Consider the following 57671-nt stretch of genomic DNA (forward strand, 5'->3'; position numbering starts at 1 on the left):
GCAGCCGTGACTACGAGGCGTTCCGCGCCCATCTCGCCGGCGAGGCGACGGTGACGCCGCCCGCTCTGGACCGCGCCACCGCCCTCCACTAGGGCCGCCACGAGGATTCCCGGGTCGACCTGGGAATCCTCGTTCCCGGGCGGCCGGTCCGATCGGAGGACATCGGCCATGTGACAGGTACCGATCACTGCCCGGGTACGGGGCCGGCTCCCGTACCCGGGCAGCCGGATTCACGGCTCGGGGGCCAGGCGGTCGGCGGCCTGCTCGATGGCCGTGCTCACCCGGTCGGCCAGCAGGCCGACCGCGCCGACCGCCCTGGCCACCGGGTCGTCCCCGGCGCCGCCGAGTGCCCGCTCGCGCAGGTAGGCCGCCTTCACCTCGGCCCACCGCCCGGCCTGCCCGGCCGTCATGGTGCCCCGCAGCTCGGCCAGCTTGAGCAGGTTGGCCTCGGCGCCGGAGGTGAGGGCCCGGGCCTCGCCGAGGTAGTGGTCGTCGATCACGGCCTCCAGTTCGGCGTCGTTCATGACCGGGACGACCCTGGCGGCGAGCTTGTTCATGTTCCGGTAGGACCCCTGCAGCAGGAACGGCGGTTCGGTCCTGGACGCGTCGGACTGGGCGGCCGAGGCGATGTAGGCCCGGTTGCCGGCCAGCACGACCCGCTGGAGGCGCAGCAGCCCGCGCAGGACCGCGAGCACCTCGTCGAGCTCCACGGAGGAGTACGGATGGGAGAGCCGGTCGGCCCGGGCGGACGGGTCGCCCTGCGCCAGCCGTACCAGCAGGCGGATGTCGCCCCGATCCCGGGTGGACAGCGGTGCGAGGACGGGGTTGGAGGTCAGCGCGTTGTCGATGTAGCTCAGCGCGAACAGCTCCTCCCTGCCGGACAGCACCTCACCGAGGTTCCACACGTCGGCGCGGTTGGCGAGCATGTCGGGGATGCGGAAGCGTTGACCGGACTCGGTGTACGGGTTGCCCGCCATGCAGACCGCGAAGCGCTTGCCGCGCAGGTCGTAGGTGCGGGCCTCGCCGTCCCAGACGCCCTCCATCCGCCGCTGGCCGTCGCACAGCGAGACGAACTTCTGCAGCAGCTCGGGGGAGGTGTGCTGGATGTCGTCGAGGTAGAGCAGCACGTTGTTGCCCATCTCCAGGGCGAACGAGATCTTCTCGACCTCCTGGCGGGCCGCCGCGTCGGGCGCCCGCTCCGGGTCGACCGAGGTTACCAGATGCCCCAGGGCGGGACCGTTGACCTTCACGAACATCAGGCCGAGCCGGTTGGCCACATACTCCATGAGGGTGGTCTTGCCGTAGCCGGGCGGCGAGATGAGCAGCAGCATGCCCATCTGGTCGGTCCGTCTGGCGTCACCGGCCGCGCCGATCTGCCTGGCCAGGTTGTCGCCGATGAGCGGGAGATAGACCTCGTCAAGGAGTTCGTTACGGACGAAGGCGCTCATCACCTTCGGCCGGTACTCCTCCAGGCGCAGACGCGCCCGTTCCGCGGCGACCAGATCGTTGCGTCGCCTCTGGTAGGCCCGGTAGGCGGGGACGCGGTGCTCACGGAAGTGCCGGGTCCGGCCCAGGAACTCGTCCAGGCGCAGGTCGAGCCTGCGCTCGGCGATCCGCGGATGCGTGCCGAGCAGGCCCTCGACCGTGGTGGTCAGGGCCGCCGAGGAGTCGTGCCGGGGCACCTCGCACAGCCGTACGGCCACCGCCTCGGGCAGCTCGGCCGACCGCTCGAACGCCCCGAGCCACGCCTCGGCCAGCCGGTACCGCCCGGCGAGGTCGTCTCCGAGCGCCCGCAGGTCGTCGTCGAACTCCTGACGCGTCGTCCCCAGCGCCCGATCGAACCGCTCCAGCAGCGACCGCGCCCCCGCGCTCGTCACGAACCCGGACGGTCCGCCGGCCAGCTCCTCGAAGAGGTATTCCCCGGCGAGGTCGAAGACCTTCTCGTCGTACCGCCCGGTCGCGCTCGCCAGGCCCCCGCCCTCGCCCCGGTTCTCCTCCCCGGGCGAGTGGCCGGTACGGGCCGCAGCGCCCGCCGCCCGGCCGCCTCCGGTGGTCGTACCCGCCGCCCGGCCGCCTCCGGCCGCCGCGCCCCGCGTCCCGTCGCCGAGGAGGCCCCGCATGAAGGCCGAGACGGCCGAGCCCAGCGCGCCGCGGCTCTCCTCTACCGAGTCCACCCGGCCGAACAGGGTGCGCGCCCGCGCCAGCGAGACCGCCCGGGTGGTCCATGCCGCGCGGGAGGACTCGTCCGCGCCGAAGGTCCAGAAGAGCTGGGCCGCGGCCCTCGCCGCCGGGGGATAGCGCAGCAGGCCCGCGCCCGCGCGCAGGCGCAGCAGGGCGTCGAGGATCGCGGCGGCGTCGTGGTCGTGGACGCCCCGCTCGTAGCCCTCGTCGTAACGGGTCTCCGCCACCCGGCGGACGATCTCCAGCAGTCCGTCCTCGGCCACCGCCGCCTCGTGCAGCGCGTCGAGGGAGAGGACTGCCCCGCCCACGCTCAGCGCGCCGGCCTCGGCGGCGGCCAGGACGGAGGCGGCCAGGTGCTCGCCCCGGTAGACCTCGGCCGTCTCCGAGACCAGCGACTGGTTCCAGAACGGCAGGGTCTCGGCGAAGGTCTCGTCGCGCACCGGCGAGCGGTAGTCGGTCCCGGTGACGGCGAAGGCCATCCCGCCCCTGTGCGGCACCAGCGTGAGGTCGGCCGCCTGGGCGTTGACCGCGAACCGGTGCCGTCCCAGGCGGATCGTCTCGCCACCGTCGGCATACAGGTCGAGCCGGTCGCGCAGGGTGCGGCCCGCCTCCTGCCGGGCGGATTTGACCCGGCCTTCGAGCTCCTCGGCCCGGACCTGGTCGCCCAGCGCGCGCAGTTCCCCGGCCACGCCGCGCAGCTTGACGACCATCGGATCGGAGCCGAAGTAGGTGTTGACCTCGTCGAGCGATCCGAGCCCGGCCGCCCGGCGGCGCACTCCGGTCAGGATCCTGGCGGCGGATTCGGCCAGCCGGTCGGCTCTGCGGGCGCGCTCGTCCAGCAGCGCCTGCCGCCGCGAGGAGAACGCCTCGTAGACGTCCTCCCGCTTGGCCGCCAGCTGGGCCAGGAAGTCGTCGAACTCGGCGAAGCGTGACTCCAGGCCCTCCAGCTGGAGCATCAGCCGGCCGAGCTGTTCGTCGCAGCGCTCGGGGGTGTCGGCCGTCGCCAGCGCCCCGGTGATCGCCTGACCCAGCAACGCGAACTCGGCCGCGAACGCCGCCCGTCCCTCGCCGGCCAGCAGCTCCGCGCGCCGCGCGTCCAGCGTGGCGCGGGCGCGGTTGAGCCCGCCGAGCACCTCGCCGACCCGCTCCAGGATCGCGGTCCGCGCGGTCGCGTCGGCGATGTCGAGCGTGCCGACCACCTCGACCACGACCTCCAGGCCCTGCGCCTGCCCGGCCAGCCGCTCGCCGATCGGCTCGGCCTCGGCCACGGTCGCGATGGTCCCGGCGTCGGAGACCAGCCGCTCGACTTCCGCGTGGTAGCCCGCGAACGCGTCTTCTCCCCGCAGGAAGTCGGCCGCCCGCCGCGCGGCGGCGTCGAGTTCGGCGTCGAGCTCCGCGCCCAGCCCGTCGACCCGGCCGGTGTCCACGTGACGCAGCTCGCGCAAGGTCACCAGATGCCCCCGGGCCCGGCGCAGCCCAGCGAGGTGGGTGATCCATTCCTGGGCGGAACGGGGCGCCTGCGCGTGCGCCCGCCGTACCAGGGAGGTGATCTGTCCGGCGGCGGCCTCCAGCGCGGTCGCAGCCTGCTCGGTGAGCGACCGGACCTTCTCGAACTCCTCCAGCACCTGCTCGGCGGTCGCCCGCACCTCGGCGAGCGGTCCTCGCAGCCCGTGCTCGCCCAGCCAGTGGTAGTGGTCGAAGGTCCGGGCGCAGGCCGCGATCAGCGCTTCGAAGACCGGGGCCGACGGCGCCATCTCCTCGACCATCCGAGCCGTCGACAGGCAGTCGGAGATCCCGCGCACCAGTTCCGCGTTGCCGATCCGCTCCAGCGGTCCGGTACCGGCCGGCTGGGCGGCGGCGTGGACGTCCGACACGTACGGCGTCTGCCAGACCTGCATCGGGTGGACCCGGGAGGGCTCGTCGGAGGTCGCCTTGAACAGGATCAGCGTGCCGTCGTCGAACAGCGAGTAGCCGTGGCAGGACAGGGGCGTGGAGACCTGCTTGCGGATCACGTTGTACGGCAGCAGCAGCGACCGGCCCTCGGCGCCGCCGTGGAAGACGTAGAGCACGTCCTCGCCGTTGGCCGAGCGGATGACCCGCTCGAACTCCAGACCGGAGACGTCGGTGTCGAAGGTCTTGCCGCCCCCGGTGGACAGGTGGTAGCCGCCGGGGAAGACGATCCCCTGGTCCTCGGGGAGGCGCCGGCAGGCCTGGCCGATGCCGTCGAGGCGGACCACGCCCTTGGTCCTGGTGTTGAAGACCAGGTGCCGCCACTCGGTCTCGTTGTAGGGCCGGATGCGCAGCAGGATCAGCGGGCCGATCCTGGCGTGGTGCACGTCGGCGTCGGCGAGGCTCTGCAGCGGCTCGGCGACCGGCTCGCGGTAGACGCCCTCACCGGTCTCGGTGTTGTTCTCGATCTTGATGGTGAGGTCGCCGCCGACGGTCTCGACGAATACCTCGCCCTGGATCGAGATGTGCGGGTGGCGGCCGAGCACGTGGTCGTCGCGGGTGGCCGGCAGCCACTCGAAGTCGTGCGAGGGCGGAAACACGTTGTCGCGCTCGCCCCGGTCGTCGATGTAGGTGAGCGCGCCGTCCGTCTCGACCCGCCAGCGCAGCACGCGGGTGTCCTGCGGGCCGGTCTGGAAAACGGCCAGCATCTTGCCCTCGACCCGGCGCAGCCGGAGCAGCCGGGTTCCCCGGTAGTAGCGGTAGAGCTCGGCGAAGTCCCGCTCGAACTGCGGATGGCGGGGCAGCGGTGCGGGGTCGAACCGGAACCCGCCGGTGTCCGGGCCGCCTCCGGATTCCGTCGTGTCCCGCACGAACGTGTGCACGGAGAAGACGTCGCCGACGGCCGTCTCGGGCTTCAGCCCCATGAACACGTTGTAGCCGAACAGGATGAGCCCCTGCCGGTGGTCGCGCCCGCCCGCCGGCTCGCCCCCGGACCCCTCGCGCGGGCCCGTGGCCCCGCCGAGCGCCACGATGTCGCGGGGGACGCAGTTGTTCTCGGTGCGGATCCGCTCGGTGCCGACGAGCCGGAGCTCGGTCCCGCCGAAGACCTCGATGCGCCGGGTGTTGAGCGCGTCGGCCCGCCGGGCCAGTTCGGTCGCCTGCTCGGCGAGCCGGGCGCGGAGCACCTCGTAGGTGCCCGCGTCCAGCCCGGCGCGGCTGTCCGGAGCGTCGACGGCCCCTGCCGCGTCCCCTGTCGCGGCCTCTGTCGCGGCCTCTGTCACGGGGGCCGTCACCGCGTGCCGGAGTTGAGGGCGGCGACCGGGGCCTCGGCGGCGACCTGGGCGTCAGAGGGGACCGGGGGAGCGGCGGTTTCCTGCGCGGCGCCCAGCAGGTCACGCAGCCTGTCCGCGTCGGCCCCGCCCGAATCGAGCAGCTTCACCAGCAGGGCGGAGAGGGAGAGGTCACGCACGCCGGCGGTGCCGAGCGAGCCGAGCATCCTGGTCAGGTCGGCGGGCAGGCTCTGCGAGCCGTCCAGGTACGGCCCGGCCAGCGCCTGGGTGACGTCGGAGTGCCGCACGAAGCCGTCCACGGTCTTGCCCATGGTGATCGAGCCCATCAGCCGGTCGAAGAACACGCTGTCGCCGCCGACGATGTCGATGTTGGCCTTGGCCAGCCCCGCCGACAGCACGGCCGCCTGCGCCTCGGCGACCTTGAGCTGGACGTCCACCCCGGCGAGACGGATCTCCTTGTCCGCCTCCAGCCGCAGCCGGTACTCCTCGTGGGCGCGGGTCGCGTCGTCCAGCGCGGCCATCGCCGCCGCCTTCTGGGTCAGGCCCTCCGCCTCGGCCTTGAGCTTCTCGCCGACGGCCGAGGCGGCCGCGAGGGCCATGGCCTGCTCGCCCTCGGCCTCGGCCTTGAGCCGCTCCCGCACGCCCACCGCCGCGGCGAGCGCCCTGGCCTGCTCGCCCTCGGCCAGCGCCAGTGCCTTCTCCCGCTCGACCGCGGCCTCGGCCCGGCCGACCTGCTCGATCGCCGCGGCGTCCCGCTCGCGCACCTGCACCTCGGCCAGGCCGGCCGCGGCCGCCTCGGCCTGCACGCCCTCGGCCAGGCGGATCTTGGCGCGGGCGTCGAGCTCGGCGGCCTGCTGCCGCGACTCGGCCAGCACCAGCGCCTCGCGCGCCCTGTGCCGGGACGCCGCCTCGGCCGCCTCGGCCGCCTTGATGTCCTTGACCAGGCTCTCCTGAGCCTCGGCCTCGGCCTGGATGATCACGGCCTGGCGGGTCCGCTCGGCCTCCTCGACCACGCGCAGGCGCTTGATGTTCTCCTCCTGCTCGGCGACCGTCTTCTCCACCGCGATCCGCTCCCGGATCACCTCGGCGATGGAGCGCCTCTCACCTTCGAGCTCCTTGTCCTTGGCGATGCGCGACAGTTCGGTCTCCCGCTCGCGGGAGATCACCTCCAGCATGCGGTCCTTCTCGATCCGCTCGGACTCGATGGCGATCACCCGCTCGCGGTTCTTCGCCGCCACGGCGATCTCGCGGGCCTGGTTCTCGTGCTGGATGCCGAGCTGCTCGTCGGTGCGCAGACCGGCGGCCAGCGCCTTGAGCCGCTCCTCGGCCTGCACCTTGGCGACCTCCGCCTCCTCGCGGGCGCGCACGGTCTCGACCTCGCGCCGCTGCTTGGCCTCCGCGTCGGCCTGGCGGCGCTCCAGTTCGAGGATGGCCTCGCGCGCGTCCACGTTCTGGCGGGTGATCTCCTTCTCCTCGTGCCGCTGGAACTCGTTGGTCCGCACGTGCTCGATCGCGGTCAGCTCGGTGATCTTCCTGATGCCCTGCGCGTCGAGGATGTTGTCCTTGTCGAGGGAGAGCAGCGAGGTCTGCTCCAGGTAGTCGATGGCCGCGTCCTCAAGGCTGTAGCCGTTCAGGTCGGTGCCGATGACCTGGATGATCTGGTCGCGGAAGTGGTCGCGCTGGGTGTAGAGGTCGACGAAGTCGAGCTGCTTGCCGACGGTCTTGAGCGCCTCGGAGAACTTGGCGTTGAACAGCTCCTGCAGCGTCTCCTGGTCGCTGGCCCGGGCGGTGCCGATGGCCTGGGCGACCTTGACGACGTCTTCGGCGGTCTTGTTGACCCGGACGAAGAAAGTGATCCGGATGTCGGCCCGGATGTTGTCCCGGCAGATCAGGCCCTCGCGGCCGGTCCGTTCGATCTCGATGGTCTTCACCGAGATGTCCATGATCTCGGACCTGTGGAACACGGGCAGCACGATCGCCCCGGTGAAGGTGACGTCCACCGAGTTGATTTTGGAGACGATCAGCGCCTTGCCCTGCTCGACCTTGTTGAACAGGCGGCCGGCGGCGAACAGCAGACCGATGACGATGAGGAGGATGACGGCGAGGAGGATGCCGAATCCGGTGGATATGACGTCCATGTGGTCCTTCGGCTAAATAGGACGGTCGGGGTCGAGTTCCGCGTCGTACGGCATCACCCAGAAGAACTCGCCCGCGGAGTCGTAGGCGAATATCAGGGCGGTGTCGCCGGCGTCGAAAGCGTCGTCGCCGGTCTGCCTGACTTGAACGAGAGCGGAAGAACCGTCCGGGGCGGTGGCCTCGGCCTGGCCGAAGGCCGCGTCCACCCGGCCTGTGCGGATGACGCACGTCCGGCCCACGAAGTCGGCGCGGGAGGGGCCGCGCCCCCTCCGGGCGGCGCGGCGCAGCGGCCGCACGGCCAGGCGGGCGCCGGCCCAGGCGCAGGCGAGCGCCGCGACCAGCACGCCGGTCAGCGCGGGGACGCCGCTGAACAGCACGCCGCCGGCCAGGCTCACGGACCACCCGATGACGGCCAGCAGCGACACGGTCACCACGGCCGGCACCCCGCCCAGCCCGAGACCTCCCAGGAGCCCACCGGATCCGGCGGACTCCGTCCCGCCGTCACCGTCGGACCCGGCGCCGCCGAACACGACGAGCAGCCAGTAACCGATGATCACCACGAGCGGGAATGTGAACAGAACGGTCGGAAAAGCTAATGCGGCATCGACAAAATGGCCCATTTACCTGCGATATCCCCCTGTGGGCGTGCCCAATGGCGCTCCCCCGAGCGCATGTGCCTGACTACTTACACATAAAGATTGGGTAAAGGGGATAGTTCCCGGCTCATGAAGAATGCCGGAAAAAAATTCAGCGGGCCGGGGGCTCCGGGCCTACGCTCCGGGCCCACGGCGGCAGGGGAGACGGGGAGAAGGTCAGGCGGGCCGAGTGATCATGTAAGCCAGGCCGACGAGGATCACGACGGGGATGAGCCACACGATCGCCTCGATGGCGAATTCCTTGTACATGACATGCCTCCAGAGCGGTGACCGGCGAGGAGCGCGAGGAATCCGACGATAGCGGCTGCCCCGCCCGACGGCCAGGATCCGGCGCCACGGCCCGCCGGGCGCGAGACGGCCGCGCGGGAAGGACGGCCGCGCGGGAAGGACGGCCGCGCGGGAAGGACGGCCGCGCGGGAAGGACGGCCGCGCGGGAAGGACGACCGCGCGGGAAGGACGACCGCGCGGCAGGGGCGGCCGGCTGGGAGGGACGGTCGCCTGCGGGGAGGGACGGCCGCCTGCGGGGAGGGACGGCCGCCTAGGAGGGGGAGGCCGAGCCGACCACCACGGGGGTGTCCGGGCCGGGCCCCTCGACCACGTCCGCGACCACGCAGGTGATGTTGTCGGGGCCGCCGGCCTCGCAGGCGAGCTCGATGAGCCGCCGGGTCACCGCGTCGAGGTCGTCGATCTCGGCGAGCACGTGCCGGAGCCGGTCGGCGTCGACCACCCCGGACAGGCCGTCGGAGCAGAGCAGGTAGCGGTCGCCTACCTCGGCGTCGCGCAGGGAGAGGTCGGGGTCGACGTTCTCGCCGCCGTCCAGGACCTGGAGCAGGATCGACCGGTGCGGGTGCCGGGCGGCCTCCTCGGCGGTGATCCGCCCGTCGTCCATCAGCGTCTGGACCAGGGTGTGGTCGTAGGTGATCTGGTAGAGATCGCCGTTGCGGAGCAGGTAGGCGCGGGAGTCGCCGATGTGGGCCAGGGCGACCCTCGGCCCGTCCCAGAGCATCAGGGTCAGCGTGGTGCCCATGCCGGTGAGGCTCGGATCCTGCTCGACCAGTTCGCGCAGGCGCTGGTTGGCCCTGCGGACCCCGGCCTCGGCCGCGGCGACCAGATCCTCGGGGGTCTCATGGTCCAGGGCGGCGACCGTGGCGATCGCCGCCGAGCTGGCGACCTCCCCGCCCACGTGGCCGCCCATCCCGTCGGCGACGGCGAGCAGCCGGGCGCCGGCGTAGGCCGCGTCCTCGTTGCCCTGGCGGACCCGGCCGACATCGGAGCCAGCCGCATAGCGAAGTGTGATCATCTGCACACCACTGGGACGTCGAGTTGCACGAGTGAGTCGCTTTCGAGCAGTTGGGACGGGCATGGGGCGAACCGAGTTGTTCCACAATCCACTGAACACCATGGTGACGCAAGCGGCCTGGGGAAGTGTTGCCACATCTGTTGACAACCGCGGCGGCGCGTAAGCTGTTGCGACGGCCCGCGCGACGCGGGGCTCCCCACCTTACGCACGGCTAGGAGACCAGGAAATGACCGCGATCATCCAGGAGGCGGCACGGCGCCGCACGTTCGCGGTGATCAGCCACCCCGACGCCGGTAAGTCGACCATGACCGAGGCGCTGGCGCTGCACGCCTCGGCGATCACCGAGGCCGGCGCCGTGCACGGCAAGTCCGGCCGCCGCGGTGTGACCTCCGACTGGATGGACATGGAGAAGGCCCGAGGCATCTCCATCACCTCCGCCGCTCTCCGGTTCGAATACCGGGGCCACATGTTCAACCTGGTCGACACCCCCGGCCACGCCGACTTCTCCGAGGACACCTACCGTGTGCTGGCCGCCGTCGACTGCGCGGTCATGCTACTCGACGCGGCCAAGGGCATGGAGCCGCAGACCCTGAAGCTGTTCGAGGTCTGCCGGCACCGCCGGATCCCGGTCATCACGTTCGTCAACAAGTGGGACCGGCCCGGCCGTGAGGCGCTGGAGCTGCTGGACGAGATCCAGGAGAAGACCGGCCTGCGGCCCACCCCGCTCACCTGGCCGATCGGCACCGGCGGCTTCTTCCACGGTGTGGTGGACCGCGTCGTCGACCAGGCGGTCCGCTACACCCGCACCCCCGGCGGGGCCACCAAGGCCATCGAGACGGAGCTCACCCCTGACCAGGCCCTCGCCGAGCTGGGCGAAGACTGGGAGCGCGCCAAGGACGAGGTCGACCTGCTGTCGGCGATCGGGTCCGACCACGACCAGAAGGCGTTCGAGGCGCACGAGTCCACCCCCGTGCTCTTCGGCGCCGCCCTGAACAACTTCGGCGTCGGCCGCCTGCTGGACGCCATGGTCGACGTCGCGCCCGCGCCCGCGCCCCGCCCCGACGTGAAGGACGACCCCCGCCCGCTGGACAAGCCGTTCTCCGGCCTGGTCTTCAAGGTGCAGGCCAACATGGACCCCTCGCACCGCGACCGGATCGCCTTCGTCCGGGTCTGCTCGGGCCGGTTCGAGCGGGGCATGGTGCTGACCCACGCGGCGACCGGACGTCCCTTCGCCACCAAATACGCCCAGTCGGTCTTCGGCCAGGAGCGCGCCACGATCGAGGAGGCCTTCCCCGGAGACGTGGTCGGCCTGGTGAACGCCACGGCCCTGCGCCCCGGCGACACCCTCTACGACGGCTCGGCGGTCGAGTTCCCGAGGATCCCGAGCTTCGCGCCCGAGCACTTCTGGACGGCCCGCTGCCGCGACTCCAGCCGGGCCAAGCAGTTCCGCAAGGGCATCGAGCAGATGGAGGCCGAGGGCGTCGTCCAGGTCCTCCGCTCCGACATCCGGGGTGACCAGTCGCCGGTGCTCGCGGCGGTCGGCCCGATGCAGTTCGACGTGGTCAAGCACCGGCTCGCCGGGGAGTTCAACACCGAGATCGCGATGGACCGGCTCGACTTCAGCCTGGCCCGGATCACCGACGCCGAGTCCGCGCCGGTCCTGGCCCGCCAGCGCGGGGTGGAGGTCTTCACCCGGGCGATCGACGGGGAGCTGCTGGCGCTGTTCACCGACGAGTGGCGGATGCGCGGAGTGCTGCGCGACCACCCCGGCCTGGTGCTCAAGGCGCTGCTCGCCGACACCCGCGGCTGACCGTCCGGTACGGCCCGCGCCGGGTTCTCCGGTGCGGGCCGTGCCCGAGGGGAGCCATACATGGTGAGATATGTCCCCATGAGCACGATTAAGTGGGGAATTCTGGCAACCGGCGGGATCGCCGCCACGTTCACCGAGGACCTGAAGCTCCTGCCGGACGCCGAGGTGGTCGCGGTCGGTTCCAGGTCCGCCGAGCCCGCCCGGGCGTTCGCCGACCGGCACGGCATCCCCCGTGCTCACGGGAGCTGGGCCGAGCTGGCCGCCGATCCCGAGGTGGACATCGTCTACGTCGCGAACACGCAGAACGCCCACTACGACGCCGTGCTGACCTGCCTGAGCGCGGGCAAGGCCGTACTGTGCGAGAAGCCCTTCACCCTCAACCGGGCCCAGGCCGCCAAGCTGACGGACTTCGCGCGGGAGCGGAGGCTGTTCCTCATGGAGGCCATGTGGATGCGCTGCATCCCGGCCATCCGCAAGATCGTGGAGCTGGTCGAGGGGGGAGCGGTCGGCCCGGTCGGCGCCGTCCACGCCGACTTCGGGACCTCCTTCGACGTCGGGCCGGACCACCGGCTCCGCGACCCCGAGCTGGGCGGCGGCGCCCTGCTCGACCTGGGCGTCTACCCGATCTCCTTTGCCTATCTCATGCTCGGCGCCCCCGCCGCGGTGCGGTCCTGGGCCCGGCTGACCCCCGAGGGCGTGGACGAGAACACCGGCATGCTGCTGGGCTACGACAGCGGCGCGGTGGCGCTGCTGTCGTGCGGCATCACCACCGACGGCCCGGTCACCGCGTCGGTCTCCGGCCCGCTGGGCCGGATCGAGCTGCCGCACCTGTTCTTCCGCCCCGACACCTTCACCCTGTACCGCATGGACGCCGAACCGGAGACCTTCCACATCCCCTACGAGGGGACGGGCATGCTGCACGAGGCCGCCGAGGCCATGCGCTGCCTGCGCGAGGGCCTGCTGGAGAGCCCGCTCGTGCCCTGGCAGGCCACTCTCGACGTGATGGGCATCATGGACGAGGTCCGCGGGCAGCTGGGAGTCCACTTCCCCGGCGAGTGACCCGCCGGCCCCCGTGGCGGCCCGGTCCCGCTCCGCCACGGGAGCCGCGGGCTCAGACGCGGCTCCAGTCGTGGCGGTCGAGGAAGGCCCGCGAGCCGGTGGCGTACTCGGCGAAGGCGTCCTGGACCGTCTCCAGGTCGGGGACGTGCGTGCGGAACATCAGATCCTGGACGCTGTCCTTGTACTCCAGCTCGTAGCCGGTGATCTCCGGGGACGTCTGGACGAAGTGCTCGCCGAAGACGACCAGCGCCGTGAACGGGTTCTGCGGCGACATGGTGGCCAGCGCGTCGGTGACGAGCCGCAGGTCGGGGTCGACCACGATCATCCCGTCGCCGGTGTGCATCTGCATGCCGGAGTAGACGCCCAGCGGCGCCAGGTTGTGCACCAGCCCCCGCTGCGGGTCGTAGCAGACCAGCCCGCACTCGCGGGCCAGGGCGAAGACCTCGCCCGAGACCTCGTCGGCCCGGTCCGGGTCCACGGTGACCACGGCGTGGGCCGGGGAGACCTGCTCGGCCTCGGCCAGCCGCCCGGCGAACGCCGCCACCCCGGGGTGTGGCTCGGCGGCGCCGGGCTCTCCGCGGCCCAGCGCCTGGAAGACGCTCTCCGCGCGTTGTCTGCTGATCGGCTCGGGCTCGTGCCAGACGGCCAGTTCTACACTCACGGTCTCATCGTCCTACAGGTGATTTTCTCGGCTAAACGGACGCTTTCCCAACATCGCCGCCCCCGGCCGGACGCACGGTCTTATCATTCACCGACCGTATTTCAGCGATTACCCGAAGTGGCCGATCCGGAGGGGGCGCCGTGTCACGGTCCATCAGGGGCAACCCCGCCCTGGCCCGACCGTATCGGGACCTTGTCTGGCTCGCCTACCTGGTGCTGCCCCCGCACGGCGACGGCGAGCGCCGGATGGTCCTGGCGCACCGGATGGTCACCCGAGTCATGCTGCGCGGCACCGGCACCGGCACCGGCACCGGCACCGGCGCCCGCGACGGCGCCGGAACCGGAACCGGAACCGGAACCGGCACGGACACCGGCGCCCGCGACGGCGCCGGCATCGAGGCGCTGCGGCGGGAGGTCCTGCGCCGGGCGCTGCGCCACCGCTCCTGGCGGCTGCCGGGCCGGGGCGTGAGGATCGAGGTCGTCCCCGCGACGGTCGGCGGCGACCGGGCCTTCAGCGCCGCCGTCGACCGGCTCTCCCCGTCGGCCCGCGCCGCCTACGCGCTCTCCAGGATGGAGGGGCTCGGCCCCGACGAGGTCCGCGAGACGCTGGCCGGGGGCGGCGTCGAGGACCCCGATGCGGCCGTCGCCGCGGTCGCCGCGGTCGAGAAGGGGTTCGGCCCGCTGCGCGCCCCGTCCTCCGATCCGACCCTCGCGCGCGTCTACGGACGTCTCGCACCCGCGCGCGGGCGCGCCCTGAGCGCCGCCGCCGGGGGTCTGGCCCTGCTCGCCGGCGGGGCGTTCCTGCTGGCCGGCCTGTACGGCGGGCGCGGCCCGGCCGGGGGAGCCGAGGCCGCCGCCCGGCCGCCGGCGCTCAGCCAGGTCCCCGCCGGAGCCTGGCGCAGGACCACCGAGCTGGACCTGGGGGCGTGGGAGGCCCGTGGCGGCCTGCGCGGGGACGGACGCCTGCTCGGGCGGGCGCTCAGGGCCTGGGACACGCCGGGCGAGGTGCGGGCCGAGGTCTTCCACGGGGCTCCCGCGGGGCCGCCGGCCGCCGGACCCCAGCTCCTGTACGCCGGAGAGGTCGACGGCGCGCGCGTGGTGGTGCTGCGGGAGCCAGGCCGGATCGCCCGCTACAGCGAGTCCGGTGCCGGCCGCTCCCTGCAGGTCTTCCCCGAGCCCCGGTCCGGGGCCGGCGGCTCCGGACCCCTGAGGCTCCGGACGTCCGGCCGGGGCGCCCGCTACCTGCTGCCCCCCTGGGTGCAGGAGGTCTCCGCGGCGGCGCTGGGCCGCCCGGCCCCGTCGTGGCGGAGGGTCCCGGTCGAGGACGGCGTGACCTCGGCGGTCCCCGTCCTGGCCGAGGGGAGGTGCTGGCGGGGCCCGGTGCTGAGGCTGCGGGCGCCCGGCGTCGCCCCCGGCACGCCCTACACGCTGGTCGACCTCGGCGAGCTGGCCCCGGGCAGCATCCGCTACGAGACCCCGGAGGCGGCCGACGCCGGCGGGCACGGCCCGCGCGAGCTGGACGCCGCCTCGGGCGCCTTCGCCGCGTGGTCCCGCCTGGGGTGCGCGCTGGCGCGGCCCGGCACCGAGGTCCGGTCGGCCACCGCCTGGGAGTTCTGGCGTGGCGAGCTGCCGGAGGGGGCCAGGGGCCGGTGGATGTGCGCGCGCTTCACCCACGCCGACGGGACCAGCGCGTCCCGGACCGTCCTGTACGTCACCGCCGGCGGGCGGACCGGCGCCATCCCCACCGGAGACCGGCAGAACACCTGGGACTGCAGCCGCCTCAGCCGCGACCTGGTCGCGGGCACGTGGTGGCGGGCCCCCTCGGGCCGCTGGCACTACCTGGCCGCGGGCAGCCGCCGCGTCGCCCGGATCCAGGTGGCGGGCCCGGACACCGGGGACCGTACGGGCCGGGGCCCGTTCGTCGTCGTGCGGGGTCCCGGAGGAGGGCCGGCGCCCGGCTCCGGTGTGGTGCTGGAGGGGGTCGACCGGGCGGGCCGGCAGGTCCCGGTCTTCCGCCGTCCCTGAGCCCCCGCCGGCACTGGGGGAGTCCACATCCCCGTCGGTATAGCCGGGGACTCCACGTCTCCGCCGTCAGGCGGGTGGTCTGTCCGCGGAGCGGACCCGGGACAGCTCCACGGTGCAGAAGGCGCAGCGGCTCGCCTCGACGGGGAGGTCGCTGAGGCACTCCGGGCACTTCTTCTCGGTGGCCTCCTTGTCCCGGTCGAAGAAGGCGATGACCCGGGTCATCGGCATCACGACCAGCCAGTAGACGACGGAGGCGATGATGAGGAAGGTCAGCAGGTGGTTGACGAAGTCGCCGTACATGAACTTGGCGCCGTTGACCGTGAAAACATATGTCGAGAAGTCCGGTCCGCCGTCTCCGGTGATGGCCGCGATCAACGGTGTGATCAGATCCTTGACCAGCGCCTGCACCAGGCCGCTGAAGGTCGCGCCGATCACCACCGCCACGGCGAGTTCGACGAGATTGCCTCTCATCAGGAATTTCTTGAATCCGCCCATCCTTGGCGTCCTCCACTCGTGAGAACGCTCGGACTACCCCCGCGGCGGAGGTCAAACGTCGAAAGCCCCGTTCTTCACGGCCTTGACGAAGGCGCTCCACTCTTCCTGGGTGAACGACAGGACGGGTCCGGTGCCGCCGTCCTTGCTGTCCCGCACACCGACCCAGCCGTCCTGCGAAGCGATTTCGACGCAGGTGCCGTTGTTGCACTTGGATCGCCAGACTGCTCCATGGAACCGCGAGCCGCTGTCCATGCGTCTCCTCCCGGAAAGATTGACAACTCTTCCCAGGGAAGAGCGTCGCGCCGCGAGAATTATAATCTATTTTCACGTCGCGGACCTGTGGTCGTCCGCTGTGATTGCCGGGGGCGAGTGCCTGGTGCGCCGCCGCGGACGGCTCCCGCGGCCGGCCGGTGACAAGGAGACGGCGCCGGCGGGATCCTCCGCCGACGCCGTCTCAAGGTCTCAGGCCTCCGTGTGGGAAGCCGGTTCTACAGGTCGAACTTTCCGTCCTTGATGCTGTATATGAAAGACTGGAATTCCGCCGTGGTGAACTCCAGGACCGGTCCACTCTTGTTCTTGCTGTCGCGCATGCCCACGCCCCCGTCGGGAAGCCGGGCGATTTCCACGCAGGAGCCGTTGTTGCACCGGCTTGACACCTGCCACTGAAGGGTGGCGGGCTCAGTGGTTTTGGAAGACGTCATCGTCTCTCCATGGGAATTCGTTGGGATTGTCGGTCGGATGACGGAATGCGCCGGTCAGGCAGCGAACCTATCGTATGCCCTCGCGATGTGGACGGCTGACTCCTGTGGGCTCAGGGCCACTGCGCGAAGATGGTTGAGCGTTTCTCTGAAACGTTCGAGCTCTCTGGCTTTCTCCAGGTAGAAGCTACCCATGAGGGTGTCGAGATACACGGTGTCGCCGATTGTGGGATCGGAAAACTCCAATAAAATGAAAGCACTGTCGAATCCCATGTGCGCGCCGACGGTGAAGGGGATCACCTGGATGGTCACGTGGGACAGCTCGGAGGCCTTTCCGAGGTGCTCCAGCTGCTTCCTCATGACATCGGCTCCGCCCACATGGCGGTGCAGCACGGATTCGTCGAGAAGCACCCAGTATTTCGGCGGATGGGGCCCGTGCAGGCGTTCTTGGCGCCTGAGCCGGTAGGTTACCCGTTCTTCCAGAACGTCCTGCGCCATTCTCGGCAGATATCCCTTGATGACCGCGCGGGCGTAGTCTTCGGTCTGGAGGAGGCCGGGGACGGTCGTCGTCTCGTACTCCGAGATCGCCGTGGCGTCGATCTCCAGGCCGAGGAAGGGGCGGAAATCGACGTCCTCCGTCTCCTGCCACCACACCTGCTGCTTGGCCTCCCGGGCCAGGGACATCAGGGCGTCGATCTGCGCCTGGTCGGTCATCCCGTAGAACAGGCACAGGTCGCGCACGTCCCGGGGCAGCGCGCCGCGCTGGGCGGTCTCGATCCGGCTGATCTTCGCCGGTGAGCATTCGAGCTGTTCGGCGGCCTCTTTGATGCTCCTGCCGGCCTGTTCGCGGAGCTCGCGCAGGCGGCTGGCGAGCTGCCGGCGGCGCAGGGTGGGGTTGGTGCCGGCCATCGGCGCTCACCTCTTCTTCCCCGACGGTGCAGGGCGGCTGCCGCCTCGCTCATGGAAGCCTTCCCAGGCCGTGGCGATGGTAACAGTCAAACGGCAGTATCGTCTGGCAATCCCAGAAGGTAACCACCAGAGGTACATTCCTGTGGTAATTGCCAATGGCAGTCGTCTATGGCACAGACCAGGGTAAAACAGGAGCGAGGCCCCACTGGGGTGAACCTTCAAGGAGGTGACGGTCCTTGAAGCACGACATCGGAGTCCGCGGCGGTCCCTGGATCGGTGCGGGCAGCTTACTGATCATCTGCCTGCGGGCGCTGGACGTCTCGATCTTCGCGGAGGTGGACGCGTTCGCGTGGGTGCAGGAATGGCAGATCGACCGCGGCAGGCTGTTCCGGCACACCTACCGCGACCCCCGGTTCGGCGCCCTGCTGAGGTGCGGGCTGTGCCGGGGCGAAGGCACGACCGGCGGGCACGAGCAGTGCTCGCTCTGCGACGGCACCGGGCGGATCGACCGGCTTCAGGTCGGGGGTGCGTGACGGTCGGGGCAGGTGACGATCGGGCTGAGTGACGCTCGGGAGGGGTGTGCCGAGCCGCGAGCGCCGTGCGCGGCTCGGCGCACCGTCGCGGGTCCCGCCGACGACCGGCGGGGCACGCGACGGGCCGCGCCCCGGGGCGCGGCCCGGGGAGCCCGCCGGCAGGCGGGACGGCGGGCATCCGGCCGGGCATGCCGGCGCGGTGCGAAAGGTACTATCGGCCGAGTTCGCGAGCGAGGTGGCCGGATGGACTTTCGTGTGCTGGGACCGGTCGGTGTGGTCGCCGACGACGGGACGCCGTTGGACATCGGGCCCTACCAGCAGCGGGCGGTGCTGGCCATGTGCATGCTCGCCGTCCCCCGTCCGGTCGGACCGCACCGGTTGATCGACGCGCTCTGGGAGGACGGGCCGCCGCCCGGCGCGGTCAACACCGTCCAGGCGTACATCTCCAAGCTCCGCCGCGTCTTCGAGCCCGGCAGGCGGCGGGACGTGCCCCCCGCCATCCTGGTCAGCAGGCCCGGCGGCTACGCCCTCGACATCCCCGAGACCGCGCTCGACCTGGCCAGGGCCCGTGAGCGGGCGGCCGAGGGCAGGCGCATGAGCGCCGGCGGCGAGCACGGGGCCGCCGGCCGGCAGCTCCGGCTGGCGCTGGAGGAATGGCGCGGGGAGCCGCTCGCCGACTTCGCGGGCGCCGCCTGGGCCGCCGAGGAGATCGCCCAGCTGACCGAGTTCCGGCTGGCGCTGGAGGAGGACCTGGCCGAGGCCGACCTCGCCCTCGGCCTGGGGGCCACGTTGACCGGCGCGCTGTCCCAGCTGGTCGCCGCCCACCCGTTCAGGGAGCGGCTCCGCGTGCTCGGCGCCCACGCCCTCTACCAGGCCGGGCGGCAGGCCGACGCGCTGGCCGTGCTCGCCGAGGGGCGCAGGCTCCTGGTGGAGGACCTGGGGCTGGACCCCGACCCCCGGTCGCGGGAGATGGAGCGGCGCATCCTCGCCCAGGATCCCGCCCTCACGCCCCGGGTCCGGACGGCGGCGCGCCGGCGCGCCCGGCTGGTCGGCCGGGACGCCGAGGCCGAGGCGCTGGACCTGGCGGTCACGGGTGAGGGGCACCAGGTGGTGCTGCTGGCCGGGGAGCCGGGGATCGGCAAGACCAGCCTGGCCGAACACGCCGCCGAGACCGCCCGCTCCCGGGGCCGCCGGGTGGTGTGGGGCCGCTGCTGGGACGGCAGCGGCACGCCGCCCTTCTGGCCGTGGACGCAGGCCGTACAGGAGCTGGTCGGCAGGGGCGGTGAGCTGAACCAGCTCGCCGCGGCCGGGCAGTTCCAGTTCTACGAGGCGTTCGCCCGGCTGCTGAACGAGCACGGCCGGCTCATGGTCGTCCTCGACGACCTCCAGTGGGCCGACGCGTCGTCGCTGCGGCTGCTGGAGTTCCTCGCCTCCACCCGGCTCTGCCCGGAGCTGGCCGTGGTGGCCACCTACCGCGACACCGACGTGCCCCCCGGCGGGGCGCTGGAGCACGCCCTCGGCGCGCTGGTACGGCTGCCGCACGTGCGGCGGCTCCTGCTGCGGGGGCTCGGCGAGGAGGAGATCCGCGAGTATCTCGGCCGGGCCGGCGCCGATCCGGACCGGGCCGGGGAGATGGACCGGCTGACCGCGGGCAACCCGTTCTTCCTGGGGGAGGTCCTGCAACTGGGGGAGACCCCGCAGGCCCTGTCCGACGTCGTACGCGGCCGGATGGCCGGCCTGCCGCCGGACACCGAGGAGGTGCTGACCGTCGCGGCCCTGCTCGGCCGGGACGCGGCGACCGACACCCTGCTCCGGGTGGTGGAGCTGCCCGAGGAGCGGGTGCTCGACATCGTCGACGCCGCGGTCCGGGCCCGGCTGCTGGTCGAAGGTGACGGTCTGACCTGCCGGTTCGTCCACGACATCGTCCGCGACGTGCTCCGCGAGGGGCTGCCGCCGCTGCGCCGCCGGCGGCTGCACGCGCGGATCGCCGAGGTGATGGAGGAGCGGAGCGGGACCCGTCTCACCGAGATCGCCCACCACTACCGCGAGGGCCTGCTGACCCCTCGGACGGCGGGCAAGGCCATCGGCTACACCCGGCGCGCGGCGGCCCAGGCGATGGCGCAGTTCGCCCACGAGGACGCGGTGGAGAACCTGGAACAGGCGATCTCGATGATCGACCGGCTCCCCCGGTCCGACGACGCGCTCCGCTGCGACCTCCTGATCGACCTGGCCGAGGCGCAGGCGGCGGCGGGCATGAGCATCGCGGCCCACGCCTCCCTGGAGGCCGCCGCGGAGATCGCCGAGGGGCTCGGCGACGACAACCGGCTGGCCCGGGCGGCGCTGGGCTTCTCCGACCCCATCCATCTGGCCATGTACGAGGAGATGACCGGCATCGACCGGCTCGCCGAGCGCATCGACCGGGTCCTCGCCTCCGGGCTGGCCGAGGGCTCGCCGTGGCGGGCCCGGCTGCTGGCCGCCGCCGCGATGACCGGTTTCACGGTCCGGCCCGTCGAGCGCAGCGTGGCGATGGCGCACGAGGCGGTACGGCTGGCCCGCCGTACCGGCGACGACCGGGCCCTGGCCAGCGCGCTGATCGTCCTGGAGATGCTGCTCAGGCACGACCGTGACCACGACGGCGCGCGGGCGGTCATCGACGAGATCGTGGAGATCGGCCGCCGCACCGGCGACCTGGCCACCGAGTGGGTCGGCCGCGAGTCCGAATACGTCGAGCTGCTCTCCCTGGGCCGGACCGGCCAGGCCGTCGAGCTGCTGACCTGGCTCAGGAAGACCGCCGACCGGCTCCGGCTCCCCTCGATGGTCAGCCTGGCCGCCTGGCAGGGCGCGATCCTGTCCTACCTGGGCGGGCGTCTCGCCGACGCCCTCGTCGCGGCCGAGGAGTCCGGCGCGGCCCACCCGGAGGGGGCCCTGGGCCGGGGCGACGCGCACCTGCGCAGCGGGGTGTTCCGCTTCCTCGCGCTGAGGGCGGAGGGCGCGGCCGCCGAGGCGCTCGCGCTGGCCGACGAGACGCTCGGCCGCCGCCCCGGCCAGCGGTCCTGGCGGATCCTGCGCTGCCTGGCCCTGATCGACCTGGGCAGGGCCGACGAGGCACGGGCGGAGTTCGCCGCCTCCTCCCGAGACGGCTCCGCCTCCGTCGGACCGGACCTGGCCTACCGGTTCGTTTCGGACGCCGTCAGCGAGATCTGCCTGGCGCTCGGCGACGTGGCCGCCGGGCAGGTCCTGTACGACCGGCTGGCGCCCAGCGCGGGCCGGTTGCTGGGCTGGTCGGTGACCGACCTGTGCCTGGGGAGGCTGGCCCTGCTGGCCGGCGACCCCGATCGGGCCGGGGCGCACCTGCGGGCGGCGGAGGACTTCGTCCGCCGCGCCGGGGCGGAGGTGTACGGGCCGGCGCTCCGGGACCTGCTGGCCCGGCTCCCCGCCCGGGGGGCGGCGCCCCGGTGAGCCCGGGGCGCGGCCCCCGCACAGGACGCGCCCGGTGAGCCAGGGACACGGCCGCCCGCCCGGATCCGCCGCCCTCCGGAGCGGGACGCCCGGCCGCCGCCGCGCGGGGAGCCCGGTCACGCACGTGCTGAACCTTTCATGGGCCGGCCGGAGGATCCTTGACCTTCCCTAAGGAGAACGGGTACGGAGCTCGCCGTGTTGAGGGTGGGAAAGCACGCATGGCTAGGGCAGCATTGGGCATGTCTTCTCACCGCTGAAGGGCGGTGTAATGATCGAGATCTGGCCGGGTGACCCTTATCCCCTGGGGGCCACCTACGACGGCGCGGGGACCAACTTCGCACTCTTCACCGAGGCCGCGGAACGGGTCGAACTGTGTCTGTTCGACGACGACAACCAGGAGACCAGGGTCCCGTTCACCGAGTGCGAAGGATACGTCTGGCACGGTTACCTGCCCGGCATCGGCCCCGGGCAGCGCTACGGCTACCGGGTGCACGGCCCCTACGACCCGGCGCGCGGGCTGCGGTGCAACCCCGCCAAGCTCCTGCTCGACCCCTACGCCAAGGCGGTCGAGGGCGACGTGAAGTGGGACGAGGCGGCCTACGGCTACCGCTTCGGGCAGCCGGACAGCCGTAACGACACCGACTCGGCGGAGTTCGTCCCGCGCTCGATCGTCATCAATCCGTTCTTCGGGTGGGGACACGACCGGCCACCCGCCCGGCCGTACCACGACACGGTGATCTACGAGGCGCACGTCAAGGGCCTGACGATCAACCATCCGAAGATCCCCGAGCGGATCCGCGGCACCTACGCGGCCATCGGGCACCCGGAGATCATCGACCACCTGACCGCGCTCGGGGTGACGGCGATCGAGCTCATGCCGGTGCACCAGTTCGTCACCGACCACGTGCTCGCCGAGCGGGGGCTGACGAACTACTGGGGCTACAACAGCATCGCCTTCTTCGCCCCGCACAACGCCTACTCCAGCACCGGCCAGCGCGGCGGGCAGGTCCTTGAGTTCAAGGCGATGGTCAAGGCGCTGCACGAGGCGGGCATCGAGGTCATCCTCGACGTGGTCTACAACCACACCGCCGAGGGCAACCACCTGGGCCCCACGCTGAGCATGCGGGGCATCGACAACCCCAACTACTACCGGCTGGTCGAGAACGACGAGCGCTACTACATGGACACCACCGGGACCGGCAACAGCCTGTTCATGCGCTCCCCGCACGTCCTTCAGATGATCATGGACTCGCTCCGCTACTGGGTCATCGAGATGCACGTGGACGGCTTCCGGTTCGACCTGGCGGCGACGCTGGCCAGGGAGCTGCACGAGGTCGACCGGCTGAGCGCCTTCTTCGACCTGGTCCAGCAGGACCCGGTGCTGTCACAGGTCAAGCTGATCGCCGAGCCGTGGGACGTCGGCCCCGGGGGCTACCAGGTGGGCAACTTCCCCGCCCGGTGGACCGAGTGGAACGGCATGTACCGCGACACGATCCGCGACCTGTGGCGGGGCGAGCCGGCCTCGCTCCCGGAGTTCGCCTCCCGGCTGACCGGCTCCAGCGACCTCTACCAGGACGACAGCCGCCGCCCGGCCGCCTCGATCAACTTCGTCACCTGCCACGACGGGTTCACCCTCCAGGACCTCGTCTCCTACAACGGCAAGCACAACGAGGCCAACGGCGAGCACAACCGGGACGGCACCGACGACAACCGGTCCTGGAACTGCGGGGCGGAGGGGCCCGCCTCCCTCACGATCGAGTCGCTGCGCGAGCAGCAGAAGCGCAACTTCCTGACCACGCTGTTCCTGTCCCAGGGCGTGCCGATGATCTCCCACGGCGACGAGCTGGGGCGCACGCAGCAGGGCAACAACAACGTCTACTGCCAGGACAACGAGCTGAGCTGGGTCGACTGGTCCGACGTCCGGGAGAACTGGCTGCTGCTGGAGTTCACCCGGCGGCTGTCCAAACTCCGCGCCGACCACCCGGTCTTCCGGCGCCGCCGGTTCTTCTACGGCCGGCCGGTGCGGGGTTCGGAGGACAACCTCAGCGACATCGCCTGGTTCACCCCGCAGGGCGAGAAGATGACCGACGCGGACTGGAACGTGGGCTACGCCAAGTCGCTGGCGGTCTTCCTCAACGGCGACGCCATCACCGAGCCGGACCGCCGCGGACGGCAGATCACCGACGACTCGTTCCTGCTGCTGTTCAACGCCCACCACGACGTCATCAAATTCACGATTCCCAAGGACTACGGCGAGATGTGGCTGACCGAGATCGACACGGCGATGCCGATCACAGTGGAGACCCGGATCTGCCGGGCGGGCGAGGACGTGCCGGTGGTCGGCAGGTCGGTGAGGGTGCTGCGGCGTGTCTGAGCGATCGACCGGACCCATCTCGACCTACCGGATCCAGCTGACCCCCGACTTCGGCTTCGCCGAGGTCGCCGCGCTCGCCCCCTACCTGCGGGAGCTGGGGGTCAGCCACGTCTACCTGTCGCCGATCCTGCAGGCGGTGCCGGAGTCGCGGCACGGCTACGACGTGACCGACCACTCCCGGATCCGGGCGGAGTTCGGCGGGATCGAGGGCCTGCGGGCGCTGTCGGCGACGCTGGCCGGGCACGGGCTGGGGATCGTCGCCGACATCGTGCCCAACCACATGACGGTCCCGGTGCCCGAGTCGGGCAACGCGCCGCTGTGGTCGGTGCTCAAGGACGGCCAGGCCTCGCCGTACGCGCCGTGGTTCGACATCGAGTGGGTCGGCGGCAAGGTGAACATGCCGGTGCTCGGCGACGACACCGAGCCGGTGGCCGACGGCGACGTGCTGCGCTACCACGACCACGAGTTCCCCCTGCCCGACACCCACTACCGGCTGGTCGACTGGCGGCGGGGGCCCGGCTACCGGCGCTTCTTCGACGTGTCCTCGCTGATCGGGCTCCGGGTGGAGGACCCGGAGGTCTTCGACGCCACCCACCGGCTGATCCTGGAGCTGGTGGCGGAGGGGGTCGTCGACGGCCTGCGGGTGGACCACCCCGACGGGCTGGCCGAGCCGCGCGGCTACCTGGCGCGGCTCCGCGCGGCCTCGGGCGTGTGGACCGTGGCGGAGAAGATCCTGGTTGGCTCCGAGCGGCTGCCCGCGGACTGGGACTGCGACGGCACCACCGGCTACGACGTGCTCAACCGGATCACCAGGCTGTTCGTGGACCCCGCGGGCGCCGGGCCGCTGCTGGAGCTGTTCGTCAAGCACACCGGCATGCCGCACGACTACGCCACGGTGGTCGGGCAGTCCAAGCGGGAGGTCCTCGAGCTATTCTTCGCCGCCGAGGTCGACCGGCTGCACGCCGTCGTCGGCTCCGACCGCGAGACGCTGGTGGAGCTGCTCGCCGCGATGCCGGTCTACCGGGCCTACGCGGTGCCGGGAGAGCCGGTGCCCGCGGAGTCGGCCGCGATCGTCGAGGCGGCCGGGCGGGCCGCCGCGGCCCGGCTGCCCCAGGGCGCCCCGGTCGCGGAGGTCGTCGACAGGGTGCTGCGCGGCCCGGCCGAGGCGGTCACCCGCTTCCAGCAGACCTGCGGGCCGGTGATGGCCAAGGGAGTGGAGGACACCGCGCTCTACCGGTGGTATCCGCTGGCGTGCCTGAACGAGGTGGGTGGGGAGCCCGACCACTTCGACGGGGCCGTGGAGGGCTTCCACGCCTTCGCCCGGGAGATGTCGCCGACCTCGATGACGACGCTGTCCACGCACGACACCAAACGCTCCGAGGACGTGCGCGCCCGGCTGGCCGTGCTGTCGGAGCTGCCGGAGGAGTGGGCGGCGGCCGTCGGGGAGTGGTCCTCGAAGGTCTCCTTCGACCCGGTGCTGGACTATCTGGCCTGGCAGAACCTGATGGCGGCCTGGCCCATCGGTCCCGACAGGTTCTTCGACTACCTGTTCAAGGCGGCCCGCGAGGCCAAGACCTCGATCTCCTGGGCCGCCCCCGACCCCGCCTACGAGGCGGGCATCCGCGACTTCGTCACCCGGGCGATCGATGAGTGCGGCGCCTCCGTCGCGGAGTTCGCGGCCAGGATCGAGCCCCACGCCCGGTCCAACTCGCTGGGCCAGAAGCTCCTGCAGCTCATGCTCCCGGGCGTGCCCGACCTCTACTGGGGCAACGAGATCACCGACTTCTCCCTGGTCGACCCGGACAACCGGCGCCCGGTCGACTTCGCGCTGCGCCGCCGGATGCTCGCCGGGCAGGCCGGCACACCGTGGGACGAGGCCAAGCTGCTGGTCACCACCCAGGCCCTGAACCTGCGGCGGCGGCTGGACCCGGCCGCGCCGTACGTCCCGCTGGAGGCCGGCGAGCACGCGGTCGCCTTCGCGCGCGGGGAGCAGGCCGTGGCGGTGGTCACCCGGCTGCCGGTCGGGCTGGCCCGGCGCGGCGGCTGGGGGAACGAGACGGTCACGCTGCCGACCGGCGCCTGGCGCGACCTGCTGACCGGCGCCGAGCACACCGGCAGGATCCCGCTGGCCCACCTGCTGTCGGCCCACCCGGTCGCGCTTCTGGAGAGGGAGTAGCCCATGTTCGAGGTCTGGGCGCCGCAGGCGGCGGCGGTCGAGGTGGAGATCGACGGGGTCCGCCACCCGATGTCCGCCGGGGCGGGCGGCTGGTGGTCGGCGGAGGTGCCCGGAGCCGGGCACGGGACCGACTACCGGTTCCGGCTGGACGGCGGCGAGCCGCTGCCCGATCCCCGGACCCGCTGGCAGCCCGAGGGGATCTTCGGGCCGAGCCGGGTCTACGACCACGACCGGTTCGTGTGGAGCGACGAGCTGTGGCGCGGTCGCGGCCTGCCGGGGTCGGTCATCTACGAGCTGCACATCGGCACCTTCACCCCGGAGGGGACCTTCGAGGCGGCGATCGGGAAGCTGGAGCACCTCGTCACGCTCGGCGTCGACTTCGTCGAGGTCATGCCGGTGCCGCCGGTGCCGGGCGGCCGCAACTGGGGCTACGACGGGGTGGACCTGTGGGCCGTCACCGACAACTACGGCGGCCCCGACGGGTTCAAGCGGTTCGTGGACGCCTGCCACCGGCAGGGCCTCGGCGTGATCCTCGACGTCGTCCACAACCACCTCGGCCCGTCCGGCAACTTCCTGGCCCCGTTCGGCCCCTACTTCCACTCCAGCGCCTCCTCCTTCTGGGGGCAGGCGGTCAACCTGGACGGTCCCGGCTCCGACGAGGTGCGCCGCTACTTCATCGGCAACGCGCTGCAGTGGCTGCGCGACTACCACGTCGACGGTCTGCGGCTGGACGCCGTGCACGCGCTGCACGACAAGCGGGCCGTGCACCTGCTGGAGGAGATGGCGGCCGAGGTGGAGGCGCTGTCGGCGGCGGTGGGCAGGCCGCTGACGCTCATCGCCGAGTCCGACCTCAACGACCCCCGGCTGATGACCCCGCGCGAGGCCGGCGGGTACGGCCTGGCGGCCGCCTGGAACGACGACCTCCACCACGCCCTGCACGTGGCGGTGACCGGGGAGCGGCACGGCTACTACGACGACTTCGCCGGCGCGCTGCCCAAGGTGCTCACCTCGGCCTACTACCACGACGGCACCTACTCGTCCTTCCGGGGACGTTCGCACGGCCGCCCGGCCCGGCACGTCCCCGGCTACCGCTTCGTCTGCTCCGCGCAGAACCACGACCAGATCGGCAACCGCGCCGAGGGCGACCGGATGGCGCCGGAGGCGCTGCGGCTGGCCGCCGGGCTGCTGCTGACCTCGCCGTTCACCCCCATGCTGTTCATGGGCGAGGAGTGGGGGGCGCGCACGCCGTTCCTGTTCTTCACCGACCACGTCGAGCCGCAGCTGCGCGAGGGCGAGGCCGACCGGCGGCGGCGGGAGTTCATCGGCTTCGGCTACGACGACTGGGCCGACAAGGCGCCGGACCCGGGGGAGGAGCTGACGTTCCTGCGCTCCAAGCTCGACTGGAGCGAGCTCGACGACGACGCCCACCGGGCCCATCTCGACTGGTACCGGGCCCTGATCGCGCTGCGCCGCGCGCATCCGGACCTGTCGGACCCGAGGCTCGACCGGGTCCGGGTCGAGCACGGCGAGGGCTGGCTGGTCGTCCACCGGGGCGGGTTCCGGGTGGCCGTCAACTTCGGCGCCGCGCCGGTGTCGCTCGACCTCACGGCCCCGGCCAGGGCCGTGCTGGCCTCCGACCCCGGCGTCCACCTGGACTCCGGCCTCACCCTCCCGGCCCGCTCCCTGGCGGTGCTCCGCCTCACCGGGACCTGATCAGCCCTGATCGGCCGGTCCGGAGCCGCGCTCGGTGTCGATCGCGCCGAGTTCGGCGCGGATCGCGGCCTCTCGCCTGGCGTCCAGGATCCCCGCCCGGCGAGAGGCGGCCGTCATGTGCTCCCGGACCTTGAGCTCGGACTGGTGGGCGTGGACCTCGTCGGCGTCCCGCCGCACGCGCCTGCCGCGGTCCAGATCGACCGTGTGGGCCTCCTCCCGGTCGGAGAGCTGCTCGGCCAGCCGCCGGTCGTAGGAGGTGGGACGGCTCAGCAGCTTGGTCAGCACCGGAGAGCAGTCGATCAGCAGGAACAGCAGCGTGAGGAGGACGTGGGCGACCAGGATCGAGTTCTTCTCGGCCGAGAGCGCCGCCAGCGTCTCCATCCGCTCCAGCAGCCCCGGACTGTCCGGCCGCGTCGCCTGCTGCCTGGCCACCTCCGCGTCGATCGCCGCGGTGACCCGGATGTCGTACTCCCTGCCGGAGACCTGCTCGGCGCCGGAGAGATCGATGATCTGCCTGTCCAACGAGGCCAGGTCCGTGGACAGCTGCCCGATGTTGCTGGTGGTCCGGTAGTCGTTCACGTCGGCGCGGAGCCTCGCGCAGTTCGGCCCCTCGCCGGCCCGGCCGGTCCGTCCGGGGCCGGGCGTGCCGTTGCACTCCAGGTCGGAGGCGCGCTGCTTGCGGGCCAGGATCCGCTGCTTGGCGTTGAACTCCTTGGAGAGCTGCGCGCGCTTGGCCTCCAGGGTCCTGCGCGCGTCGCCGTCGTTGGGCTTGGGGAGGTTGAGCCTGAACGCCTGGCACCTCCGCGGATCGGCGGCCGGCTCTCCGGCCTTCGGATAGCAGGAGGCGTAGTCGCTGCGCAGGGTCTTGTCGGTCTCCTGGTAGTCCCGCTCGATCCGCTGCAGGATCGCCGACTCGAAGATCCTGACCGTCAGCGGCTCGGCGATGATCACACCGACCACCACGGCGATCAGCAGGCGGGGCAGCAGCATCCGCCGCCGTCCCCGGCCGATCACGCCGTTGGTGCTGATGACCAGCCAGCTGTCGAGGATCCCGATGAGCACGCCCCAGAGGAGGGCGACCAGGATCACCACCGGCCACGGCGCGCCGAAGACCGACTGGAGCGCGTACCCCATCGAGACCGCCGCCATCACGGCGGTGGCCACCACCAGCGCGCCCTGGCGGGTGTAGCGGGGCCGTTCCTCCGGCACCCGGGTGAGCAGCACCTCGTCGATCCCGACGACGGAGCGGAGCAGGCGGCCGGGGCTCCACGCCCCTCGCGGGCGGTAATCGTCGCGTGGGTCCCGCGGGGGTGTCCCGCCACCCGCTCCGGTGGCCTGGTCCACCGTCTCAATCGCCAATGTCTTCCTCCTTCAGCCGGGCGGGGCGGTCGCCGTCGGCGTACCGGTGCTCGTCGGCGTATCGGTGCCCGTCGGAGTACCGACGCTCGTCGGAGTATCGACGCTCGTCCGGGCCCGGCGTGTCCCGGAGCGCGGGCCGGGCGTCGTCGCGGTCGATCTCCGCGTGCTCCTCACGTCGCAGGGGACGTCTGCGGTTGGTGATCTCCTCGGCCAGCCGCTGCACCTGGTCGAACATGGAGCCCTGGTCGCCGTGGCCCCGCTCGATGAGGATGCGGGCGAGCTCCAGCTGGGCCGCGGCCTCCCTGTCCTCGATCTCCTCCGCGCGCCGCCGCGCCGCGGACTCCGCCGCGGCCTTCCGGTCCTCCAGCTCCTGCTCCCGCTGCCGCGCCTCGGCCTGCCGCCTGCGCTCCCACTGGATCCCGTCGCGGCGGTCGTCGCGTTCCCACTCGGCCCGGGTGACCTCCCACTCCTGGCCCCACCGGCTCCTGTCCCGCTCCGTCTCGCGCCTCCACCGGCGCTCCTCCGCCTCGTCCTCCCGCCGCAGCCGTTCGCGCTCGTCGGACCGGGTCAGATGATCACTGGCACTCAGGCCGCCCTGGACCCGCGTCATCGCCTCGACCTTTCCGGGGTCGTCACCCACGGCCTCGTGCAGGCGCAGGCCCTCGTCGATGTCGAAGGTGCGCTGCCGGTAGTCGCGCCGCCGCTGCTCCTCGGCCTCGTCGTACTGCATCTTCCAGCCGAACTCCCGCTCGACGATCTGCCGTTCCTGGTCGAAGGCGACCCGCTGCCGGTGGAGCCGTTCCTGGAGTTCGATCCGCTGCGTCTCCACCTCCTGCTGGAGCTTCTCGATGTGGGCCTGGGCCGCGAGGTTCTCCTCTTCGAGGGCGCGCTCCTTCTCCCGCTGCCTGCGCAGGGTCTCGTCCCGGCGCTGCTCCTCCAGGATCTCGGCGGGGGTCAGCACCTCCACCGCCGTCAGCTCGACCATCATGCCGGTGAAGATCGGGGGTCTGGTCTTGGCGTACGCGTCCAGCACCGACCTGAACCGCCGGTGCGCCTCACGGACCGCCTCGATGCCGTACTCCATGCCGAGGTGCTGGATCCCGTCGCAGCCCTTGAGGTAGGTGAGCAGGGCCTCCCGGATGTCCCGGCGGCCGCCCTCGGCGATCCGCAACGGGTCGCGGACGGTGCACGCGAACGTCGCCCTCAGCGTGAAGTCCTGCAGGCCGCCCTCCGAGGGCACCTGCATCTCCAGGACGACGGGCCGTTCCCGGGTCATGTCGACGACGCAGTAACTCGTGGCGTTCGCCAGGTCCTGGTCGCGGTCCCTGGGGCTGCCGTCGTCGGCGCGCACGAGCTTCCTGCCGACACGCAGGACGACGACCTCGTGCGGGAGCGGATAGGGCACGGCGCCCGGCTCACGTTGGGCCGGCCCCTTCCTCCAGAACCGGTTCCGGCTGGCGGTGGGCGCGAGCGTGTCCAGAGCGGTGATCGGATAGCCGGCGGGGGCCGGCGGGGGCGGTGACGGTTCGGTGGTGATCGGCTGGGTCATCGGCTCTCCACGGGGCGCGGTCGGGAGTTCGGCACGAAGATCGACAGCAGGATGGTCAGGAGCAGCCGGCCGGTGCTCTGCGGATCCCTGCGGCGGTTCACATATCGCTCGAACTCGCTTCTGAACAGTCCGTGCTCGTGCTCCGGGAGGTTGTCGGCCAGGGCCTCGGCCAGCGGGCGCAGCCGCCCCTCCGGAGAAGGACTGAGCACGCTCATGGCGTGCAGGACGTCGTAAAGGGCCGCGAAGGCGGCGGCGCGGGCCGGCCGGTTGACGATGGCGGCGCTCCAGACCTTGGCGAACGGTCCGTGGAGCGTGCCCGGCATCAGCAGGTGGCGGGCGGCGGCCGGGTGCCCGGTGGTCTCGTCCCTGATCGACAGTACGGCGAGGGCCACGTTCAGCGTGCGCAGCAGTTCGGGACTGCCAGGACGCGGATGCTGTCTCAGCCGCATCTCCAGGTCGTCCAGCACCACCCTGGCGTCACGGGCCGCGACCGACACGAGCGTGGCGTAGAGCCGGGCCACCGCCTCCCGCCCGTCGTAGGGCGGCGCGTTCTCCATGAGGTGCCACAGCTGGCTCAGGGCCTCGGCGGGATAGCGCACCCCCAGCTCCCCGCAGAACGCCTCGGTGGCGGCCTGCCTGCGCAGGGCCACCCCGCTCCGGGACCACCGGATCGCCGTGCGCAGGGCCAGGGGCGCGGTCGTGTCCTCGACGCACATGCACCACAGGACGTAGATGACCGTGCCCCAGGAGCGCGGGCCGTACTCACCGGCCGACCAGGGTTGCAGGAACACCTCGCGGACGGCGTCGAAGGAGTCGTGCCCGCACAGCAGCGCCAGCCCGGCCGCGATCTGGAGGCGTGTCTCGGGCCCCGACATCTGGACGGTCTCCAGCAGCCAGGCGAAGACCGGCGCCCAGAAGCGGTCGTCGAACTGCACGCACAGCTCGGCGGCGACGTGCCTGCGGTAGCCGTACTCCCGGAAGACCAGGCAGCGCCGTGGCGGGCCGGGGACGCCGACGTCCATCTCGGTCACCAGATACTCGACCTTGACGAGCGCGTCGCCGTCGCGCCGTGGGCGGCGGGTGGCCAGGATGCCGGGGCGGGTGACCGGCCCCTCCGGCCCCTCCGGCTCCCCGGCCAGGGGAGCCGTCCGCTCCTTGAGGCGGGCCAGGTGGGCCTCGAAACGGCGCTCGGGCATGCCGACCATGAAGAGCAGCGCGGTGACCTCCAGGATCTCCTCGTCCGTCCGCCTGCCGTCCTCGAACCAGGCCGCCACCCGGCCGGTCAGGTCGAGGCCGCCGCGTGCCTCCTCCAGGGACACGCCCCTCGCGAGCTGTCCGGCGAACCGCACCACGTCGCCCAGGTCGTGGACGGAGGTGATCGCCTGGGCGGCGGCGGCGACCTGCGCGGGGTCGACGCCGTGCGCCAGGAGCATGTCCCGGTGGGCGGGGCGGTCCCAGCCGATGTGCGGTATCGACCCGGTCCGCGTGTCGGTGAGAGGTGTCACGACCGTGAGGACCAGGTAGGCCCCCGCCTCCTGCACCCGCCGCGCGATCTCGCCCAGCGTGAAGTCCGCCAGCTCGGTCTGCTCGCCGGAGCTCACCAGGCCGCACGCCAGATAACCGACCCCTCCGGTGTAGTCGCGTTCGGCGAGCCAGTCGAGCGGATCCGCCGGTGACAGCGTCACCAGCGGGCCGTCGGCGACCGTGTGGAGCAGGTTGATCGCAGCGGTCCGCTTGCCCAGGCCCGCCGCGCCGTACAGGGCGATCGCGTGGTTCCTGCGCAGCTCGGACAGGGCGTGCGCGTGCGGGGCCGGTGGCGCGTAGCGGTGCACGGCGGAGTCGACGTCGGCGGGTGAGACCTTGCCCGAGGCGCGGCGGCTCTGCGTCCGCGCCCCCTCGCCGGAGATCCCGATGGTGCCGCCCTGGGTGTGGACGTTCCCCAGGAAGGTCTGGAAGACCGTCTGGTCGATCCGGCCCTCCGGCGCCGGGCGGGCGGCCTTGCCGTCCGGCTCTCCGCCCGGTGGCCCGTCGTCGGGGGCTCCGCCGGGCGGCTCGGCGTCCGGCGGGGCGTCGGGGGCGGCCGCTCGGCTGCCGGCCGCTGTTTCCTGTGGTCCCTGCTCTTCGGGGGCGGCGGATGGGTCTGTGCTCAAGACGTCCTCAGACTGTCCGGGGCGGACATGTTCGTTGTTCCCAGGGGCGTTCCTGAGACGGGGAGGGTCAGCCGTTCGAGATTCCGATGGTGCCGCCCTGGGTGTGCACGGTGCCGTGGAACTCGTTGACGACGCTCTGGGACGCCTGGACCCGCTCGCGGGGCTGCGCGGCGGCCTGTCCCGCGGGGGCGCCGGGGGTGTCGGGGGAGAGGCGGCCTCGGGGAACATGGATCCACGCCCGCGTGGTGAGCTCCTTGACCCGCACGGTCACCTCGTGGAAGTCGCCGTCGCGCCAGGTGGTGAAACGGGCGGCGACGGTGCCGCGGTAGATCTCGTCGGAGACGATGAGCGCGAGGTTCGCCGATCCGGCGGCGGCGATCGCCTCGCGGAGCGGGTCGCAGTCCACCATCCTGCCGACGGCGACCGCCGCCGCTCCGGCGATGCCGTTGTCGGCCGGGCTGATCACGCCGACGTGGATGGCGACGCGCAGCCTTATCCGGGTGGCGGGCAGGGCGCCGGCGTTGTGCCGGTCGAGGGCGCCGTCGAGGTGGCGCACGAAGTCGTCCACGACCCGCGGCTCCGGCTCGCGGTCGGGAAGGATGGCGAACTCGCCGTCACCGGAGCTCTGGGTGAACCACTTCTTCCTGTTCAGCGCGGCGGCCGCGGCGGCCTCGTCCAGCAGGTGCAGGAAGTTGCGTTGGGTGACGTGCTGGTCTCGGTCGTCCCGTGTCCCGTAGCCGACGATATCGGTTTTGATCAGCAGCCGACGCCTGTGATTTCTGGACAAATCGGATGCCCTCCCGAGGGGGATCGTGGAGTTGGAGGGAGTAGTTTGCCACAGTCGATGATGATAGAAACCGCTCTTGTACGGAATTGAGTAATTAACGCGGAATGCTGGCTGTCATTCAGCGCTCAGAGGGTTTTTGTCGTATATCTTCATATTTGCGAAGAGCGTCAAGATTGAGGACGGTCACCCCTCGGTATCCCCCGCGGATCAGCCCGCGCGTCTTCAGCCGGGCCACGGCCTTGCCGATCGCGTCCGGGCCGGCGGCGATGAGCCGTCCCAGCTCGATCTGGGACATGGGCACTCCGAGCAGGTGTCCGTCCCGGTCGTGGGAGCCGTGCCGGTCGACCAGCTCCACCAGCACCCGGGCGAGCCGCTCGGCCACGGTGGCCTCGGCGAGGTCCAGCCGGCGGCGGTTGGACCAGTCGAGCCGCTGGGCCACCATCCGGGCGACCGCGCGGCCGACGGAGGGGTGGTGCTCCATGAAGGCGGCGAACCGCCTCTCCGGGATCATGTGGACCAGGCTGTAGGAGCAGACGGTGACGGTGGCCGTACGGGGCGCGTCGCGCAGTGTCGCGAGTTCGCCGACGAGGTCGCCGGAGACCCGGATGCCGAGCAGCGCCTCGGTGCCGGACTCCGAGACCAGGGTGACCTTCGCGCATGCCGGCCGGCCGGGGCCGGGAGCCTGCAGGAGATAGACCCGGCGGTCGTCGCATTCGCCCTGGCGGATCAGGACCGTGTCCGGGCCGCACCGCCGTACGGTGCCGAGAGCCAGGAGCGCCCCGCCGACAGTGGGCTCCAGATCCGTCATCAGCGTGTTCGGCGCCCAGTGGCCGGGCTCTGGCGTCATCGGTGCCGGGACGGGGCGGAGGACGGCCTGTCGTCGACCTCTCCGGGCCGGCCGCCGATGGGCCGGTGAATCTTCCGGGCGTTTCCCACGGGATCGTATTTTGTCATGCTTTCCGCGCCCTCTCCTGAATGTGCACGACAGCGTTCTGATCTTCGATCCGATGGTCGGCGTGTTCAAGCGGTGGGAGCCGGTTCCCGCGGTCGGCCCGTATCGATATGGCCACATCCCGGCGGTACGGCGGGCCCACGGTCCTCCGGCGGCGGGGGAGCGGTGGACGCGGCGACGGGGCCGGCGGCTCAGGCGGGGACGTGGTTGCGCAGGCGCAGCTCCTGCGGGTACGGCGAGAAGTATGTCTGGTCCCGGAGATACGCCGCGGCCGCGCCGCGCGCGTGATGGCGGATCAGGGTGGCCGGCACGCTGAGCGCCACCTGTCCGGCCTGGTAGGAGGCGATGACCTCGGCCAGGTCGGCCCGCCGGGTCGGGTCCAGCGCGTCGCTCACCATGCCCATGCAGTGCTGGAGCACGTTGACGTGGCGGCCGATGCTCGCCTTTCTGGCGAAGGCCGTGCCGAACGCGCGGGCGTAGTCGGCGGCCAGCTCCTCGCGGGGGCGCAGACCCGCCCGGGCCACCACCCGGCCCGCCTCGCGGTAGACCTCGGGGTCATGGGCCAGCATCTGCATCTTGTGCCGGGAGTGGAAGGCGACCAGGTCGCGTGCGCGCCAGTCGTCCTCCAGCAGCGCGCGGAGCCTGGCCTGGGCGAAGATCCGCTCCACGAAGGTCTCACGGAGCAGCGCGTCGTTCAGCCGCCCCTCGTCCTCCACCGGCAGCAGCGGGTGGGCGTCGAGGATCCGGGCCGCGAACACGCCCCTGCCCTTGCGGTCCACGGCCATGTCACCCGCGTAGAGAGGGACGCCGTGCACTCCGCAGCTGGGGCTTCTGGACTTGAAGACGTAGCCGTCCACGTCGAGGGCGCCCGCCCGACCGGCGGCCAGGGACGCCATCCGGTCGGTGAGGTCCACCCCGGTCTTCCTGGTGACCAGGCGCGGTCCCCGGGGGGAGCGTTCGAGGCGGAGGGACTCGCGCGGGGCGCCGAGGCCGATCTCCACCTCCGGGCAGATGTGCACCCAGTCGACATAGGGGTCCAGCTCCCCGCTGAGGAACCTGTCGCGGCTGTGGCCGCCGTTGAAGCGCACCAGCTCGCCCATCAGGCAGCTCGACACCGCGACCCGAGGTCTGACCTGGCCGTTCATGCCGCGACCTGGGCGAGGAGGTCCGACAGGCGGCGCAGGCCGCGGGCGGTGCGGGCCTTGACGGTGCCCAGCGGCACGCTCAGCCTCTCGGCGATCTCCCGCTGGGTCAGCTCGCCGTAGTAGGCCAGCTCGATGGCCTGGCGCTGCGGGGCCGGGAGCTCGGCCAGCGCCCGCTGGACCTGGTCGCGCTCGGCCAGGCCGTCCCCGTGGGTCCGGCCGTCGGTGCCTGCCGGGTCGGCCACCCCGTCCAGCGGCACTGTCTGCGGAGTGCGCGCCCTCAGGTGGTCCACCGCCCGGTTGTGCGCGATGCCGATCAGCCACGCCGTGAGGCTGCGTGCCGGGTCGAAGCGGTGCCGGCAGCGCCACACCTCGGCGAAGACGACCTGCTGCAGGTCTTCGACCTCCTGCGGGGGGACGAATCGCCGCAGGTAGGAGCGGAGGAGGGGGCCATGCGTACGGAAGCACTCGGTCAGCGCCGCATCGTCGCCCCGAGCGAGCCGGACGTTCAGGTCGTCTGTCATGGTGGTCACCCTTGCCGAGAAAACCTATTCAAAACTTATTCATACTCCTCCGTCGTGGTGATCGCAACCCTGGGTGACCGGACCGGCGCGCCTCCGGGGCAGGGAGTCGGCGCTGCTCCGGAGCGGGAGACTCGGGGGCTCCGGAGCCGGAATGGTCAGTGCAGCGCGGCGCTGATCCGGGTGAGGGCCTCACGGAAGGAGGTGACGTGCGGGATCGACGGCGGGAGCCCGCCCCCCCAGCCCGGGCCGCCGACGATGACGCGGCTCGCCGGGCGGAGCGGGGGGAGCGAGGCCAGCGGCGCCGGGTCACCGGTCTCGCGTAACTGGGACCAGACGAAGACCGCCGCCGGGCCGAGGCGGCGCATCGCGTCGGCCAGCGCCTGGTAGGGGGTCCGCGCCCCGAGCACCCGCGTCTCCACGTGGTGGTCGGTGGTCAGCACGGCGGCCAGGGCGTAGATCGGCAGGCTGTGCTGCTCGTCCTCGGCGCAGGCCAGCAGCACCGGCCGCCCGTTGACCGGACGGCTCGGGCGTTCGACGAGCGGGATCAGCGCGGCCAGCAGCCGGTCGGAGAACAGGTGCTCGATCTCGACGCTCGCGCCGGTCTCCGCCTGGCGCCTGCAGATCGTCCCGAAGACCGGGAGCACCAGGTTCTCCCAGGTCCACATGATCCCGTGCCTGTCCAGCGCCGCGCCGATCCAGCCGGACACGGTCCGGCTGTCCAGGGCGGTCGCCGCCCGCGCCAGCATCGCCGCGGTCGGTATCGAGGGCCGCACCCATGGCGCGGCGTCCGGGAGCCGCGGGTGGGTGAGGCCCGCCGCAGCGGACGGGGGCCGCCCGCCCGTGGGGGCCGGCGCGGTCTCCGGGAGCCGCCCGCCCGTGGGGGCTGGCGCGGCGGGTGGGAGCTGCCCGGAGGCGGCGACGGGCGCGGTCTCCGGGGGTGCGGGCCGGGCCGGACCGCCGGGAACGGCGGACGCCGGCCCGCCCCGGGGCTGAGCCTCCGCCGGGGCGGACGCGGTCCGCAGCACCATCCGCGCCGCGTCGGCGGCCGGGACCCCGGCTCTGATCAGCCGGTTCATCTCCTCAAGGCGCCGCAGGTCGCCGGCGTCGTAGCGGCGGTGGCCGCCCGGGCTGCGGCGGCTCGGGCCGATCCCGTAGCGCAGGTTCCAGGTGCGCAGTGTGGGAGCGGGCACGCCGAGCCGCCGGGCTACGGCCCCTATGCCGTAGCCCGGACCCTCCTCGGCGGTCTCCTGACCCTGCTCGTCCATACCCGTCTCACCCCATGCCCACGGTCGCATCACCAGCCTGCCAGGCGGCGCGGGTGCTTCATCCCCCTGAACGTCCTTTCGGCCGGCGGAGGCCGGCGGATGCAACCGCCGGTGGGGCGGCCGCGAAGCATCAGGTGATGGATACCGTCATTGTGCTGTTCAACCGCGATCTCCGGGTGCACGACCACCCGGCGCTGGCCGCCGCGTGCGCGGACGCCTGCCGCGTGGTGCCCCTGTTCGTGGCCGACTCCCGCATGCCCGCCGGCCACCGGGCGTCCTTCCTCGCCGAGTGCCTCGCCGACCTGCGCGGATCGCTCCGCCAGCGGGGCGGCGACCTCGTGGTCCGCCAGGGCGATCCGGTGGTGGAGACGGTCCGGCTCGCGTGCGAGCTCCCGGCCCAGGCGGTCTACCTCAGCGCGGACGTCAGCGCGCTCGCGCAGCGCAGGGAGCGGCGGCTCGCCGAGGAGTGCCGGCGGCACCGGATGGGCCTGCGCACCTTCCCCGGTGTGACGGTCGTGCCGCCGGACGCGCTCAGGCCCTCCGGCGGCGGCGACCACTACCGGGTCTTCACGCCCTACTGGCGGGTCTGGAGCGGGCAGCGGCGCCGGGAGGTGCTGAAGCCCCCCAACAAGGTGCCCGTCCCCGAGGGGCTGGAGGGCGGTCCGCTGCCGGTCGCCGGACACGGGCCGAACGGGCTGCTGTTCCCGGGGGGCGAGACGGTGGCGCGCACGCGGATGAGGCAGTGGCTGAAGTACTGCGTGGAGGACTACGCCGCGGGCCACGACGACCTCGCCGGGAACCGCACCTCCAGGCTCAGCCCCTACCTGCGCGCCGGCTGCCTGTCGCCGCTGGAGCTGGAGTCGCTGGCGGTCAACGGCGACGACTTCGTCAGGCAGCTGTGCTGGCGCGACTTCTTCCACCAGGTGACACGGGCCTTCCCGCGGATCAACCGCGACGACTACCGGCCGCGGGGGCAGCGGTGGCACGACGACGAGGACGCGGCGCAGGCGTGGAAGGAGGGCAGGACCGGGGTGCCGATCGTCGACGCGGGCATGCGGCAGCTGCTCGCCGAGGGGTGGATGCACAACCGGGCCCGTATGGTGACCGCGTCGTTCCTGGTCAGACGGCTCCGGGTGGACTGGCGGGTGGGGGCCGGGCACTTCTTCGACCTGTTGCTCGACGGTGAGGTGTCCAACAACTACGGCAACTGGCAGTGGGTGGCCGGGACCGGCAACGACACCCGGCCCAACCGGGTCGTCAATCCCGTACGGCAGGCCAGGCGGTTCGACCCGGAGGGCGAATACATCCGGCGTTACCTGCCCGAGCTGGACGGCGTGCCGACGAAGCTGATCTACGAGCCATGGCGGATGCCCACGAGGATCAGGGGCTATCCCGCCCCGCTGGTCCCGATGGACTGACACGGCCCTCCCCTGTCCCGGGGGAGGGCGGCAGGCTCCGCCGGCGGCCGTGGCGCCCGTCACGCGCCGGCGGGGTCCACCGCATACCGGACGGAACGATTTGACCGCTTCAGACGTCGCAAATATGTGACCTCCTTTGACAGCATCGATGACGACCTGCGCGCCGCCCGCGACCGGGTGCGACGGCTGGAACAGCTGACCAGGCAGCGCCAGGCGGTGGCCGTGCAGCTCGACGAGGTCGGGCAGCTCATCGGCGATCTGGAGACCCAGCTCGCCGAGGAGGAGCGCGACGTCTCCAAGCTGGAGGGCGGCGGTTTCAGCGCGTTCCTGTCCGGCCTGACCGGTTCCAAGGAGGAGAAGCTCGCCAAGGAGCAGGCCGAGGCGCAGGCCCTGCGGCAGCGCCTGGACGGGCAGCGGAACCGTCTCGAATGGCTCCGGAGCGACCGCGCGGCCGTGGAGAACGGCCTGGCCGAGGTCGCCCGCTCCCGGGAGGAGTTCGCCGCGCTGCTCGAACGCAAGGAGCGGGTGCTGGTCGAGACGGCCGACCCCCGGGGGCGCGAGCTCACCGAGCTCGGCCAGCGGCTCGCCGACACCCACGCCGACCTCCGCGAGCACGAGGAGGCCCATCACGCCGGGGTCGCCGCCGCCCAGGCGGTCGGTCAGGTCCTGCGCTCCCTCGGCAACGCCCGTGGCGCCTCCACCTGGGACATGCTGAGCGGCGGCGGCTTCGCGGACATGCTGGAGCACGGCCACATGCGCAACGCCGACGAGGCGGCCTGGCACGCCCAGCGGGCTCTGGACGCCTTCTCCCGCGAGCTCGCCGACGTCGGGGTGCACGCCAACCCCCAGCTCCCGAAGGTGGACACCCGCTGGTTCGTCGACATGTTCTTCGACAACATCATCACCGACGCGATCAAGCACCAGCGGATCGCCCGCACCGGTCAGGCCGTCGGCGAGGTCGCCCAGTGGGTGAACGGCACGGTCAACGACCTGGCCGCCCGCTGCGGCGAGCTGACGCGCCTGCGCGACTCCCTTGTCGCCCGCCGTGAGGACGTTCTCACCGGCTGACAAGAAGATCAGTCCAGTGGGCTGACGGGACCGGCCAACGGTGGCAAGCTCAGGGCTGAAGGCATCCCGTCGTCTCGATGGAGGACAGCATGTCAGCCCCTCGTGTGGTTCCGTTCCTTCGATACCAGGATGCCCCGGCCGCCATCGAGTGGCTGGGCAAGGTCTTCGGCTTCCGGCCGGCGCTGACGGTCCCCGGCCCGAAGGGCGGTATCGGACACGCCCGGCTCGTGCTGGGCGAGGCCGTGGTCATGCTGGCCTCGGTCCGTGACAGCGAGCCGTACCTGCGCAGCGCCCTGGACCTGCCGGCGGTCAGTCAAGGGGTGTTCGTCGTGGTGGAGGACCTGGAGGCCCACTACGAGCAGGCCAGCGCCAGGGGCGCGGAGATCGTGGTGGAGATCGAGGCCACCCCCGAGGGACCCAGGGTCTACCAGGCTCTGGACCTGGAAGGTCAACTCTGGGCCTTCGGGGACGGCTCCGTGGTCAACGACTGACCTCAGTGGTCGTGGTCGTGGTCGTGCTCGTCGTCCTCCTCCGAGGGGCCCTCGGAGGGCTCCACGCCCAGCACGGCCTCGCGGGGCTCGATCTGCTCGACGTGCTCGATCAGACCCAGGACGTGGTCCGGCTCGATGAGCCACTGCAGCGCCGTGGCGCCGCTGTCGTCGGCGGAGACCATCTCCGCCTGCTCCCTGCGCTCGTCGTCGTCCAGATCGGCCTCAGGGTGGTTGATCTCCTTCAGTGCGGCGGCCTGCAGTGCGCCGATGTCCTGCACTTCCACAGTCAGCTCAACCGTCAGCCGGAGATAGCGTTCGGTGCCCGATTCATCACTCATGGTGGAGATCCTAGTGCCCTCACGGAGTGAGGTCGGACTAGGGGAGCTTCCACTCCACCGGCGACGCGCCCTGCTGCGCGAGGAGCTCGTTGGCGCGGCTGAACGGGCGGGAGCCGAAGAAACCGCTCCGGGCCGACAGGGGGCTCGGGTGGGCCGACTCGATGGCCGGGACGTCGCCGAGCATCGGGCGCAGGTTGCGGGCGTCGCGGCCCCACAGGATCGCGACCATCGGCTTGTCACGCGCGGCGAGCGCCTTGATGGCCTGCTCGGTGACCTCTTCCCAGCCCTTGCCCCGGTGCGAGGCGGGCTTGCCCGGCATGACGGTGAGCACCCTGTTGAGCAGCAGCACACCGTGCTCGGCCCACGGGGTCAGGTCGCCGTTGCTCGGCATGGGCAGCCCGAGGTCCTCGGTGAGCTCCTTGTAGATGTTGCGCAGGCTCCCCGGGATGGGCCGCACGTCGGCGGCGACCGAGAAGCTCAGGCCGATCGGGTGACCCGGCGTGGGGTAGGGGTCCTGACCGACGATCAGCACCTTGACCTGGTCAAAGGGCTGCTGGAAAGCGCGGAGCACGTTGGGTCCCGAGGGGAGGTACTGCCGGCCTTCGGCGACCTCCTTCCGGAGGAAGTCGCCCATGGCGGCGACCTGCTCGGCGACGGGCTCCAGGGCCGTGGCCCACCCGGCTTCCACGACTTCGTTCAAAGGGCGTGCGGACATGCCGAAAACCCTATCGGCGTTTGAGGTCCGGTACGGCTCGCATCCGAAATCTGTGCAAGCCGTACCGGACCTGCCCCTTTATTTCACCGAGCCGGCCATCATGCCCTGCACGAAATACCGCTGGAAGGCGAAGAACAGCACCAGCGGGATGATCAGGGACAGGAAGGCGCCCGGCGCCAGGATGTCGATGTTGGTGCCGAACTGCCGCATCTGGGACTGCAGGGCCTTGGTCATCGGCTGGTTCTCGGTGTTGGCGAAGACCAGGGCGACGAGCAGGTCGTTCCAGACCCAGAGGAACTGGAAGATGCCGAGCGAGGCGATCGCCGGCTTGGCCAGCGGGAACACCACGGTCGAGAAGATCCTCCACTCGCCCGCGCCGTCCATCCGCGCCGCCTCCAGCAGCGAGGCCGGGATGCCCGCGAAGAAGTTGCGGAGCAGGAAGATGGCGAAGGGGAGTCCGAAGGCGACGTGGAAGAGCACCACGCCGGCGATGGAGCCGAAGATCCCGATCTTGCCGTAGAGCTGCGCGATCGGGATCAGCGCGATCTGGATCGGCACCACCAGCAGGCCGACCACCACCAGGAACAGCCCGTCCCTGCCGGGGAAGTCCATCCAGGCGAACGCGTAGGCCGCCATGGCCGCGATGCCGATCACGAGGACGGTCGTGGGCACCGTGATGAGCACGGTGTTCCAGAACGACGCGGTGAACCCGGTGGCCAGCAGGTCCCCGTAGCTCTTGAGGGTCAGCTCGGCCGGCTTGGTGAACACCGTCCACCAGCCGGTGGAGTTGTTGGCCGTCTCGTCGCGGATCGAGACCACGAACAGGCCGAGGGTGGGGACCAGCCAGAACACGCCGATCAGCACCATCGCCGCCTGGACCACACCACCGCCGACCCGGTCCACGACCCGGCCGAGGGCGCTGCGGGGCGGTGCGCCGAGAGTGGAGGTTGTCACTGGTTGTCCCTCCTGAACCGGCGGATGTTGAGAATCATGAAGGGCAGGACGAGGATCAGCAGGAAGATGGCCAGCGCGCTGCCCAGCCCCTGGTTGCCGCCGCCGCCGAAGGAGACCCGCCACATCTCCAGCGCGATCACGTTGGCCTGCGGCTGCACCGATCCCGGTGCGATGACGAAGACCAGGTCGAAGACCTTCAGGGTATTGATGATCATTGTGACGAACACGACCAGCAGCACCGGGGAGAGCAGCGGAACGGTGATCTTGCGGAACACCTGCCATTCGGTGGCGCCGTCGATGCGGGCCGCCTCCAGCGCGTCACGCGGGATGGCCGAGAGCCCCGCCGCGATCAGCACCATGGAGAAGCCGGCCCACACCCAGATGAACGCGCCGATGATCGCCGGAGTGATCAGTGTCGGGCCCAGCCAGGGGATCCCGTTGAAGGCCGCCTCGAAGTTCGACTGCGGCAGCCGTACGAGGTAGTCGCCCGGCGCGAGCCCGGCGAAGCGGAAGGTCCCGTCGGCCTCGGTGGTGGCGGTGCCCTTGACGGCGCCGTTCTGCACCGCCTCGACCGTCACTCCGGCCAGGGCCTTCTCGGTGCCGTCCACCTGGTTGAGCGCGCCGCCGCCGCCCTGGGTGAAGTCCACCCACACGGTTCCGGCCAGCTCGCCGGGGCCGGGCTGGACGGCCTTGGCCGCCGAGGCCGAGGCGAGGGTGTCGGGTTTGACGCCCACCAGCGGGATGAGCACGGCCTGCCCGAGCTTGGCGGGCTGCTTGGTCACCACCGCGCCCTGCTGGGCGGCGACCGGCGCCTGGTCGTTCTCCCTGGGACGCGCGTCCGGGTAGCCCGGGTTGGAGTCGAAGACGTCCTGGACCGAGGTGATCACGGCGTTGGCCACGCCCCGGTCGGGGTCCTGCTCGTACACCAGGCGGAAGATGACGCCCGAGGCCATCAGGGAGACGGCCATCGGCATGAACACGATCAGCTTGAACGCGGTCGCCCAGCGGATCCGCTCGGTCAGCACCGCGAAGATCAGGCCGACCACGGTGACCAGCGCGGGGGCCACCACGACCCAGATCAGATTGTTCCTGATCGTGGTCAGGGTGGAGGAGTCGCTGAAGATCGTGGCGTAGTTGTCCACGCCGACGAAGGTGTCGCCGGTGGCGTCGTAGAAGCTACGGAAGATCGAGTAGATGATCGGGTAGATCACCATCGAGCCGAGCAGGATCGCTCCCGGCAGCAGGAACCAGATCGCCAGCGTCGGCGGCGGTCCCAGCCGTGAGGAGGCGCCCGAGGTGGTCGCGGCGCCGGAGGCGGCCGGGGCCGCCGGTCCGGCCGTCGCGATCTCCGGCTTGGCGGCCGGCGCGTCGGCGTCCGCCGGGGTCGGCGGGGCGTCGCTCAGATCGAGGGAAGCCCCGGGGGTGTCGTTCGGTCCGGAGGAGGAGCCGCGGGCGGCGTCGCCGCCGCCACGCGGATCCTGCGGGCCGTCTAACCGGTCGGTCACGGCCTCTCCCCTTTACTTCCAGGCCTTCTTGGCCTCGTCCTCAAGCTTGGACTGGATGTCCTTGATCTTGGACGGGTCGCGGACGAAGTCCTGCAGGAGCTTCCACTCGCCCTTGCCGTCGGTGCCGCCGAAGGCGCTGGGCGCCAGGTCGGACATGTCGTAGCGGACGGCGTCACCCGCGGAGATGATCGTCTGGGCGAGCTTCTTGGTCAGCTCGCTCGGGTAGTTGTCGGGCGAGACGTTGCGGTTGGGAGACAGGTAGCCGGGGAGCTTGGCCCAGACCTCGCCGCCCTCCTTGGAGGCGAGGAACTCCAGCAGCGCCATCGCGCCCTTGGAGTCCTTCAGCGCCACCGCGATGTCGCCGCCCAGCACGACCGGCTCGGTGTCACCGGCCTTCGGGAACGGGAAGTACTTGGCCTCCTCGCCCAGCTTCGCGCCGGACTCCTCGGCCGTGGTGCCCACGAAGTCCGCCTCGATGACCATCGCCGACTTGTCCTGGCCGTAGACCTGGGTCACGCAGGTCGGGAAGTCGGTCTGCAGGGCGCCGGAGGGGCCGCCGAGCAGGAACTCCTTCTTGCCGACGAGCTGGCCGATCTTCTCCAGGGCGGTGGTCACGCTGGCGTCGGTCCACGGGATCTCGTGCTTGGAGAGCTTGGTGTAGTTCTCCGGGCCCGCGCTGGACAGGTAGACGTTCTCGAACAGGTCGGTCAGGGTCCAGCCGGACGCGCCGCACAGGGAGAAGGGCGGGGTGCCGGAGTCGGCGACCGCCTGGGCGGTCTTGACGAGGTCGTCCCAGGTGGCCGGCTGCTGCGCCCCGGCGTCCTGGAAGGCCTGGTCGCGGTACCAGATGAGCGACTTGTGGGCCGCCTTCACCAGCACGCCGTAGGCCTGGCCGTCGGCGGAGCCGAGCTCCTTCCAGTACGGGGTGTAGTTGTCGTCGATCTGCTTGAGCACCTCGGCGGAGAGCGGCTTGAGCGCCTTCTGGTCGGCGTACTGCTTGACCAGGCCCGGCTGGGGCAGGATCGCGATGTCCGGCGGGTTGCCGCCCTGGATGCGCGGGCCGAGGTAGGCGCCGGTGTCCTCGCCGGTGGAGGCGTAGGTGACCTTGGCGCCGGTCTTGGCCTCGAAGGCCTTGAGCACTTCCTGGAAGTTGGTCTGCTCGGGGCCGGTCCACTTGGCGGCGACCTCGATGGTCACGCCCTCAAGCGTCTTGGCCGCGGGGGCGGCGGCGGAGGAGCTGCTGCTCGCGGCGGGGGAGGCGGCAGTGTCGGGGCTCTGGCTGCACGCGGCGAGGGCGAGCGCGAGTCCCGCCGTCGTCACTGTCGCGATGGATTTACGCATGCTGAACGGACCTCCTGTGCTGTCAGGGCTCCCGGGTCGCTCCCGGGGCGGGGGTGACAGCTCAATGCGGACTGAGGATGGGGATGACGTTCGACCCGGACCGGGGGTGGGGATGACCCTCGGTCCGGAGCCTGGATGGGGATGACGTTCGACCGGGATCGGGAGTGGGGATGACTCCCGGTCCGGAGCCTGGATGGGGATGACGGTCTCACCCGGGGGGATCTCCCCCGGGTCACTGAGCCCGGATGATCTCGTTGAGCTGGCCTCTCATGGAGGCGACGACATCGTCGCCGGCCTCCTTGAAGGGTGGGGTGAGCGCGTTGGAGACCGCGCTGGCGATCACCAGGCTCACCTGGTTGTAGTTGGCACTCGCCGGTCGGGGTCGGGCAGAGAGGATGCTCTGCTTGAGGACCGGCAGGTAGGGGAAACGTTTGATCAGGCCGGGGTCGTCGTACAGCTCGGCCCACACGGGCGGGAACGAGCCGTCGGCGAGCACCCGGCGTTGGTTCTCCAGGCCGGTGAAGTAGCGGATGAACTCCACCGCCGACTTCTGCCGCTTGGAGTAGGCGCTGAGCGCGAGGTTGACCCCGCCCAGCGAGCTGGACCCCGGGCCGTTCAGCCCGGGCAGCCGGGTGACCCCGAACTTGTCGGCGACCGCCGAAGTGGTGGCCGGGCCGTAGGCGTGCGGCCAGTTGCGGGCGAAGGCCAGCCGGCCCTCCTGGAAGGCCAGCCGCGACTCCTCCTCCTTGAAGGAGAGCGACTCCCGGGGGATCCATCCCTCCCGGAAGCCGCCGGCCAGGAAGTCCAGGCCGGTCTTCGCCTTGGCCGCGTCCATGGTCACCTGCGTGCCGTCCTGGCTGAGGATCTGCCCGCCCGCCGACTGCACGGCCTCGGCGAAGTTGACGGTCAGTCCCTCGTAGGCGAGGAACTGGCCGGCGTAACCGCCGATGCCGTACTTGTCGTGCAGCGCGCGGGCCTGCTCGCGCAGCTCCGCCCAGGTCTTGGGCGGCTTGAAGCCCTGCTTGGCGAGCAGGTCCTTGCGGTAGTAGAGCAGCCCGGCGTTGCTGGTGTAGGGCACCGCCCAGAGCTTGTCCTGGTAGATCGCGGTGTCCACGACCGGCGGCAGGAACCGGTCCAGCGGGAACATGCCGCGTTCGAGCGGCAGGATCCAGCCGGCGTCGGCGAACTCCGCCGTCCAGACGACGTCGAGGCCGAGCACGTCGTAGCGGTCGCTCTTGGCCTGGAGGTTGGCGACCATCTGCGCGCGCTGTTCGTCGGCCGCCTCGGGGAGTTCGAGCAGGGTGACCCGCTCCCCCGGATGGGCCTCGTTCCAGCGGTCGAGCAGTGGCTGCAGGTAACCGGTCGTGTCGCGTCCCGTCACGAAGGTGATGGGGCCGCTCCCGCCGCCGGAGCGCTCCGTCTTCTGCGCCACCGCCGCCGAGCATCCCGCCGTCACCAGCACGGCGAGCGCGACGGGGAGCAGTCGGCGCATGGGGTTGCCTCCAGGTTTCGGAGCGGTTACATACGTGTTAGGTAGATGCATGCATGTTATGCACAGCGCTAATGTGGACGTCAACGGATAGACACATAACGCTCACGTAACGAGCACTCCGAGGAGGTGGGGCGTGAGGCTGTCGCTGTTAGCGCTCCTCGCGAAAGAACCTGCCCACGGATACGAGCTGAAACAGGCGCTGGAGCAGATATTCGGCAGCGCCTATCCGTCACCGAACATCGGGCAGATCTACGTCACGCTCAGCCGGCTGGAGAAGGACGGCCTGATACGGGTCGTCGACGTCGAACAGTCCAACCGCCCGAACAAGAAGGTGTACTATCTGACCGCCGCGGGCCGCGATGCCCTCGACGTGTGGGTGGACGAGCCCACCGAGGGGCCGCGGGTCCGGGACGAGTTCTTCATGAAGCTCGTGCTGGCCCCGATGACCGGCATCGCGGACCGGATGACGCTGATCAACCGCCAGCGCCGCCACTACCTCGCGCTCATGCGCGACCTCAACGAACTCGCTGAGCGGACCGAGCGGGGGGATCGCGTCGCGCTCCTGCTGATAGAGGGGGCCATGCTCCACCTGCAGGCCGACCTCGACTGGCTCGAACGCTGTCAGGAGGACCTGTCGTGAGCCCACCCCCGCCCCCCATCGTCAACACGGTCAACCTTGTGAAGGTCTATCAGAACGGCGGCGTCCCGGTGCACGCCGTACGGGGGGTGGACCTCAAGGTCGAGGCGGGGCAGTTCGTGGCCATCATGGGGCCGTCGGGGTCGGGCAAGTCCACCCTGGTGCACATGATCGGTGGCCTGGACGCCCGGACCAGTGGCGAGATCTGGCTGGACGGCAAGCGGGCCGACACGCTGAACGAGAGCGCCTGGGCGCTGCTGCGCCGGCAGAGGATCGGCTTCGTCTTCCAGTTCTTCAACCTGGTCGCCAACATGACCGTCGCCGACAACGTCGAGCTGCCCGCGCTGCTGTCCGGGGCCTCCCCGCGCGAGGCCCGGGAGCGCCGGGAGCAGCTGCTGGGGGAGCTCGGCCTGAGCGACCGCGCCGACGCCGCCCCCGCCCAGCTCGCCGGCGGCGAGCAGCAGCGGGTGGCGCTGGCCCGCGCGCTGGCCAACCGGCCGAGCCTGCTGCTGGCCGACGAGCCCACCGGCAACCTCGACAGCCGCAACACCCGCGACGTGCTCCGGCTCCTCAGCGAGGTCCACCGCGACGGCCAGACCATCATCCTCGTCACCCACGACGCCCGGGTGGCCAGCCTGGCCGACCGCGTGGTCTCCCTGCTCGACGGTGAGATCGTCGACGACGGCGCCGTCGGCGCGGGCCGCCGGCGTCCCAGGGCCACCGCGGGCGACGTCGTCGAGCTGAGGGGATAGTCGATGGGCACCACCTCTCCTCCCGGCACCCGCCGGGTGAGCACCGTCTCCTGTCCCGCCGCCCGCCGGGTGAGCGCCGTCTCCGGCACCCGCCGGGTGAGCACCGCCTCCGCCGCCCGCCCGCACCCGGTGGCGGGGCCGGAGCGGGGGCCGGGATCCCGGGCGTGAGCACCTTCAGGGCCTCGGTCAGATGGATCCGGGCCGACCTGCGGGTCCGGCGGGGACAGGCGTTGCTCACGGTGCTCGCGGTGGCCGGGATCGTCACGGCGCTGATCACCTCGGCGACGCTGCTGGAGGACGGGACCAACCCGTGGCGGGGGCTGTTCGCCGAGTCCCGGGGCGCGCATGTGTGGATCCACACCAAGGACGCCCCGGACGTGGCCGCGCTGTCCCGGCTGCAGGGCGTGGTCCAGGTGGCCGGGCCGTACCGGACGGCGCCCGTCATGCTCACGCTGGACGGCAAGAAGTCACCCGTGGCGCTGCGGGGGATGCAGGCGGCCCTGCCCTCCGTGGCCACGCCGCTGATCCGTGAGGGGCGGTGGCTGCGCTCCGGCGACGTCGACGGCGTCGTCGTCGAGCGCTCCTTCGCCAGGGCGCTCGACCTGCGGGTGGGCGGTCCCTTCCCCGTCACCGCGCTCAGCGGCGCCTCTTACCCCCTGACCGTGGTCGGCCTGGCCGACACCGCCGACCAGGGCTTCTACCCCGAGTCGACCCCCGGCCTGGCCTGGACGCCGACCGCCACCCTCGCCAGGATCGAGCCCGCGCTGGGCCGCAGCGAGTCGGTCACCGGACTGCGGCTGGCCGACGGAGAGGACACGCTGCCGGTCGTGCACGGCGCGGTCACCCTGCTGGCCGAGCAGATCCAGCGCATGTCCACCTGGCGCGAGGTCCGTGCCTCCATGGAGCTGGACAACCGGCTGCTGGGCCTGCTGCTGGCGCTGTTCGGGATCACCGGACTGGTCGCCGCGGCGCTGGCCATCGCCAATGTGGTGGGCGGCCGCGTGCTCGCCCAGACCCGCGACATCGCCACCCTTAAATCCCTCGGCTACACCCGCGGCCAGATCTTCGGCCTGCTCATGGTCGAACACGGCGCGCTCGGCCTGCTCGGCATCGCCGTCGGGCTGGTCTGCGGCCAGATCGCCGCCTCGTTCGCGCTGGCCGGCATGCCGATCCTGCCGCTCTCGTCGATCCCGCTGCTGGCGATCGTCGCCGGCACCGCCGCGGTGGTCCTGGTCGCGGTCGCCCTGCCCGCCTGGCGCGGCTGCCGCACCCCGCCGATCCCCGCGGCGCCGGCCGCGCCACCGCGGGGCCACCTGTCGCGGATGGCCAGGCTCGCCCTTCTCGTACGGCTGCCGCCGGCCCTCGTCCTGGGCACCCGCGACGCCTTCACCCGGCGCGTCCCGGCGTTCCTGAGCATCGTCGGCGTCGCCGTGCCGATGATGATGATCACGATCGGCCTCGGCTGCTGGGCCACGCTGGACGACTTCCTGCGCCATCCCGAACAGGTCGGCCAGGCGGCGGCGCTCATCGTCCGCCCGGACAAGCTCCCCGCCGAGGACGCCGCGCGCATCGCCAGGGCCGACCCGGAGGTGCGGGCCGTCTACCCGGGCAGCGAGGTGTCCGCGCTGGAGCCGGAGCAGACCCGGAGCGTGCTGGCCCGCGCCGTGGGCACCTCCGCCCAGCCCTACCCCTTCTCGGTGGTGGAGGGGCGGATGTTCGCCGGCCGGGGCGAGGCCGTCGCCGGGCAGGGGCTGCTCGACCTGATGGGGGTGAAGATCGGCGACCGGGTCCGGATGACGGTCGGCGGCACGCCGCTGATCGTGCACATCGTGGGCCGGGTGGTGGAGCCCGACCAGGACGGCGAGGTGCTCTCCCTCGGGCTGGACAGCCTGGCCGCCAAGGACGCGGTGCCCCCGCAGTTCTACAGCCTGGTGCTCAAGCCCGGGGCCGACCCGGCCGCGGTCCGGGCCCGGCTGCTGGCCGCCTCGGACGAGGGCCTTGAGGTGCAGCGGGTGGTCAACCCGGCCGAACGGCTCGCGGTCATCCGCATGGTGATCGTGGCGCTGATCGTCGTGCTGGCGCTGCTCGGCCTGGCCAACCTGCTGACCGCCAGCGCCCTCGGCCTGCGCGACCACGCGCTGGACCTGGCGGTGCTCAAGGCCATGGGGCTCACCCCGAGGCAGGTGGCCGCCACCCTCGTCACCGGCACCGGGCTGCTCGTCGTGCTGGGCGTGGTCGCCGGCACCGCGGCCGGGGCCTCGCTGGTCTCCGGCCTGATCGACCTGCAGGGCCACACCAGCGGCGTCGGCGCGGGCATCGGCCGCACCCCCTCGGCCCTGACGCTGCTGTCGGCGGTGCTGATGGCGGTGGGGGCGGCCCTGCTGGTGACGTTGATACCGGCCCGCAAGGCCGTACGCGCCCAGGTCCCGGTGACCGTCAGGTAGCGGCCCGGGTCCCGCTGTCGTCGGACGGAGGGGCCCGGACAGTCGTCGGACGGCCCGGATCCCGCCGCCGTCGGGCGCAGCGGCGGGCACGCGGAACGGCGCGGCACGGCCAGGCCGTGCCGCGCCGTCGCGGGTCTCAGCGGGTGTTGATGGAGAACCAGAAGAACCCGTGACCCGGCAGGGTCAGCAGGTAGGGCAGGGTGCCGATCTGCGGGAACGGCACGCCGCCCCGGGCCTCGACCGGCGTCATGCCCTCGAAGCGGCGCAGGTCCAGCTCCACCGGCTGGGGATACTTCGACAGGTTGTTGACGCACAGCATCACGTCGTCGCCGTCCTCGCGGATGAAGGACAGCACGGCCGGGTTGCCGGACCACAGCTCGCTGTAGACGCCGGTGCCGAAGACCGGGTGGTTGCGGCGGATCTCCAGCATCTTCTTGGTGAAGTGCAGCAGTGACGCCGGGTTCTTCTGCTGGGCCTCCACGTTGACCGCCTGGAAGCCGTAGATCGGGTCCATGACGGCCGGCAGGTAGAGGCGGCCCGGGTCGGCCTGGGAGAAGCCGGCGTTGCGGTCCGGGCTCCACTGCATCGGCGTGCGGACCGCGTCGCGGTCCTCCAGCCAGATGTTGTCGCCCATGCCGATCTCGTCGCCGTAGTACATGACCGGCGAGCCGGGCAGGGACAGCAGCAGCGCGGTGAACAGCTCGATCTGGTCGCGGTCGTTCTCCAGCAGCGGGGCCAGGCGGCGCCGGATGCCCAGGTAGGCCCGCATGCGCGGGTCCTTGGCGTACTCGGCGTGCATGTAGTCGCGCTCCTCTTCGGTGACCGTCTCCAGGGTCAGCTCGTCGTGGTTGCGCAGGAAGATGCCCCACTGGGCCTTGTCCGGGAGCTTCGGCGTCCGGGACATGATCTCGGAGATCGGCTCGCGGCTGCCCCGCCGCACGGCCATGAAGATGCGCGGCATGAGCGGGAAGTGGAAGGCCATGTGGCACTCGTCGCCGCCCACCGCCGGGTCGCCGAAGTACTCCACCACGTCCTCGGGCCAGCCGTTGGCCTCGGCCAGCAGCACCCGGTCGGGGTAGAGGCGGTCGACCTCGGCGCGGACCTTCTTCAGGTAGGCGTGGGTCTCGGGCAGGCCGGAGCAGTTGGTGCCCTCACGCTCGAAGAGGTACGGCACGGCGTCCAGGCGGAAGCCGTCGATGCCCAGGTCCAGCCAGAAGCGCAGGACCTCCAGCATGGCCTCCTGGACCGCCGGGTTGTCGTAGTTCAGGTCCGGCTGGTGGTGGAAGAAGCGGTGCCAGTAGTACTGCTTGCGGACCGGGTCGTAGGTCCAGTTCGACTCCTCGGCGCCGATGAAGATGATCGGCGCGTCGGGGTAGCCGGTGGGCTCGTCGGACCAGACGTAGAAGTCGCCGTAGGGGCCCTCGGGGTCGTGCCGCGAGGCCTGGAACCACGGGTGCTTGTCGCTGGTGTGGTTCATCACCAGGTCGGTGATGATGCGCAGGCCGCGCTCGTGAGCGGACTCGATGAGCTGCACGAAGTCGCCGAGGTCGCCGAAGTCCGGGAGGATCTTCATGTAGTCGGAGATGTCGTAGCCGCCGTCGCGCAGCGGCGACTCGTACAGGGGCAGCAGCCACAGACAGTCCACGCCGAGCCACTTGACGTAGTCCAGCTTCTCGATCAGGCCGCGCAGGTCTCCCGTGCCGTCCCCGTTGGAGTCCTTGAACCCCCGGACCAGCACCTCATAGAAAACCGCCCGCTTGTACCACTGTGGATCCGCCGAGACGAAGTCTTCGGCGACAGGCTCCAGGTAGGGGGATGGGTTCATCGTGTTCTCGCTCACGGTGAGAAAGGGCAGGACGAAGTCACCGGATAGTCCGGCTGATGATGTTTGGTGACCGCGCTGGCCGGAGCCGTCATCCCCACGTGCTCCATGCCCTCGGGCAGGCCGAATTTGTGATTCGGTCCTGTCCGTTGTGGCGCTTTCTGGGCCGAACACTACCAGCCGTTCGAGCGCGTCGTAGCCCCTGAACATCCCGTCTCGCATGTGCGGCGCGGAATCCCGGTGGGTATCGCGCCGCGCACTCGTAATCGCGCTGTCGCTTACCGTTCCACTTCGTGAAACACGTCACATACGGTTGCGGTGACCTGGGATTATGTCCGGAGAACGGGAGGGGTGCGCACACTGCGGCGAGCCACCCGGCTCCGCTCCACCGCCGCCGACCGGACGTCCGCGGCGGGAGGTCACCCGGGGCGCCTCCCCCGGACCACGGACCCGCCCACCGAGCCTACCTGCCCATACGCTATGGACCGCCGCCGTGTCGGCGGGCCGCTCAGTTCCGGGCCGTGCGGCCGCAGTCTCATGACGTGGGCCTCCAGGTGAGTCCCGGACACCGTGCAAGGAGGCCGTGATGCGATGGCGGTTTCCGGCCGGCCGGGTCGTCGCTGAAAGACGGCCACCCGGCCGGCGGCGCGGTGTGCGAGGCTTCGAGCCTGCCGTCAGTCGCCCAGGTCGGCGATCTCGACGACGGTGAGCCCTCCGGACAGGTCCTGGACGATGTCCTTCCACCGTGCGTAGTCGGCTGTCAGGACGGGGCAGCGGTGAAGCAGGGCCTCTGTCACGGCGTGGGCGTCCCATGAGGTGACACAGGACTCCACCTCGACCAGCACCTGCCCGACCTCGACGCCGTCCTTGAAGTCGCTCACGGTCGGCATGATGACGGAGTCCAGGCGGCACAGGCCGCTGACGACGGCCAGTTGATCGTGATTGCCGCCCAACTCGACCGTCGCGCCGGTGACGGACGTGGCGGGAATGATCAACGGCTTCCGGTCCGCGTCGAATCGCTGGATCAAGTTGATGATCCCGACGTCGCCGCGCGCGCACTCGGTGAGCACGGACACGTCCAGGACGAGGGCCTGCTGGACGTCATCCTCCATTGAGGATCTCGATCAGACGCTGGGCGCGGCGCTTGGCCTTCTCGACCTCTTCGGGGTTCTGCTGCGCTCTCTCCACCGCGGCCTTCCACGCGGCGTCGGCGCGGCGGTCGATGGTGATCTGCCGCTCCAGCGCCGCGTTCAGGTAAGCCGACACCGACTTGGCGCGCCCCCGGTTGACCTGCTCCTGCACATAGGCGAGAAGGTCTGCTTCCAGCGTTGCGGTAACCGGCTTGGTGGTCATATGAGCATCATATGTCATGGTCACGCTTAGCAAGCGTATCGTCACGCTCACGTGTTGTCAGAGAAAAGCCTCGTCTCCCACCTGGCGACGGCACGGTCCCCAGGCGCAGAAAGGCACGGCGAGGCCGGTCAGGACCAGGGGGGGGTGAGGGAGGGCAGGCGGTCCTCGTAGTCGCCCAGCCAGGCCCCGAACAGGACCAGGCTCCGCACCCAGAAGCGGTCGTTCCAGCCGTTGAACCGCGCCAGGGCGTCCGGGCCCTCGGCGACCACGCCGTGCAGCCGCTCCGACAGCAGCGAGGGCACGGCCTCCGCGACCCGCGCCAGCATCCGGTGGCCGTACTCCCGCGCGGGCGCGGCGGCCGAGCGGAGCGGGACCCGCTGGAGCGGCTGCTTGACCACGTTGGTGGAGGGCAGCGCGGCCACACGCGGGTTGGCCGCGTACAGGACCTCCCGGTAGAACCGCCCCTTGTCCTTGCGGGCCACGCCCACCGAGAGCGCGGCGTCGAAGAAGTCGGGATGGGTGAACGGCGCCGCGAACGAGACCTCGGGACCGACCAGGTTGACCGGGGAGCGGGCGATGCCCCGGGCCGTCCGGGTGTGCAGGACCGACAGCGGCAGCTCGGCCCGGTGCCCGTTGAGCATCGAGGTCGACTGGGCGAAGGCCGCCCTGACCGAGGAGGTGATCCAGTCCGACGCCTCCTCGGACAGGAACGGCACCGACGGGGTGCCCAGCGCCAGGGAGCCGAGCAGCGCCGCCTTCCGCTCCGCCTGCGAGGACGCCTCCAGGGCGGCCCCGCTGACCATGAAGTTCTTCAGCAGCGGGCCCCCGGCCAGCCCGTCCACCAGGGTCCGGCCGGCCCGGTGCACCTCGCGGGCGAACGGGGTGTACCAGGCGTGGTGCGGGGTGAGGAACTCCAGCCGCCGGGCGGCGGCCAGCGCGTCGTCGGGGTAGGCGGAGGCGTCCTGGGTGATCACGCGGTGCCGTACGCCCAGCTCGCGGGTTATCGCGCGGGCGAAGGCGATGTCGGTGTCGGTGCCGTCGTCGGGACTCGTCGTCCACGACTCCACGTCGGCGCCCCGCGTCACCGCGACCGAGCACAGCAGCCGCGAGTCGTAGCCGCCGCTGACCGGCACGAGCAGCGGCCGCCCGTCGAACTCCTTGTAGACCTCGTGCAGGATCTCCAGGATCTCCCCGGCCGTCCGGCCGGCCTCGAACGGCTCCTCACGCAGCCACCGGGGCAGCCTCCGGTCGGTCGAGATCCGGCCCGAGGTCCGGTCGAAGACCAGCGCGCCGGCTCCGGCCAGCCGCTTGACCTGGACGTACGGGGTGTCGTCGCGGAGTGGGAAGGTCAGCTGGATGATCGCCGCCCAGGCGTCCCAGTTGATCTCGTACGGCGTGCGGGCGAGGGCCAGCAGCGGCTCCAGCAGCGAGGAGAAGTAGACCGCCCCGTCCTGGAGCAGGTAGTAGACGTCCACCAGGCCGAGCCCGCCGGCGTGCAGCGTGATCCGGTCGCCGTCGTCGACCAGGCCGGGGGTCTCGTACCGCTCGGCCACGCTGATCCACGTCGCCGTCTCGGTGGGCCTGCGCTCTCCCCAGGCGAACGCCCAGGTCCGGTCGTCCCGGTGGTAGGGCGGCAGCGGGGAGGAGCTGAACAGCGCGGCCTCGGGCGTCCGCAGCGCGGGCCGCGCCCGTGGCCCGGCCCCCCGCAGCGTCTCCAGGGCGGCCTCGTCGAGGTGGCCGATGCCGCCGCAGACGTACGGTCTCACATTGAACGTCGGCCACTGCACCGTGCTGACTCCTCTGTGTCGCGATTGACCAAAGGGTATCCTTTCGCCCGGCTCAGGAATCGGAGGACGACGTGGCGGGCGAGCAACTCGAGAGCACACGGTTGGCGTTGCGGGAGGCCGTGGCCGAGGCGGAACGGGCCGCCGAACTGGCCCGGCTGCTCGACGCGGCGCAGGCGAAGATCGCCGAAGCGGAGCGCGCCACGGCGGAGCTGCGCGGGGTCCAGGAGCGCCTGAGCGAGGCCGAGAGACAGCTCGAGGCGGCGCAGGCGGCCGAGGAGAAACTCCGCGGCGACCTGGCCGAGCAGCGCTACCAGGCCGAGGTGGCCAAGTGGAAGCTGTCGTCGGTCCAGGTGGCCCGCTGGTCCCGGATCGGCGACGCGATCAAGACGGGTAAGAGCAACCCGGTGCGGCTGGCGCGGGGACTGCGCGGGGCCGCCAGGCCCGCCCAGCGTCCCGTGGCGCCCAAGCGGCAGCCCGTCGCGCACAGGAGCGCCGACCGGCCGGCCGCGGCCGCCGCCTCCTTCCAGGCCACCACCTCCACCCGGACCGTCGGCGGCACGTCGGTCAAGCTCAAGCCCTTCCGTGTCCCGACCGGCCCGAACACCCGCCCGCACCTGACCGTGGCCGTCGTCGCCGAGCCGCACGCCGAGGCGCTGCTGCGCTACGAGTGGCGGCAGAGCGCCGGCTTCACGCCCAAGGACTTCGCGCGGGTCCTGGCCGCCGAGGTCCCGCACCTGCTGCTGGTCGAGTCGGTCACCCAGGGGCCGTGGGCCGAGGAGCTGAGCGAGCCGGGCGAGGGCCTGCGCGCGCTGCTGGCCTGGTGCGCCGAGCGGGGCATCCGCACGGTCTTCTGGCACACCCAGGGCGACGTCGGCCGCTCGGTGGCCGCCGCGGCGCTGTTCGAGCACATCGTCACCGCGCTGCCGGGCTCCGTGGCGGCGTGGGGCGCCGCGCTGGCGTCGCGGGAGCCGGAGTCCGGCCGCCGGGCGCCCTCGCTGGGACTGCTGCCCTTCGCCGTCCAGCCGCGCGTGCACAATCCGCTGCCGCTGGCCGGTGCCCGGTTCGACCGGGTGCTCACCCTGGAGGAGCTGCTCCCCGGCCACCTGTCGTACCCGGACGTGCTCACCTCCTACCGCTGGCCCAGGGCCGTGGACTGCCCGCCGGGCACGGAGTCCTGGCGGCTGGCCGAGCTGGCCGCCTGCGGCACCCCGATCGTGTCGGACCCCGCCGATCTCCAGGAGGCCCCCGACCCCGGCGCGGACGCCCGCCGGGCCCATGCGGCGCTCCGTCAGGCCTACGCCTCCGGCACGATGACCCGGAAGGTCGACGACCTGCTCGACGCGGTCGGGCTGCCCAGCGCCCGGGCCACCCTGAACATCTCGGTGATCATGATCGACCGGGGCGACCTCGGCCACACCCTGGCCCAGGTCACGCCGCAGCAGGGCGTCGTCCAGCTGGTGCTGCTGTCGGACGCCCCGGACGCCGCCGAGCGGGCCCGCGCGGCGATGCCCGGCGGGGTGGAGGTCGTGGTCCGCCCCAGCGTCCCGGGCCTGGCCACCGGCGGGCAGCTCAACCGCGCCCTCGACCTGTGCCAGGGCGACCTGGTGGCGGTCATGGACGCCAGGGACGCCTACGGCGAGCACTACCTGACCGACCTCGCCCGGGCCTTCCTGTTCACCACCGCCGACATCGTCGGCAAGGCGGCCTTCTACGCCCACCTGCGCGACGTCGGCGCCACGGTGCTGCGTCAGCCGGCCGCCGAATACACCTACCTCCCCGAGGTCGCCGGCGCCACCCTGCTGGCCCGCCGTGCCGTCCTGCGCGGTCTCGGCTTCGCCGACGTCTCCGAGGGCTGGGACGAGGTGCTGATGCGCCAGTGCCGCACCGACGGGGTCAAGGTCTTCTCCGCCGACCGCTTCGGTTACGTCTGCCTCCGCGACCACGACCCCCGGCTCCTCGGCTCGGCCCAGCTCGTCGACTACGGCCCGGCCGCGCCGCACGCCCTGGTCTAGGCTCCAGGCATGACTCCCGGCCGGCTCGGCGAGGTCCTCGGCCTGCCGCCGATCCCGTGGGGGACGTGGGCCGAGGAGGCCCTCTACGTCTCCCCGGCCGCGCTGCGCCACGGGCGGGAGCCCGGGGAGATGGCGGCACGGCTGCGCGCGCTGCCGGGGATCGCCGACGTCCGGGTGCGGGGCGACGGCTTCCTGGAGATCGCGGTGACCGTGCCGGGGGAGCTCGTGGCGGAGATCGGCCCGGCCGCCGCCCCGGCCGGGGGCGCGTCGCCGTGGACCGACTCGCCGAGGACGTGGGGCAACCCCGGGTTCGTCGTGAGATACGCGCACGTGCGGGCGGTCGCCGTACAGCGCTGGGCGGCGGAGCTGGGGGTCGGCGGGCAGTTCCGGC

44 protein-coding genes (1 of these 44 running past the window's edge) are annotated in these 57671 nt (G+C 71.8%); 17 read left to right on the top strand and 27 right to left on the bottom strand.

Going from position 1 to position 57671, the window contains the following annotated elements:
• Positions 1–230: 230 nt before the first annotated feature.
• From ACZ6R6_RS32375 to ACZ6R6_RS32390, 4 genes are all read right to left on the bottom strand, one after another.
• On the bottom strand, positions 231–5411 hold the full coding sequence (locus tag ACZ6R6_RS32375; RefSeq protein WP_470099780.1) for a DNA repair ATPase: 5181 nt from the start codon (positions 5409–5411) through the stop codon (positions 231–233).
• Between the two features lie 8 nt (positions 5412–5419).
• Complete coding sequence (locus tag ACZ6R6_RS32380) at positions 5420–7558, bottom strand: SPFH domain-containing protein (RefSeq protein ID WP_470099782.1); 2139 nt, start codon at positions 7556–7558, stop codon at positions 5420–5422.
• A gap of 12 nt (positions 7559–7570) precedes the next feature.
• Positions 7571–8116, bottom strand: coding sequence for a hypothetical protein (locus tag ACZ6R6_RS32385; RefSeq protein ID WP_470099784.1), 546 nt, complete (start codon positions 8114–8116; stop codon positions 7571–7573).
• Positions 8117–8750: 634 nt separating this feature from the next.
• Complete coding sequence (locus tag ACZ6R6_RS32390; RefSeq protein WP_470099786.1) at positions 8751–9512, bottom strand: PP2C family protein-serine/threonine phosphatase; 762 nt, start codon at positions 9510–9512, stop codon at positions 8751–8753.
• Between the two features lie 226 nt (positions 9513–9738).
• Here ACZ6R6_RS32390 and ACZ6R6_RS32395 point away from each other — a divergent pair, with 226 nt between their 5' ends.
• Together ACZ6R6_RS32395 and ACZ6R6_RS32400 are read left to right on the top strand one after the other, a co-directional pair.
• A complete protein-coding gene (locus tag ACZ6R6_RS32395; RefSeq protein ID WP_306858622.1) occupies positions 9739–11322 on the top strand; it encodes a peptide chain release factor 3 in 1584 nt (527 codons plus the stop codon).
• Positions 11323–11400: 78 nt separating this feature from the next.
• The gene (locus ACZ6R6_RS32400) at positions 11401–12381 is read left to right on the top strand and encodes a Gfo/Idh/MocA family protein (RefSeq protein WP_470099788.1); all 981 of its coding nucleotides are present in this window, start codon (positions 11401–11403) and stop codon (positions 12379–12381) included.
• Between the two features lie 52 nt (positions 12382–12433).
• Here the strand turns inward: ACZ6R6_RS32400 and ACZ6R6_RS32405 are convergent, their stop codons facing one another.
• Complete coding sequence (locus tag ACZ6R6_RS32405) at positions 12434–13042, bottom strand: hypothetical protein (protein ID WP_470099790.1); 609 nt, start codon at positions 13040–13042, stop codon at positions 12434–12436.
• A gap of 140 nt (positions 13043–13182) precedes the next feature.
• Here ACZ6R6_RS32405 and ACZ6R6_RS32410 point away from each other — a divergent pair, with 140 nt between their 5' ends.
• The gene (locus ACZ6R6_RS32410) at positions 13183–15066 is read left to right on the top strand and encodes a hypothetical protein (RefSeq protein ID WP_470099792.1); all 1884 of its coding nucleotides are present in this window, start codon (positions 13183–13185) and stop codon (positions 15064–15066) included.
• 66 nt (positions 15067–15132) lie between these two features.
• Here ACZ6R6_RS32410 and mscL read toward each other — a convergent pair whose 3' ends face one another.
• From mscL to ACZ6R6_RS32430, 4 genes are all read right to left on the bottom strand, one after another.
• Positions 15133–15561 (bottom strand): large conductance mechanosensitive channel protein MscL, encoded by a 429-nt coding sequence (mscL, locus tag ACZ6R6_RS32415; RefSeq protein WP_470099794.1) that lies wholly within the window; start codon positions 15559–15561, stop codon positions 15133–15135.
• A gap of 51 nt (positions 15562–15612) precedes the next feature.
• Positions 15613–15813 (bottom strand): DUF397 domain-containing protein, encoded by a 201-nt coding sequence (locus tag ACZ6R6_RS32420; protein WP_470099796.1) that lies wholly within the window; start codon positions 15811–15813, stop codon positions 15613–15615.
• 236 nt (positions 15814–16049) lie between these two features.
• Positions 16050–16262, bottom strand: a complete 213-nt coding sequence (locus ACZ6R6_RS32425; RefSeq protein WP_470099798.1) for a DUF397 domain-containing protein — start codon at positions 16260–16262, stop codon at positions 16050–16052.
• 54 nt (positions 16263–16316) lie between these two features.
• Positions 16317–17168: a helix-turn-helix domain-containing protein gene (locus ACZ6R6_RS32430; protein WP_470099800.1), complete on the bottom strand. Its 852-nt coding sequence runs from the start codon at positions 17166–17168 to the stop codon at positions 16317–16319.
• Positions 17169–17404: 236 nt separating this feature from the next.
• Between ACZ6R6_RS32430 and ACZ6R6_RS32435 the strand changes: the two genes are divergently transcribed.
• The 5 genes from ACZ6R6_RS32435 (at position 17405) to treZ (ending at position 27423) form a co-directional block, all read left to right on the top strand.
• Positions 17405–17701 (top strand): hypothetical protein, encoded by a 297-nt coding sequence (locus ACZ6R6_RS32435; protein WP_470099802.1) that lies wholly within the window; start codon positions 17405–17407, stop codon positions 17699–17701.
• A gap of 243 nt (positions 17702–17944) precedes the next feature.
• Entirely contained in the window at positions 17945–21160 is a 3216-nt protein-coding gene (locus ACZ6R6_RS32440; protein ID WP_470099804.1) for a BTAD domain-containing putative transcriptional regulator, read from the top strand.
• Between the two features lie 268 nt (positions 21161–21428).
• Entirely contained in the window at positions 21429–23534 is a 2106-nt protein-coding gene (gene glgX, locus ACZ6R6_RS32445) for a glycogen debranching protein GlgX (protein WP_470099806.1), read from the top strand.
• Positions 23527–25710, top strand: coding sequence for a malto-oligosyltrehalose synthase (gene treY, locus ACZ6R6_RS32450; RefSeq protein ID WP_470099808.1), 2184 nt, complete (start codon positions 23527–23529; stop codon positions 25708–25710). Before glgX ends, treY begins: the two co-directional genes overlap by 8 nt.
• 3 nt (positions 25711–25713) lie before the next feature.
• Positions 25714–27423 carry a malto-oligosyltrehalose trehalohydrolase gene (treZ, locus tag ACZ6R6_RS32455; protein ID WP_470099809.1) on the top strand — a complete coding sequence of 570 codons (1710 nt, stop codon included), beginning with the start codon at positions 25714–25716 and terminating at the stop codon, positions 27421–27423.
• On the opposite strand, the gene ACZ6R6_RS32460 is transcribed toward treZ, so the two are convergent.
• From ACZ6R6_RS32460 to ACZ6R6_RS32495, 8 genes are all read right to left on the bottom strand, one after another.
• The gene (locus ACZ6R6_RS32460; RefSeq protein WP_470099810.1) at positions 27424–28782 is read right to left on the bottom strand and encodes a DUF4407 domain-containing protein; all 1359 of its coding nucleotides are present in this window, start codon (positions 28780–28782) and stop codon (positions 27424–27426) included.
• A complete protein-coding gene (locus tag ACZ6R6_RS32465; protein WP_470099812.1) occupies positions 28772–30331 on the bottom strand; it encodes a hypothetical protein in 1560 nt (519 codons plus the stop codon). Before ACZ6R6_RS32465 ends, ACZ6R6_RS32460 begins: the two co-directional genes overlap by 11 nt.
• Positions 30328–32481 (bottom strand): hypothetical protein, encoded by a 2154-nt coding sequence (locus tag ACZ6R6_RS32470; protein WP_470099814.1) that lies wholly within the window; start codon positions 32479–32481, stop codon positions 30328–30330. Before ACZ6R6_RS32470 ends, ACZ6R6_RS32465 begins: the two co-directional genes overlap by 4 nt.
• 67 nt (positions 32482–32548) lie before the next feature.
• Positions 32549–33268, bottom strand: a complete 720-nt coding sequence (locus ACZ6R6_RS32475) for a hypothetical protein (protein ID WP_470099816.1) — start codon at positions 33266–33268, stop codon at positions 32549–32551.
• Positions 33269–33386: 118 nt separating this feature from the next.
• Positions 33387–34115: a Crp/Fnr family transcriptional regulator gene (locus tag ACZ6R6_RS32480; RefSeq protein WP_470099818.1), complete on the bottom strand. Its 729-nt coding sequence runs from the start codon at positions 34113–34115 to the stop codon at positions 33387–33389.
• 296 nt (positions 34116–34411) lie between these two features.
• Positions 34412–35365, bottom strand: coding sequence for a YbgA family protein (locus ACZ6R6_RS32485; RefSeq protein ID WP_470099820.1), 954 nt, complete (start codon positions 35363–35365; stop codon positions 34412–34414).
• The gene (locus ACZ6R6_RS32490; RefSeq protein WP_470099822.1) at positions 35362–35886 is read right to left on the bottom strand and encodes an RNA polymerase sigma factor; all 525 of its coding nucleotides are present in this window, start codon (positions 35884–35886) and stop codon (positions 35362–35364) included. Before ACZ6R6_RS32490 ends, ACZ6R6_RS32485 begins: the two co-directional genes overlap by 4 nt.
• 155 nt (positions 35887–36041) lie before the next feature.
• Positions 36042–37151 carry a MerR family transcriptional regulator gene (locus ACZ6R6_RS32495; RefSeq protein WP_470099824.1) on the bottom strand — a complete coding sequence of 370 codons (1110 nt, stop codon included), beginning with the start codon at positions 37149–37151 and terminating at the stop codon, positions 36042–36044.
• Between the two features lie 137 nt (positions 37152–37288).
• Here ACZ6R6_RS32495 and ACZ6R6_RS32500 point away from each other — a divergent pair, with 137 nt between their 5' ends.
• The 3 genes from ACZ6R6_RS32500 to ACZ6R6_RS32510 all read left to right on the top strand — a co-directional run bounded on the left by ACZ6R6_RS32500 (position 37289) and on the right by ACZ6R6_RS32510 (position 40128).
• Positions 37289–38569 (top strand): cryptochrome/photolyase family protein, encoded by a 1281-nt coding sequence (locus tag ACZ6R6_RS32500; protein ID WP_470099826.1) that lies wholly within the window; start codon positions 37289–37291, stop codon positions 38567–38569.
• A gap of 126 nt (positions 38570–38695) precedes the next feature.
• Positions 38696–39637, top strand: coding sequence for a hypothetical protein (locus ACZ6R6_RS32505; protein WP_470099828.1), 942 nt, complete (start codon positions 38696–38698; stop codon positions 39635–39637).
• 89 nt (positions 39638–39726) lie between these two features.
• Entirely contained in the window at positions 39727–40128 is a 402-nt protein-coding gene (locus ACZ6R6_RS32510; protein ID WP_470099830.1) for a VOC family protein, read from the top strand.
• A 2-nt stretch (positions 40129–40130) separates the two neighbouring features.
• On the opposite strand, the gene ACZ6R6_RS32515 is transcribed toward ACZ6R6_RS32510, so the two are convergent.
• The 6 genes from ACZ6R6_RS32515 to ACZ6R6_RS32540 form a co-directional block, all read right to left on the bottom strand.
• Positions 40131–40466 carry a hypothetical protein gene (locus ACZ6R6_RS32515; protein ID WP_451930182.1) on the bottom strand — a complete coding sequence of 112 codons (336 nt, stop codon included), beginning with the start codon at positions 40464–40466 and terminating at the stop codon, positions 40131–40133.
• Positions 40467–40503: 37 nt separating this feature from the next.
• On the bottom strand, positions 40504–41181 hold the full coding sequence (locus tag ACZ6R6_RS32520) for a uracil-DNA glycosylase (protein ID WP_470099832.1): 678 nt from the start codon (positions 41179–41181) through the stop codon (positions 40504–40506).
• 78 nt (positions 41182–41259) lie between these two features.
• Entirely contained in the window at positions 41260–42135 is an 876-nt protein-coding gene (locus tag ACZ6R6_RS32525) for a carbohydrate ABC transporter permease (RefSeq protein WP_451930181.1), read from the bottom strand.
• Positions 42132–43640 carry an ABC transporter permease gene (locus tag ACZ6R6_RS32530; RefSeq protein WP_470099834.1) on the bottom strand — a complete coding sequence of 503 codons (1509 nt, stop codon included), beginning with the start codon at positions 43638–43640 and terminating at the stop codon, positions 42132–42134. The genes ACZ6R6_RS32525 and ACZ6R6_RS32530 overlap by 4 nt, the downstream gene beginning before the upstream one ends.
• Before the next feature lie 12 nt (positions 43641–43652).
• Complete coding sequence (locus ACZ6R6_RS32535) at positions 43653–44981, bottom strand: ABC transporter substrate-binding protein (protein ID WP_470099836.1); 1329 nt, start codon at positions 44979–44981, stop codon at positions 43653–43655.
• Between the two features lie 232 nt (positions 44982–45213).
• On the bottom strand, positions 45214–46473 hold the full coding sequence (locus ACZ6R6_RS32540) for an ABC transporter substrate-binding protein (RefSeq protein WP_470099838.1): 1260 nt from the start codon (positions 46471–46473) through the stop codon (positions 45214–45216).
• 133 nt (positions 46474–46606) lie between these two features.
• On the opposite strand from ACZ6R6_RS32540, the gene ACZ6R6_RS32545 reads away from it, so the two are divergent.
• The 4 genes from ACZ6R6_RS32545 to ACZ6R6_RS32560 are packed head-to-tail and all read left to right on the top strand — an operon-like array spanning position 46607 to position 50306.
• Positions 46607–47113 carry a PadR family transcriptional regulator gene (locus ACZ6R6_RS32545; RefSeq protein WP_470099840.1) on the top strand — a complete coding sequence of 169 codons (507 nt, stop codon included), beginning with the start codon at positions 46607–46609 and terminating at the stop codon, positions 47111–47113.
• Complete coding sequence (locus tag ACZ6R6_RS32550; RefSeq protein ID WP_470099842.1) at positions 47110–47862, top strand: ABC transporter ATP-binding protein; 753 nt, start codon at positions 47110–47112, stop codon at positions 47860–47862. Before ACZ6R6_RS32545 ends, ACZ6R6_RS32550 begins: the two co-directional genes overlap by 4 nt.
• A 3-nt stretch (positions 47863–47865) precedes the next feature.
• A complete protein-coding gene (locus tag ACZ6R6_RS32555) occupies positions 47866–48030 on the top strand; it encodes a hypothetical protein (RefSeq protein ID WP_470099844.1) in 165 nt (54 codons plus the stop codon).
• The gene (locus ACZ6R6_RS32560; RefSeq protein WP_470099846.1) at positions 48027–50306 is read left to right on the top strand and encodes an ABC transporter permease; all 2280 of its coding nucleotides are present in this window, start codon (positions 48027–48029) and stop codon (positions 50304–50306) included. The genes ACZ6R6_RS32555 and ACZ6R6_RS32560 overlap by 4 nt, the downstream gene beginning before the upstream one ends.
• A 136-nt stretch (positions 50307–50442) precedes the next feature.
• On the opposite strand, the gene treS is transcribed toward ACZ6R6_RS32560, so the two are convergent.
• From treS to ACZ6R6_RS32580, 4 genes are all read right to left on the bottom strand, one after another.
• Positions 50443–52131 (bottom strand): maltose alpha-D-glucosyltransferase, encoded by a 1689-nt coding sequence (treS, locus tag ACZ6R6_RS32565; RefSeq protein WP_470099964.1) that lies wholly within the window; start codon positions 52129–52131, stop codon positions 50443–50445.
• Positions 52132–52802: 671 nt separating this feature from the next.
• Positions 52803–53240, bottom strand: coding sequence for a hypothetical protein (locus tag ACZ6R6_RS32570; protein WP_470099848.1), 438 nt, complete (start codon positions 53238–53240; stop codon positions 52803–52805).
• The gene (locus ACZ6R6_RS32575; RefSeq protein WP_306858593.1) at positions 53230–53481 is read right to left on the bottom strand and encodes a hypothetical protein; all 252 of its coding nucleotides are present in this window, start codon (positions 53479–53481) and stop codon (positions 53230–53232) included. Before ACZ6R6_RS32575 ends, ACZ6R6_RS32570 begins: the two co-directional genes overlap by 11 nt.
• Before the next feature lie 128 nt (positions 53482–53609).
• Complete coding sequence (locus ACZ6R6_RS32580; RefSeq protein ID WP_470099850.1) at positions 53610–55268, bottom strand: asparagine synthetase B family protein; 1659 nt, start codon at positions 55266–55268, stop codon at positions 53610–53612.
• Positions 55269–55339: 71 nt separating this feature from the next.
• On the opposite strand from ACZ6R6_RS32580, the gene ACZ6R6_RS32585 reads away from it, so the two are divergent.
• Both ACZ6R6_RS32585 and ACZ6R6_RS32590 read left to right on the top strand, forming a co-directional pair.
• On the top strand, positions 55340–57280 hold the full coding sequence (locus ACZ6R6_RS32585) for a hypothetical protein (protein ID WP_470099852.1): 1941 nt from the start codon (positions 55340–55342) through the stop codon (positions 57278–57280).
• A 9-nt stretch (positions 57281–57289) separates the two neighbouring features.
• Positions 57290–57671, top strand: partial view of an anticodon-binding protein gene (locus ACZ6R6_RS32590; RefSeq protein WP_470099854.1) — the 5' portion only. 275 nt of this gene lie beyond the right edge of the window; the window shows 382 of its 657 coding nt (coding positions 1–382); the start codon lies at positions 57290–57292; its stop codon lies off the right edge, out of view.

The sequence above is a fragment of the Streptosporangium sp. NPDC048886 genome (genome assembly GCF_055586905.1).

Excerpts from the sequence above, each read along its gene's own strand:
- ACZ6R6_RS32380 (WP_470099782.1), bottom strand. The coding sequence starts at position 7,558 with ATGGACGTCATATCCACCGGATTCGGCATCCTCCTCGCCGTCATCCTC.
- ACZ6R6_RS32390 (WP_470099786.1), bottom strand. The coding sequence starts at position 9,512 with ATGATCACACTTCGCTATGCGGCTGGCTCCGATGTCGGCCGGGTCCGC.
- ACZ6R6_RS32395 (WP_306858622.1), top strand. The coding sequence starts at position 9,739 with ATGACCGCGATCATCCAGGAGGCGGCACGGCGCCGCACGTTCGCGGTG.
- ACZ6R6_RS32400 (WP_470099788.1), top strand. The coding sequence starts at position 11,401 with ATGAGCACGATTAAGTGGGGAATTCTGGCAACCGGCGGGATCGCCGCC.
- mscL (WP_470099794.1), bottom strand. The coding sequence starts at position 15,561 with ATGGGCGGATTCAAGAAATTCCTGATGAGAGGCAATCTCGTCGAACTC.
- ACZ6R6_RS32420 (WP_470099796.1), bottom strand. The coding sequence starts at position 15,813 with ATGGACAGCGGCTCGCGGTTCCATGGAGCAGTCTGGCGATCCAAGTGC.
- ACZ6R6_RS32425 (WP_470099798.1), bottom strand. The coding sequence starts at position 16,262 with ATGACGTCTTCCAAAACCACTGAGCCCGCCACCCTTCAGTGGCAGGTG.
- ACZ6R6_RS32430 (WP_470099800.1), bottom strand. The coding sequence starts at position 17,168 with ATGGCCGGCACCAACCCCACCCTGCGCCGCCGGCAGCTCGCCAGCCGC.
- ACZ6R6_RS32440 (WP_470099804.1), top strand. The coding sequence starts at position 17,945 with ATGGACTTTCGTGTGCTGGGACCGGTCGGTGTGGTCGCCGACGACGGG.
- glgX (WP_470099806.1), top strand. The coding sequence starts at position 21,429 with ATGATCGAGATCTGGCCGGGTGACCCTTATCCCCTGGGGGCCACCTAC.
- treZ (WP_470099809.1), top strand. The coding sequence starts at position 25,714 with ATGTTCGAGGTCTGGGCGCCGCAGGCGGCGGCGGTCGAGGTGGAGATC.
- ACZ6R6_RS32465 (WP_470099812.1), bottom strand. The coding sequence starts at position 30,331 with ATGACCCAGCCGATCACCACCGAACCGTCACCGCCCCCGCCGGCCCCC.
- ACZ6R6_RS32480 (WP_470099818.1), bottom strand. The coding sequence starts at position 34,115 with ATGACGCCAGAGCCCGGCCACTGGGCGCCGAACACGCTGATGACGGAT.
- ACZ6R6_RS32485 (WP_470099820.1), bottom strand. The coding sequence starts at position 35,365 with ATGAACGGCCAGGTCAGACCTCGGGTCGCGGTGTCGAGCTGCCTGATG.
- ACZ6R6_RS32490 (WP_470099822.1), bottom strand. The coding sequence starts at position 35,886 with ATGACAGACGACCTGAACGTCCGGCTCGCTCGGGGCGACGATGCGGCG.
- ACZ6R6_RS32495 (WP_470099824.1), bottom strand. The coding sequence starts at position 37,151 with ATGGACGAGCAGGGTCAGGAGACCGCCGAGGAGGGTCCGGGCTACGGC.
- ACZ6R6_RS32500 (WP_470099826.1), top strand. The coding sequence starts at position 37,289 with ATGGATACCGTCATTGTGCTGTTCAACCGCGATCTCCGGGTGCACGAC.
- ACZ6R6_RS32510 (WP_470099830.1), top strand. The coding sequence starts at position 39,727 with ATGTCAGCCCCTCGTGTGGTTCCGTTCCTTCGATACCAGGATGCCCCG.
- ACZ6R6_RS32515 (WP_451930182.1), bottom strand. The coding sequence starts at position 40,466 with ATGAGTGATGAATCGGGCACCGAACGCTATCTCCGGCTGACGGTTGAG.
- ACZ6R6_RS32520 (WP_470099832.1), bottom strand. The coding sequence starts at position 41,181 with ATGTCCGCACGCCCTTTGAACGAAGTCGTGGAAGCCGGGTGGGCCACG.
- ACZ6R6_RS32535 (WP_470099836.1), bottom strand. The coding sequence starts at position 44,981 with ATGCGTAAATCCATCGCGACAGTGACGACGGCGGGACTCGCGCTCGCC.
- ACZ6R6_RS32540 (WP_470099838.1), bottom strand. The coding sequence starts at position 46,473 with ATGCGCCGACTGCTCCCCGTCGCGCTCGCCGTGCTGGTGACGGCGGGA.
- ACZ6R6_RS32555 (WP_470099844.1), top strand. The coding sequence starts at position 47,866 with ATGGGCACCACCTCTCCTCCCGGCACCCGCCGGGTGAGCACCGTCTCC.
- treS (WP_470099964.1), bottom strand. The coding sequence starts at position 52,131 with ATGAACCCATCCCCCTACCTGGAGCCTGTCGCCGAAGACTTCGTCTCG.
- ACZ6R6_RS32570 (WP_470099848.1), bottom strand. The coding sequence starts at position 53,240 with ATGGAGGATGACGTCCAGCAGGCCCTCGTCCTGGACGTGTCCGTGCTC.
- ACZ6R6_RS32575 (WP_306858593.1), bottom strand. The coding sequence starts at position 53,481 with ATGACCACCAAGCCGGTTACCGCAACGCTGGAAGCAGACCTTCTCGCC.